Below are 57,671 nucleotides of genomic sequence, written 5' to 3'. Positions count from 1 at the left end.
GGCCCTGCGCCGCATCGCCGCGGGTGAGACGGTGGCGGTCAGCTACGGGCAGACTGTGCGCGAACTCAACGCCAACGCCCTGTTCGACTGGCTGGAAGACCATGGCACCGCTTTCGGCTGGGTGCGTGAGGTCGATCCGACCCTGCTCCAGGCCGCCGCCAATGCAGGTGAGGTGTGCCTGATCGTCGCCCAGCGCCGCGACCTCAACAGCCCGGGCCACATTACCGTCGTCGTCCCCGAGCGCGACGGCGCTGTTGCCCGCCGCAACGCCCGCGGCGAAGTCGTGCAGCCGCTCGAATCCCAGGCTGGGACACGCAACGTGCTGCGGGCGCCTGCTGCCAATGCATGGTGGTTGCATGCGCGCTTTCGCGCCCATGCTTTCTGGCGTCATCCTTGAACCAGGCGCCATCCTCCGGCCTGACCCCAACCCTCATCCGGGAGCATCCCCATGGCCAGACGCAAGGCTGCCCGCGCCGCCCGTACCCTGCTCAAGCTGCCGCTGTCGACGCCCGCTTCGGCGTTGGCCGACGCCCGCCCGCCATCGCTTCTCAGCCTGCCAGGCAGCCGTGCCGATGGCAGCGATGCGCTTGCGCTCGTGCCTGGCCTCGAGGTTACCGAAGTGCTGGAACTGGCTGCTGCCAGCCGTAGCGAGGAAGCGCCCGTTGTCCATGGCCTGGACGAGGATGCGGGCCTGCTCGCCCTGGAGGCGGAGGATGGCACGACCATCTTCATTCGCGCCGATGCGCTTGCAGAACAGCTCGCGCGCACCCGGCCCGAACTCGTCGATGCGGATGGCGCGGTCGACTTCGCCGGTTTCCGCGACACCCAGGACAGCACCCGCGGTGCGCTGGGCTGGGTATGGCGGCGGGTGAGCCGGCTGCACCTGCCCGAGGATGCAGTGGGCAAGGCGGCCAAGGACAAGCTGCTCGATCTTGCTGGCGGCAAGGTCGAGGACTGGGCGGCAGCCTGGGCCTCGCGCAAGGGCGCGACCGCACTGATGGCGATGATCGAGGACCGGCTGGCAGGCGAACCCGGTCTGTACGCCTGGGATGGCGGCGCGCTCGCCCGCGAGGATCTGTGCCGGGCGGGCGACGCGCGCCTGGACAGGGCGGCCAGGGCGGGCGCCTTGCTTGTCTTCATCCACGGTACCGGTTCGCACATCCTGGGCGGCTTCGGCGATCTGCGCGGCAGTTCAGCGTGGGCGGTGCTCAAGGAGCGCTTCGGCGATCGCATCTTCGGCTACGAGCACCGGACCTTCTCCCAGAGCCCGATCGACAATGCGCTGGCGCTGGTGGAGACCTTGCCAGCCGGGAGTACGATCAGCCTGGTGACGCATTCACGCGGCGGTCTGGTTGGTGACCTGCTGTGCCTGGACGGTGGCGATGGTGCGCTGGATGCGCTGATCGACGACTACCGCAGCAGCATGCCCGCGCTGGCGGCGCTGCGGGGCAGTGCCAAGGCGGACGCCGAGGCCGCCACCGAAGCCTATGCCGCCGGCGAGCGCGCCAAGCTGCGCCGCCTTGCCGCCCTGCTGGTCGAGCGCGCCATCACGGTCGAGCGCTATGTGCGCGTGGCCGCGCCCGCGCGCGGCACCGCGCTGCTGTCCGACAACCTCGACGTGTTCCTGTCCGGGCTGCTCAACCTGGTGCGGCGCGCCGGATCGTGGGGTGTGGGCGCGGCGGTCGGCGTGCTGGCGCCGGCCGCGGCGGCCAAGGCCAAGGCGGTGGCCGATCGTGGCCTGCAGTTTCTCGCCCGCGTGGTGCTCGAGATTGCCGACAAGCGCCTGCAGCCGCAGGTGGTGCCGGGCATCGAGGCGATGCTGCCCGAAGCGCCGATGGGCATGCTGCTTGGCCGCGCCCGCATCGCTGCGACCGTGAAGGTGGGCGTCATCGCGGGTGATATCGAGGGGGGCGGTGTATTGCAGCGTATCGGCGTGATGTTCGTCGATTGGGCGCTGTTCGACCGCGCGCGCAACGACCTGGTGGTGGACACCGACTCGATGTACGGCGGCCTGGTGGCGCGTGCGGCCACTGCCGACAGTGGCGCCGAGACGCTGGCGGACGGCCCGGTCGCGGCCAGCCTGCCGGCACACCGTGCGATCTTCGTGCAAGGGCCGGAGGTCAATCACTTCCGCTATTTCCGCGACGAGGTTCAGCGCGACGGCGTGCCCTTGCCGGCCGCGCTCGCCGCCTGGCTGCGCGCAGACGCGTTGGCGGACAAGGACCCGGCGCTGGCGGCCTGGGCGCCACTGGCGCTGCCGGTGATCGACCCTGCGCTCGCCACCCGCGCCAGCCGGGGCGAGCCCGAGCCGGCCGCCAACACCGTGCCGGTGCTGTTCTTCCTGCCCGGCATCATGGGCTCGCACCTGGCTGCGGATGGGCGGCGGATCTGGCTCGACCCGATCGAACTGGCGCGCGGCAGGCTGGTACGCATCGCCATCGACAGCAGCAAGGCGGTGAGTCCGGCCGGCCTGGTCGGCATGGCCTACGGTCGGCTCGCCGGCTACCTCGAGTCCGGCCACCGCGTGATCCGCCACGACTACGACTGGCGCCAGCCGATCGCCGAGCTCGGCAAGGCGTTGGCCGGGCGCTTGCGCCAGGCCTTGCAGGAGCACCCCGACCAGCCGCTGCGCATCCTGGCGCACAGCATGGGCGGGCTGGTGGTGCGCGCGGCGTTCGCGGCCGACCCCGGCCTGTGGGCGGAGATCGTCGCCCGTCCCGGCCAGGGTGTGCGCCTGCTCATGCTCGGCACGCCCAACCAGGGCTCGCACCTGCTGGTCGAGACCCTGCTAGGCCAGTCCGACACCATCCGCATGCTCGCTCGCCTGGACCTGCGCCAGGGCCTGCAGGCCGTGCTCGACATCGTCGCCGGCTTCCCCGGTGCCGTGCATCTGCTGCCTGCGCCCGGCTTTGTCGACAGCGGCGGCGTGGCGCCCAAGGACTACTACCGCGCCGAGACCTGGGCTGAGCTCGGCGCGATCAATGATGACTTCTGGTTCGGCCGTCGCCTTGCCGGCAAGCCGACCCAGCGCGTGCTCGACAAGGCACGCGCGTTCTGGACTGCAGTCGCCGATACCGGCTGGGTCGCGCAGGCGCCCGAACGCATCGCTTACGTGTTCGGCAACGCGGACAACACGCCCTGCGGCCTGGTCCTGCTCGACGAGGGCAGCCGGCCCTTCGTGCGCATGCGCGGCACGCCCCATGGCGACGGTTCGGTGACCTGGGCCTCGGGGCGGCTTGCCGGCCTGCCGGACGAGCGCTGCTGGCACATGGCCGCCGACCACATGGGGCTGACCAGCACGGCGGATCATTTTGCCGACATCGAGGCCCTGCTCACGCGCGGGACACCGCTGCGTCTGGGCCGGCTGCCGCTCAGCCGCAGCGAGACGGCGCGCGTCCCCGTGCGTGACTACCGCGCCGGGCCACCGCCCGCCTGGCCGACCGAGGCCGAGCTCGCCAGCCGTGCGCTCGGCGGCCGTGTTCCGGCGCTGCCGCAGCGGCGACGCAGCGTGCTGCGCGTGGGTGTGCGCGCGATGGATCTGCGCTTCGTACAGATCCCGCTGCTGTGCGGGCATTACCGTGGTGACCCGATCGCGGGCGCCGAGGCCGTCATCGACCGCTGGCTGGTCGATGGTGCCCTCAGCCACCGCCAGCGCCTGGGCATCCATTCCGGCGAGCTGGGCGATGCGACCGTGGTTTTGATGCCGCGCAGCGCCGAGGAGCGCCTGCGCGGCACCAGCCGTGGTGCGGTGGTGGTCGGCCTGGGCGAGATGGGGGCGCTCGGTGCCGAGGGGGTGACCGAGGCCGTGCGGGCCGGCGCGCTGCGCTACCTGCTGCATGCGTCCGACCGCTACGGCGAGGACCATTGCGATGGCCGCGGCCGTCAGCCCGATACTGCGATTCCGCTGCGCCTCGCAAGCCTGCTGGTCGGCAGCAACTCCGCGGCCAGCCTGGACGTCGGCGAGGCGGTGAAGGCGGTGGTGCGCGGCGTGCTGCTCGCCAATCGCGACTACGCCCAGTGCGCCAAGGCGCGCAGAGGGCCGGTCGGGCGCATTGTCGAACTGGAGTTGATCGAGCTCTATCGTGATGCCGCCATCTCTGCGGCCCATGCGGTGAGCGCGCTCGACAAGAGCCTCGCCGCCGAACTCGAGCGCCTGGGCGCCCGCCTCGACCTGTCCGAGCCGCTGCGCCATGGCGAAGGCGTGCGCCAGCGCCTGAGCGTGACCCCCTTCGGCGACTACTGGCCGCGCCTTGCGGTCACCGATGCCGACGGCGAGACCGCAGCATTGATCGATGCGCCCACGCCGCTGATCCGCCATGCCCGGCGCTTCCGCTTCACCTTCATGGGCGAGAAGGCGCGTGCAGAAGTTGTCGTGCAAGCGCGCCAGCCCGGTCTCATCGAACGCCTGGCCGATGAAGCACTGACCGGGCCTGCGTCTACCCGCTACCGCGGCGGTGAGGGCAGCTTCGGCCACACCCTGTTCCAGCTGCTGGTGCCGGTGGAGTTCAAGGCGGCAGCGCGCAAGGCGCGCAACCTGATCCTGGTGGTCGACGAAAGCACCGCCAACTTGCCCTGGGAACTGCTGGAGGATGACGGCGAGCCGCTGGTGAGCCGCAGCCGCATGGTGCGCCAGTTCATGACCCGCAGCTACCGGCACAATGTCGTGCGTACCGACGCCATGACGGCCTGCGTCATCGCCAACCCGAGTACCGAGGGATACCACGTGCAGTTCGGCGGGCCGGGCTGGAAGCCTCGCGTGGATGCCGACGGCACGCCGCGCCCCGACCGCCTGCCCAGTCTGGAGGGCGCTGTGCGCGAGGGTGAGGCCGTGGTGCGCATCCTTGAGGGGGCCGGCTATACGGTGAGCCATGCGCCGCCGGACGCGCTGGCCGGCGATGTGTATGCCCGTCTTTTTGCGCGCCCCAGCCGCGTGCTGGTGATTGCCGCGCATGGCATCCACGCCTGCCGTGCCGCTGACGGCAGCTACCGCAGCGGGGTCGTGCTGTCCGATGGCTTGTTGCTGACCGCAGCCGAGATTGCCCTGATGGAGACGGTACCCGACCTCGTCTTCCTGAGCTGCTGCCACCTCGGCAAGGTCGACGTTGCACAGGGTGCGCACCGTCTGGCTGCCAGTCTGGCGCGCGAGCTCATCGACATGGGTGTGCGCTGTGTGGTCGCAGCCGGCTGGGAGGTGCGCGACGATGCGGCGCAGACCTTTGCCGAGCGCTTCTTCAGCGCGATGGCGATCGAGGGCATGCGCTTCGGCGATGCAGTGTTCGAGGCGCGTGCCGAGGCCTTGCACCGCCATCCGGACTGCAACACCTGGGGCGCCTACCAGGCCTATGGCGATCCCGCCTTCCAGCTCCGGGTGGACCAGCGTGCCGAGCGTGAGGACGGGACCTTGCTGGCGCCCGAGGAGTTGCTCGACTGGCTGGACCAACTCTGGCTGGACGGCCACAGCATCCGCGGCGAGCAGCGCGAATCCGGCTTGCGGGCACTGCAGCGCCGCATCGACCGCCGCCTGGGCCGGCTGCCCGCGCAGTGGGTAGCGCGCCCGGATGTGCAGCAGGCGCTCGGCCGCTTGTATGCCGCCTACGGCGATGTGGGCGGTTTCGACGCGGCCCGAGCGCCCTTGCTGCGTGCAATCGCGGAGGACTCGTCGCGAGGGGCGGTGCCGATCGCGGCGATCGAACTGCTGGCCAATGTCGAGGCCCGGCTGGCCGAGCAGCTCAGCCAGCCGGGCGAGGGGCAGGATCTGGTGCGTGCGCTGGGCCTTGTGGATGACGCCATTGCGCGCATGCGCGCGCTGATCCTGATCGCTTCTGCCGCGCCGGCCGTGGCGGACGCATCCTCGCCGCAGGCTGGGATGCCAGCCAGCCTGCAGCGTCAGGCGATCCTGGGCAGCGCCTGGAAGCGGCGCGCCCTGGTGCAGCTGCGCCAGCTACAGGCCGATGCCGGGTTGGTGGCCGACGGCGGCAAACCTTCCGCACGCGCTGCGGGTACGGCCGCCTGGGCACGTGTGCGCGATGACCTGTTGCGCGCGCATGAAGCCTACGCGCTCGGCGAGGGCGATCCGGCGCAGGCCGACTGGAACCCCTACCCGTGCATGAACCGCCTGCAGTTGGGCTGGCTGCTCGGCGAGTCGATCGACGCTGCCGTGCTCGATGCCTGTCTGGCTGCCGCACGCAGGCGCTTTGCGCGCAGCTTCGACTTCTTCGACGGTGCCGTGGTTGCGGACTGCGCGCTTACGCGCTGGCTCGTCGGCGATGTCGTCGAGGAGGAGGACGCCGCGGCCGCCAGGCTGGTGCAGGCCTACCGCGATGCACTGGGCATGCTTGCGGTGTCGCCGCGGCAGCTCGGTTCGGTGGCAAAGCAGCTTGGCTTGCTGGCCGGTTTCCTCGCGTTGCGCGCAGACGCCGGGGATGACCGGCGTGCAGCGGTGCTCGCGGCGGCGGCGGCGGCATTGGGCGAGGGCCTGTCGTGAGGATCGGCAGAGGAGGCCTGCAACACTGAAAGGCTATCGAAAGCACGTCTTCGTATCGTCCGCTCCACTTGGGGCGAGGCGGTTCTGCTCCGGGATAGACGAATCGATAATCGGAGGAGATCGCCGTGATGCTCAAGAAGACCCTTTTTGCCGCCGCTACCGCGGTGTTTGCCACCCTTGCCGCCGGCGTCGCCCACGCCGAGCCGGCCAAGCCCGAGTGCATCGCCCCGGCCAAGCCGGGTGGTGGCTTCGACCTCACCTGCAAGCTGGCACAGAGCGGCCTGCAGGACGGCGGCCTCCTGAAGGCGCCGATGCGCGTCACCTACATGCCGGGCGGCATCGGCGCCGTGGCCTACAACACCGTGATCGCCAACCGCCCCGCCGAAGCCGGTACCATCGTCGCCTTCTCGGGCGGTTCCTTCCTGAACCTGGCGATCGGCAAGTTCGGCAAGTACAACGAGAACGACGTGAAGTGGCTGGCTGCGGTGGGTGCCGACTACGGCGCCATCATCGTGCGCGCCGACGCGCCCTTCCAGAGCCTGAAGGACCTGATCGAGGCCACCCGCGCCAACCCGGGCAAGGTGGTGTATGGCGCTGGCGGTTCGGTCGGCAGCCAGGATTGGATGAAGTCGGCGCTGATCGCGCGCGAGGCCGGCGTCAATCACAAGAACATGCGCTACGTGGCCTTCGAAGGCGGTGGCGAGGCGATGGCCGCGCTCATGGGCGGCCATGTCCAGGCTTACTCCGGCGACGCCTCCGAGGTGCTCGGCCACCTCAAGGGCGGTCGCATCAAGGTGCTCGCCATCCTGGCGCCCGAGCGCCTGAAGGGTGAGCTGGCCGACATTCCGACCGCGATGGAGCAAGGCTACAACGTCGACTGGACGATCACGCGCGGCTTCTACGTTGGCCCGAAGGTGGCCGATGCCGACTACCAGTGGTGGCTGCAGGCCTTCGACACCATGATGGCCACGCCCGAGTTCGACAAGCTGCGCGAGGAGCGCGGGCTCTTTCCCTACCACCTGACGGGTGACGCCCTGACGGCCTACGTGCAGAAGGAAGTGGCGCGCTATCGCGAGCTCGCCGCCGAGTTCGGCCTGACGGCGCAGTAAGCCTCGCCGCTCGGGCAAGGGCGCGGGCACGACCCGCCCGCGCCGCGTGCAGGCTCCAGCTGGCGCGCTGCCCCCACTCCTGTCCCCTCCGCGCCTTGCCGGGCGCGGCCCTCACCTGAAGGGAGATCGCCATGAGCGAACGCATCTTCGGCGGCGTGCTGGTGCTCATCAGCCTCGTCGGCCTCTTCATCGCGCGCGGTTTCGAAGCGCCGTTTTCCTATGAGCCGGTCGGGCCGAAGGCCTTTCCGATGATCGTGCTGGCGTTGCTCGGTCTGTTCGCGCTGGCGCTGGTCTTCGGCAAGACCGAGAAGACTGCCTGGGCGCCGGGTCCGGTCATGCAGCGCATCGGCCTGCTGTTCCTGGTCGTGCTCGGCTATGCGCTGCTGTTCGACCGTCTCGGCTTCGTGATCGCCACCGCGCTGGTGACGCTACCGGTCGCGCGTCTGTTCGGCGCGAGCTGGAAGCAGGCGCTGGCGAGCGGCGTCGGCCTCGGCATCGGCCTGTTCTATTTCTTCGACCGCCTGCTCGACGTCGCGCTGCCGACCGGGCTGTGGCTCAACGCGATCACGGGGTAAATCATGGAAACCTTGACGCTTCTCGCCCAGGGCTTCGCCGTCGCGGCGACGCCCGAAAACCTGATGATCGCGCTGATCGGCTGTTTCCTCGGCACCGTCGTCGGCCTGCTACCCGGCCTGGGCCCGATCAACGGCGTGGCCATCCTGCTGCCGATCGCCTTCGCCATGAAGCTGCCACCGGAGTCGGCGCTGATCCTGCTGTGCGCGGTGTATGCCGGCTGCGAATACGGCGGCCGCATCTCGGCGATCTTGCTCAACGTGCCGGGTGATGCCGGCGCGGTGATGACCACGCTCGACGGCTATCCGCTGGCCAAGAAGGGGCTCGCCGGTCCGGCGCTGTCGATGTCGGCGGTGGCGTCCTTCACCGGCGCCATGGTCGCCACCCTGGGCATCGTCGCCTTCGCGCCGCTGCTCGCCGAATGGGCGATCGCCTTCGGTCCGGCGGAATATTTCGTGCTGATGGTGCTGGCGCTGTCCTGCCTGGGCGGCCTGGTAGGCGATTCCCTGCCCAAAGCGATGATTGCCTGCCTGATCGGCCTGCTGCTTTCGACGGTGGGCATCGACTCGAACAGCGGCGTGTATCGCTTCACCTTCGACATGCTGCATCTGGCCGACGGCATTCCCTTCATTGTCATCGTCATCGGCCTGTTCGCCGTCAGCGAGATTTTGCTGATGCTGCAGGGCCTGCATGCCAACCCCGAGCCGATCGCGCTGTCGGGCCGGATGATGTTCAACCTGAAGGAGTTCATGCTCGCCAAGTGGACGATGCTGCGCTCGGCCGTCGCCGGCTTCTTCATCGGCGTGCTACCCGGCGCGGGCGCTACCATCGCCTCGGCGATGTGCTACGCCAGCGAGCGCCGAATGGCGGGCAAGGATCACCAGTTCGGCGAGGGCGACATGCGTGGCGTGGCCGCGCCGGAGGCGGCCAACAACGCCTCGGCCAACGGTTCGCTGGTGCCGATGCTGACCCTGGGCGTGCCCGGTTCGGGCACCACCGCGGTGATGATGGGTGCGCTCACGCTGTACAACATCACCCCCGGCCCGACCCTGTTCCAGGACCAGCCGGTGATCGTGTGGGGCCTGATCGCTTCGCTCTTCATCGCCAACGTCATGCTCCTGGTGATGAACATCCCGCTCATCCGCGTGTTCGTCAAGTTCCTGTCGATCCCGGTGTGGCTGCTGGTGCCGGGTGTGGCGGCGATCTCGATGGTTGGCGTGTATGCGGTGCATGGCAACACCTTCGACCTCATCGTCGGTGTGCTCGTCGGCGCACTGGGCTATGCACTGCGCGTCATGAACTTCCCGATCGCGCCCTTCATCCTCGGCTTCGTGCTCGGCGACATGATGGAGCAGAACCTGCGTCGCGCGCTGTCGATCAGCGATGGCGAGATCGGCGTGCTGTTCTCCAGCCCGATCGCGATTGGCCTGTGGGTGGCGGCCATCGCCATGCTGGTGGGCCCGCGTGTCGCACGCATGCTCGACAGCCGCCGCGTGGTGGCTCAGGCATGAGTTGAAGACTCACCTCCGCGGATACCGTCCTCTCCGTTTGTGACGGAATCCGGCTTGCGGTGGCCCCGTCCCGGACCGCCGCCTTCGATGGGCGCCTGCGGGCGCCCGTTTTTTTGCGGTAAGGCCCGAGAGTTCGATGGCTCACCTTGAACCGCGTCGGCTCGACGGTGAGGATGAGGTCGCCCGCTTGCCGGTGCAGTGTCCGCCCAAGCGATTGTGGTGACTTGGCCCGGCCGCTTGACCGCCATGTCCAACGTCCGCCAGGAAATCCGTTCCAACCCTCTGCGTGTGCTCGCCGAATCGCTAGACTCTCACTGTCTTGGTCCGAGGGAACGGTGATGACGACGTTCGAGGAAATCAGCCGCAGGAAAAGCGAACTGCTTCGGGCGGCAGCAAGCCACAAGGCGCGCAATCTGAGGGTTTTCGGGTCGGTCGCGCGTGGTGAGGACCGGCCGGATTCCGATGTCGACTTCCTGGTGGATTTCGACGCGGGTGCGTCCCTGCTCGATCTGGTCGGGTTGCAGCAGGATATCGAGGCCCTGCTCGGGCGCCGCGCGGACGTTGTGACCGCGGATGGCGTGAGCCCCTTCCTGCGCCAACGGATCATGGCTGAAGCGAGACCCCTATGAGGCGGGAGCCCGTCGTCTTTCTGAAGCACATCCGGCTTTGCCTGGACCGCATCGACACCTTCACCATTGAAGGTGAGGCTGCCTTCTATGCCGATGCGAAGACCCAGGACGCGGTGATTCGCAATCTGGAGTGGTCGTCAGGCATCTGCCGCCCTTGCGCACAGCAATAGAGGCGGAACTCTCGCGAGTTCCGCCTCCATCAGGGTAGCTGCGCGCCCGCCAGCGATTCGACTTTACGTGTTTGCCGCGGACTGGGATCCAGGACTGATCACCCGTGGCCGCTCGCCCTGGTCGAGGGCGACGAAGACGAAGCTGGCGTCGGTGACCTTGACCTGTTCCTCGCCGTCGCGCGAGCGGCGCCAGGCCTCGACCTCGATCGTCATCGAGCTGCGGCCGACGCGCACGATCTCGGCGTGGAGGCTGACCTCGTCGCCGATGAACACCGGGCGCAGGAAGGTGATGCGGTCCACCGACACCGTGGCGCAGCGGCTGCGCGCGCGGCGGGCGGCGACGTTGCCGGCGGCGAGGTCCATCTGCGCCATCAGCCAGCCGCCGAAGATGTCGCCGGCGGGGTTGGCGTCGGCGGGCATGGCGATGGTGCGGATTGCGGGTTCGCCGCGCGGTATGGCGGTCGAGTCGTTCATGGTGAGGTTCCGGTGGGGGTTGGGGAAGCGCTGCCCGCGGCTCGGCGGGGGCGGCGGCGTGCCCGCCCCCGGGTGAGCCGCGTCAGCTGACGTGACGGCATTTCGACGCTGGCGTGCGCGTATCCATGTTGCGCCCGCGGTTCAGGTGGTCGTCGATCTCGGCCGCGCAGCCCAGCATGCGGGCGTGCAGGAACAGGGTGAACGCGGCGTCTTCCAGGCGCGCTTCGTCGATGCGGCCCTCGCGCCACGGCTGCCAGGTCAGGCGCAGCAGCAGGGCGGCGATCACCGCGTCGATGTTCACGCAATACACCGTGCGCGACACCCCGGCCTCGTGCAGCGCCTGCACCAGGGCGTGGTAGAAGTCGTGGAACACGTTGGCCTCGCCGCGCGCGGTCATCAGCTCGCGGATGAAGGCTTCGCGCGGATCGATGTTGACCGGCCGGTCCTTGAACACCGGGTGGTTCACGCCCGGGATCTTGCGGATGTCCGCGCTGCCGGTCTGCTTGCGTTCGGCCTTGTAGCGCGCGTAGTCCTCGGCGCAGTGACGGGCCAGCGCGGCGACGTCGATGCCGTGGGCGGCCGTCGGGTCGTCGAGGCCGCTGTCGCGAAACTGCTCGATCAGGAACTGCACGCCCTCGAAGCCGTTGCCACCGTGGGCGTAGCCGGTGTGGGTGAGGAAGCCGATGACCGCCTTGTTGAGCTGCACACGCTGCGGCGTTTCCGGGCCGTCGGCCGAGACCGCACCCTTGGCGCCCTGGGCGGAGATGGTGCCGGGGCCGTTGCTGAGCAGGATGCCGACCAGGGTCTGGTAGGCGAACAGGTCGGCCGGCCGCGGCACGCGGCCGAGCAGGGCCTGGCAGGCGAGCGCGGTGAGCGAACCGCTACCGAGCATCTCGGCCTCGTCGATGCCGCAGAAGCGGCCGGCCTCGTGCTGCTCGGCCGGGGCCGAGGCGCCGATCAGGGTGCCGACCAGCTGCATCCACCATGGCAGGCTCTCTGCGGTCAGGCGCGAGACGCGCTTGCGCATCAGCGGTCCCCACGCGAGCGTGGTGGTGATCGCGGCGAGCACGGCATCGGCACTCAGGGGCACGCCGGTGTGCTGCAACAGGCGCACCGGCAACGAGCGCGCGTCGCGTGCCGCCAGCCCGGCGAGCATCGCCTCGGCGCGGGCGTCGGGCGCCGGGGCGCGGACCAGCGCGACCAGATCGGCGTCGTCGGCGAGGGTGTGGCAGTCGAAGTCCTCGTCGAGCGCGTCGCGCAGGCCGGCGGCATGCAGGCGCTCGATCAGCGCTGCGACGATCGTGCGCGCGCGCTCGGCGCGGCGTGGGCCGACGATCGCCATTGCGGCGGCGAGCACGGCGTTGGGCGCATTGCCGGCGGCGCGCGCGGCCTCGGCGGCGGCGAGCGCGGGGTCGCCATGGAGGTTGAGGTGGGCGCCGACCGCCACCGCGATCAGCTTGCGGTCGTTGTCGCCGCCGGCTTCGCGCAGCAGCGCCAGGCCGAGGTTGGCCTCGAGCGGGCGGCGCGCGGCCTCGAGCACGCTCACCCCGTGCAGGCTGGAGACCTGGGTCGCGGGATCCATCTGCGAGGCGCCCGAGGCGTCCTTCATCGTTTCGCGCGGGAACACCGCGCCGACCTGTTCGGCCAGCCGGGCGATCTGGCTGCGGTAGGGCTCGATCGCCGGCACCACCGGCAAGTCGAGTTGCGGCGGCAGCGCGATGCCGAGATTGGCGCCGAACCAGGGCTTGAGCTCCATTGTGCCTTCGGGCTCGAAGTCGGGCAGGGTGGCGTTGGCGCGCATCACCGCGGTGAGCGCGGCGGGAATGTGGGCGATGTTGGTGACCACCGCGCCCTTCGCCGAGAACACCGGGTTATCGGGTGTGTACAGGCCGTCGACGCCGAACTTGTCCATGAACCAACGTTCCTTGGCGGCGGCATCGTCCTCGCCGCCGGCCATCGCCCCGGCATGGCCGACCGCGCGCGTCAGCCGCGACTTCCAGCGTCCGACCACGCAGGCCACCACCGGCTTGGTGAACTCGGCGTCGCGCTCGTAGTAGCCGCCGGGCTCGCAGTACAGCACCGCGGCCTTGCTGCGCGCGTCGTTGGCGAGGGCGAAGGCGAACTCCGGCGCGGCATAATGGATGTAGACGTCCTTGCCGCTCGACACCAGCGTGGTCGTGCCCCAGCCCGCCATGCGCAGGTACTGGGCGATGGTGGTGGTGAAGCCGCCCGAGTTCGACAGTACCGCGATCGAGCCGCGGCGCAGCGTGTCCGACGGGTTGTCGCCGCCCAGCGCGCCGCCGACGGCGGCAGATAGACCACGCCGCAATTGAAGCGGTGGCCATCGTCCAGCCCCTCGCGCACGCTGTTGTACACCGGGACGTTGCCGAGGGGGGTCTCCAGCACCTGGCCGCGGCGGCCCGGCGAGGTGCCGAACACCACGTTGCCGCCCGACCACGCATGGCCGACCGGCGTGACCTCGCTGGATTCGCCGCCGAGGATGTTGAGCACGCACACCCGGTCGTGCCGGGTCGCGATGTGGGCCAGCGAACTGATGCCCACGTAATACTTGAAATCACCAACGCCTTGTTGGTACATGGCTGTCTCCTTGGAATCGGGGGTGTCAGGGCTCAGGCGGCGGTGGCCGCGGGGGCGAGCCCCAGGCGCGCGGCGACGGCGTCGCGGCCGCCGGCCTTCATCCATTCATTGGCTTCGCGGGCGTAGTCGACCACCTCGCTCATCGCCGAATCGAAGCCGAACAGGCGGTAGGGCAGGCCGAGCGCCTCGCAGGTGTCGCGCAGCACGCCCATGCCGCGCACCAGGTTCGGCCCGCCGCGGCCGGCGACCACGGTGAGCGGCGTCGGGCCATGGCTGCCGAAGTGCTCGCGCAGCGCGTCGGCCATGGCGCGGAAGGTCTCGTGGATGTCGGTGTTGTTGGACTTGCCGCCGATGATGAAGAGCACGTTGGCCTGACGCAGCCAGTGCTTGAAGCAGATCGACGCCACCGACTTCATCTTCTCGTAGGGCGGGTTGCCGCCGAAGTCGGACGAGATGATGGCGTCGTCGCCGAGCATCTCGGTGACCAGCGAGTTGGCGCCGCCGCCGAAGGTGGGGGCGAGGATGGTGCCGCCGGCGTTGATCACGTAGACGTCGCTCTGGCCCTGGTGGGTGCGCAGCTGATTGATCTCCTGCTCGAAGTCGGAATAGTCCACTGCGAACAGGTGGGCGGGCAGGTTGAGCCGGTGCCAGCGCGGATCGTCGCGGTCGAAGCCGCACTTGAAGTCGCAGGCCACCGGCGTAAGCCGGCCGCGACGATCGGGGCGCATGCGGATCGGGTTGAGCTCGAGGGTGGTCATGCCGAAGTCGTGATACAGCTCCCACAGGCGCGGCAGGTGCTGCACCAACGGCGAGATGATCTGCTTGGGCGCGCCGATGTCGGCGAGCGCGTTGGCGACGACGAAGGCCTTCAGGCCGGTGAGCGGGTCGAAGGGCACGCGTGCGACCTGCGACTTGTCGAGCTCCTCGATGTCGACGCCGCCGCGGTGGGTCAGGGTCATGGTCGGGGCACGGAACTCGGTCGAGTCGGTGATCGAGAAATAGACCTCGTGCTCGGCCGGCACCGCAGCTTCGAAGGTGACGCCGTTGGCCTTCGCCACCTGGTGGCCGTGGCGATGCTCGACGAAGTACAGGCGCTCCTTCTCGGCCAGCGCGGTGCGCAGGTCCTTGGCACGCCCGATGAGGCCGGCCTTGCCCTTCTTGCCGACACCGCCCTTGAACAGCGGCTTGACGAAGACCGAGCCGTGACGCTCGATGAGCGCCTTGATCTGCTCCTCGCTGGCGTCCGGGCCGAGCACCTCGGCGGTGGGGAAGTCGGCGAACTGCAGCAGACGCGCGCCGTACAGCATTCCCGTGATGTTCATGTCGGGTTCTCCCGTGTGCGGTTGTCGAGGGTCAGAAGCGGTGGCGCATGCCGGCCATCATCACCCGGTGGTTGTCGCCGGCCGCCGGCGTGATGTTGCCTATTGCATAGTTGGCACCGCTCTCGTTGGAGAGCTGCGAGTAGCCGGCGTAGAGCGTGGTGCGCTTGGAGAGGGCGTGCAGGTGGTAGGCCGACCAGCCGCTGGCGTCCTCGCCGGCGGCGCCGTCCGATTCGTCGCGATCGGCATAGCTGAGCGCGACCGTGTTCGCAGGGTTCAGACGGATCTCGGCGCTCACGGCCCAGGTGCGTGCCTTGCCATTGCCGACGGTGCCGCTCTCCTTGTCCTGCGACCAGGCAAAATAGGGCTTGACGATGCCGAAGTCGTAGGCCAGGCCAACGCCGCTGGTGCGCACCTTGCCGCCGCTGGCGTCGCGCTGCACGCTCTGCGTGGTGAGCGCGCCCGAGAAGGCGCCGTTGCCGTAGAGCAGGCTGAGGCCGTGGCCGTCGCCTTCCTTGCGCGCGGTGGACGTGGTGGCGACCTTCTCGCCCAGCCAGTAGCCGGCATCGAGCTCGAAGCCGGCAAGCTTGGGCGAGCGGTACTTCACCATGTTGTCGAAGCGCACCTCGTAGGCCGGCTTTACGGCGCCGGTCTTGCGCAGCAGCAGGCCGGCGCTGCGATCGGCGTTGCCGGTGGCGTCGAAGGGGTCGAGGGCGACGAAGGCGGGTGAATACTGGCGGCCCAGGGTCAGGCGGCCGAGGCTGCTCTCGAGGCCGACGAAGGACTGGCGGCCGAACAGGCGTCCGCCCTGCTCGGCGAGGCCGGTCGAGGGGTCGAAGCCGCTCTCGAGCACGAACAGGGCCTTCATGCCGTGGCCGAGGTCTTCGGTGCCACGAAAGCCGAGGCGCGAGCCGTTGAGCTCGCCGTGGTGGACGCCCTCGTAGCGCTGGTCGCCCGATCGCTCATGGCTGAGGTTGAGGTCGATGAGGCCGTAGATGGTGACGTTGGACTGGGCGAGCGTGAGCGACGGGGCAGCGACGGCGGCGGCCAGCAGGACCGATTTGGAAAGGCGTTGCATGGAAGTCTCCTCGATCTTGTGAGTGGGCGCGCCAGACACGTTGGCGCGGCCCGCATTGCAGCGCCGTCGCCTTTCGATCGCCTTTCACTGCTGCCGGTCCGTGAGGAGGATGGACCGATGACTGCGCCCGTTGCAGGGCTGTCGTCGACAATTCAGGGTGCCGGGGCGGCCCCGAGCGGCAGCTCCACTTCCACGCACAGGCCGTGCCCGCCCTCGCCGTCGCGCAGCGTGATGCGGCCATCGTGGGCGAGCGCGATCTCGCGCACGATGGCCAGTCCTAGGCCGCTGCCGTCGCTGTCGCCCTGGCCGAGGATGCGGTAGAAGCGCTGGAACACGCGTTCGCGCTCGGCCTCGGGAATGCCCGGCCCCTGGTCGCATACGCTCACCACCGCCTCGCCGTCGAAGGCGGCGACAGCGACGGTGACCGCCGAGTCGGGCGGGCTGTAGCGGATCGCGTTGTCGACCAGGTTGGAGACCATCTCGCGCAGCATTGGCGCGTTGCCCTCGATCATCAGCGCGTGGCCGATGCCTTCGTAGGCGAGGTCGATGCTGCGCTTGAGGGCGAGCGGGGCGAGCTCCATTGCTACGTCCTTGACCAGGCCGGCGAGGTCGAGCGGCGCGCGCTCGTCGATGAGGCCGTTGGCCGCCTCGGCGCGCGACAGGGTGAGCATCTGGTTGGCCAGCCTGCGCGCGGCGCGGGTGCTGCGCAACAGACTGGCGAAGGTGTTGAGCATCTCTTCCGGGTCGGTCTGGCGCAGGCCGTACTCGGCCTGGGTGGTGAGGACCGCGAGCGGGGTGCGGATCTGGTGCGCGGCGTCGGCAAGGAAGCGTCGGCGTGCGGCCAGCATGGCCGACAGGCGCTGCATGTGGTGGTTGATGGCGTCGATCAGAGGCGCGACCTCGCTCGGCACGCCGTCGGCCCGCACCGGGGTGAGGTCTTCCTCGTCGCGGTTGCGGATGTGGTCGCGCAGCGCCACCAGCGGGCGAAACGCCGTGCCGAGGGCGAGCAGCACCAGCACCGCCCCGACGGCGACCAGGGCCGACTGGCGTTGCAGGCTGGCGATGAACAGTTCGCGGGCAAGGGTCTCGCGCGCGCCGGTGGTTTCGGCAAACACGATCAGTACGGCGTCGCCGCCTTCCAGCGCGGGGTCGTACAGGCGCTTGTACATGGCGGCCATGCGCACCGTCTCGCCGCGGTAGGCGAGATCGAAGATCCTTACCATGCCCTCGCCGGCGGGCAGCGTGGGCGGGCGTAGATCGGCATAGCCGGTGACGAGCACGCCCGCGGCGTCGAACACGGCGTGGAAGATACGCTCGGCGGCGCTGTCCTCGAAGCCTTCGAAGGCAGCGTAAGGAATGTCGACCTGGATCTCGCCCTCGAGCGAGTGGGTGCGCTCGCCGATCGCTCGCACCGAGGCGGTCAGCGTGCGGTCGTAGGCTTGGTTGACTGCGTCGAGTGCGCCGCGGTAGCTCAACCAAGCACTGACGATCAGCATGAGCCCGAGCGGGGGCAGCAGCCAGCCGAGGACGCGACGGTGCAGGCTACCACCGTGGCGGCGCGACACGGCCGGTTCGACGGCTGCGGCCGCAGCCTCGCCGTCACCCTGGACGGCGGCGCCATCCGCGCGTCCGCCCTGCTCGGCCCTGGGGGCTGCGCGCATATCAGGGCGCCGGCCGTTCGGCGAGCAGGTAGCCGAGCCCGCGCAAGGTGTTGATGACGACGTCGGCGCCTTCGAGCTTCTTGCGCAGGCGCGAGACGTAGATCTCGATGGCCTCCACGCGGGCGTCGGCGTCGAACTCGAATACCTTCTGGAACAGGGCCTCGCGCGCCACCGGGCGGCCGACGCGCGAAAGCAGCACCTCGAGCACCGCCAGCTCGCGCGGCGTCAGCGCCAGCATCTGGCCGTCCACCGTCGCCATGCGGTTGGTGGTGTCGAACTCGAGCCGGCCCAGGCGCACCCGCGGCACCTGGTTGCCAGCGCGGCGCAGCAGGGCCTTGATGCGGGCCTCGAGCTCGGCGAGTTCGAAGGGTTTCGTCAGATAATCGTCGGCACCGAGATTGAGGCCTTCGACGCGTTCTTCGGTGCTGCCGCGGGCAGTCAGCACCAGCACCGGGGTGGGAGTGCTGCCTTCGGCACGGCTCTCGCGGGTGCGCAGCCGGCGCAGCACGTCCAGGCCGTCGAGACCCGGCAGGGAGAGGTCCAGGATCACCACGTCGTAGCGCTCGCTGCGCAGGGCCTGGTCGGCATGGTCGCCACGCCCAAGCACCTCGAGCACGAAGCCGCTCTGGCGCAGCGAGCGCGCGACCCACTCGGCGAGTTCGGCGTGGTCTTCGACCAGCAGCAGGCGCATTGGCGTTCCGGTGAAAGTGAATCGAAAGGCGTGTCGGCGATTATCGGGGCAAAGGCGGATGGCGTCCAAGCCGCCGACTTGCAGGGAGATCGGGATATGAGAACAGTGCGGACGAGGACCGGCGCCGGCGCCGTGATGGCGATGGTCCGAGCTTGCCGTGAGGCGTTGTGCGGGCTGCGCGTGGCGGTTTTCGGGCTGGCCATGCTGTGTGCGGGCAGCGCCCTCGCCCGGCAGGCGCCCGATGCGCGCGAGGCGGCGGTGCGTGAAGGCGTGGTGGTCGTGTATGCGGCGGCTGACCAGGATGTGGTGCAACCCATCCTCGACGACTTCGAGGCCTTGCACCCAGGGATCCGCGTCGAATACCACGACCTGAGCTCGAACGAGCTCTACCAGCGGGTGGTGGATGAGCGTGCAGCCGGTACGCTAGGTGCAGACGTGGTGTGGAGTTCGGCCATGGACCTGCAGGTGAAGCTGGTCAACGATGGCTATGCCCAGCCCCACCGCTCGCCCGAGACCGCCGCGCTGCCGCGCTGGGCGGTATGGAAGGACGAGGCTTTCGGCACTACCTATGAGCCGGCGGCGATCGTCTACAACAAGCGCCTGCTGACTGAGGCCGAGGTACCTGACACCCATGCCGAGCTGATCCGTCTGCTCGGGGAGCAGCCTTCACGACTGCTTGGGCGCTTGGCCAGCTATGATCCCGAGCGCTCCGGCCTGGGCCTGCTGCTGCATACCCAGGATGCACAAGCCAACCCGATCGTGTTCTGGCAGCTGGCGCGCCGGATGGGCGAGCTGGGGCTGGAGCAGCACAGCTCGAGCCGCGACATGCTCGACCGTCTCGCCGCAGGCCAGCTGGTGCTGGCCTACAACGTGCTCGGTTCCTATGCGCACAAGCGCGCACGCAGCGAGGCGGTGCTCGGCGTGGTGTGGCCGCAGGACTATACCCTGGTGCTGAGCCGGGTTGCCTTCATCGCCCGCGATGCCCGCCATCCGGCCGCGGCGCGGCTGTGGCTGGACCACTTGCTGTCGCCGCGCGGACAGGCTTTGCTCGCCGAGCACCTCGGCCTGCTGCCGGTACGTGCCGATGCCGGCACGGCGGGGGCCGACAGTGCGGCTGCCCTGCTGCATGAGAACCTGCGCCATGCTTTCCGCCCGATCCGCATCGGCTCGGGACTGCTCACCTACCAGGACCAGGCCAAGCGCCAGGCCTTCCTGCGCCAATGGGACGCTGCCACACGGCCGTCCGTCGAACCCTAGATGTCGTCCTCAACACAGAAGAACAGCGGCGCTTCGTGGCGCTATGTCCTGGCCACGCTTGTGCTCGCGGCCGTCGCCGGCTGGCTGGCCGAGCGCTTCCACCTGCCGCTGCCGTGGATGATCGGTCCGCTGTTTGCCGTTGCCGCCGTGCGCATGGCCGACATCGAGCTGCGCCCGCTGCCCGGTGGTCGGCAGAGCGGGCAATGGGCGATCGGTGCCGCACTCGGCCTGTACTTCAGTCCCGAGGTCGTGGCGCAGCTGAGCCTGCATGCAGCGCTGGTGGTGGCTGCTGCAGTCGGTTCGCTCGTGCTCGGTGTCCTTTGTGCGCTGATCATGCGTCGCCTGGGTGGCGTCGATACGCCAACCGCCTTCTTCGCGGCGCTACCCGGCGGTGCCTCCGAGATGGCCAATCTCGCTGACCGTTACGGCGGCGCGGTGGATCGCATTGCCGCGGCACATGCTATTCGAGTGATGATGGTGGTGTCGCTACTGCCCTTCGCGCTCACCTTTGGTGGGGTGCACGGCAGTGATCTCTACGTGCCGCTCGCCCAGGCCGTGGATGCCCGGCATTTCCCGCAGCTGGTGGTGGCGAGCCTGCTTGGCGTGGCGGCGTTCAAGCTGTTGCGCATTGCCAACGCCTGGGTGCTTGGTCCGCTGCTCGGCGTGGCAGTCGCGACGCTCGCTGGGGTTCCGCTGTCCGCCCTGCCCGTCTGGGTGGTCAACGGCGGACAGCTGCTGATCGGTTGCGCGCTGGGCTGCCGCTTCTCGCGTGCGTTCTTTCGTGCTGCGCCACGCTTCATGGCGGTGGCTGGGCTGACTGCGGTAATGTCGATCGTGTTTGCCGGCGCTTTCGCCGCTTTGCTCGCACTGGCTTCGGGGGTGCCCCTGCCGACCTTGATACTGGCGACTGCGCCGGGCGGGGTATCGGAGATGTGCATCACTGCCAAGGTGCTGCAGCTCGGCGTGCCGCTGGTCACCGTCTGCCACGTGCTGCGCGTGGTGGTGCTGACCGTGGGTGCGCAGTGGAGCTTCGGGGCGTTCCGGCGGATGGTGGAGACCTGAGCAAGGCATTCGACCTGGGCCCGGCTGGATCAAGCTGTGGTGTCAGCGCTCAGGACAATTGCATGCCGGCCCGACTGCTTGGCGGCATACATGGCCATGTCGGCGCGACGGCGCAGGCTGTCGAGATCGGTGCCGTGGTCGGGACAGATGGCGACCCCGACGCTGCAGGATATGGGCAGCGCACCGGCGCTGGTATGCACGGGCTGCGAAATTGCGGCGAGCAGCTTGTTGCCGACCTGAAGCGCATCGCCAGCGTCGAGGATGGTGGTGAGCAGCACGATGAACTCGTCGCCGCCGTAGCGCGCCACGGTGTCGCAGGAGCGCAACTGCGCGCTCATGCGGTCGCTGGTGGCGCACAGGACCTGGTCGCCAGCTTCATGGCCGTAGCGGTCGTTGATGTCCTTGAAGTGGTCGAGATCGATCAGGATCACGGCGAAGCGTGTGCCATGGCGTTGCCAGCCGTGGAGGGCGCTGGCGAAGCGGTCAGCGAGCAGGTAGCGGTTGGGGAGTCCGGTGAGCACGTCGTGCGTCGCGAGGTAGGCGGAATGTGCGTGCTCGATGCCTGCCTGCTTCAGCGCGCGATAGTGGCGCAGCAGCAGCGAGGAGGCTGCGAGCGCGGCGACCAGCAGCAGGGTAAGGATGGCGACCGTCTGTGGAGTAAGTACATCCTGCAAGTGCGGTTGCCGGGTGAACTGGAGGCCGATCGTCTGGCCTGCCGTCTCGATCCGTTCATGATGTTCCAGCATGGCGAGCAGGCGGCGGTCCAGTGCCGTTCCGGCATCCATTTCCTGCCGCAGCAGAGTGTCTTCCATACCCTCACTGCCGATCAGCACGGCCTGGATACCGAGCTGTCTGCCCAGTGCCGCGCGCTCGCCGGCAGGCAGGAGGGCGGCGCTCTTGATCACCAGCATCGATGCCATCGTGCTGCCGAAGAAGTTGGGGGCGCCTGTGCGGCGGTCGTCCGTGCTGCGTTCGACGACCTGAAGCAGGATGTAGCCGGTGTCGCCCTCATAGAAGTCGAACATCGGTGAAGCCACTGCATGCCCTTTGACGTGCGCGCGGGCGAGCGTGCTGGCGAGGTGGTCCACCGTCTCAAGGCGCAAGCCGAAAATAGGCAGTGTGTCGGGCAGTGGCGGATGGATGAACAGGATCGGCCAGTAGTCCGCCCCGGGCGGCAGCGTGGCCGGCGTACGACCCGTCAGCTCGGCGAAGGTCTTCAGGGCGAATTCGCCACGCCAGTTGCGGCGCAGGCCTTCGGCCAGCCTGGGGGCGTCGTGCGGTCGGATCCTGCGTGCGATCTCGACCTGGTAGATGTGGTCGTGGGCGGCGGTGACAGCGGCCGCATAGCGTTCGGTCGCAGCGTAGTCGTCGCGGTCCACCGCGAGCAGGAAGGCCGATAGCCCTGACAGAACGGCCTCGTTGGCGTGGAGCCTGTGCTGGACGCCGTTAGCCAAGGTGCCCGCGGCCTGGTGGAACTGGCGCTCCACGCGCTGCAACTCGGTCATGATCAGCAGCGAGCCGGCGACTGCGAGCAGTGTCAGCCATGCGAGCAACAGCAGGATGAGTTTCGATCGTCGGGGTCGATGCGGCATGGCGGCTCCTGTCCGTGCAGTATCGACAGATGGATGCGCCGTGTAAATTTGACCAAAGTCGTAGAGCCCTTGGACTCTTGCCAGCCTTCGACGGGATGAGCGCTCACAGGCGCTAATCCGTGGCGGCCCGCAGGCGATCGAGGCGCAGGCGCTGGCGTTCGTCGAACAGGCGGCGCGCGGGTTTTCAATCGGTGTTCGTCGTGCTTTGGCTAGGTGCCGAGGGCGCGTGTGCGCGAGAATGCATAGCCTCAATCCGCGTGCGCGATGATGCGGAATCTTTCTTCCGCGCAGCGCTCTGATCTGCCAATACGCGACGCAGGCGCATACTGCGCATTCACTTCAGGACAAGTTCATGCACAAGGATCCTCGTTTCTCCGGTGTGTTCCTCAATGTTGGCGGTGGCAGTGCCACGCCGCCATCGCTGTGGCAGAAAATCGTCGGCGGTGTGGCGGCGCTCGGGGTGTTCGTGCTGGCGCTGACCTTCTCGGTGGCCTTGTTCGCCGTGGTGATCACCGTTGGCGTGGTCGTATGGGCTTACTTCTGGTGGAAGACGCGCGCGCTGCGCAAGGCCATGCGTGAACAGATGGATGCGCGCATGGCCGAGGCCGGCATGCGTGCGGGCGAGTCCGGCGGGGCGCAGGCCGCGCGTGGCCTGATCATCGAGGGCGAGGTGATTCGCGAGGTCAAGATCGAGGACGGCGCGGGCCAGGACGAGCGCGGACGCTGAGCAGGCCGCCCGCCCTCACTTCAACTCGCCGCCGCTGTCGGCCCGCGGTGCCTCGATGGTCTGCAGCCGCGCTTCCTTGCCGTCGATGCTGCGGATATGCACATCCATCTGGTTGAAGGCGATTTCGATGCCGTGCTCCTTGAACAGGCGGTCGATCTCGCGGTTGATCTCGTCGATGGCGGCGTTGCGGTCGCCCAGTTCGCGTACATGCACGCGCAGTTCATGGTCGAGTGTGCTGGGGCCGAAGCTGAGGAAGAACACCAGCGGCTTGGGCTCCTTGAGTACGCGCGTGTTGTCCTCGGCGATCCGTAGCAGCAGCTTGCGGGTGAGCTCGAGGTCCGAGCCGTAGGCCACGCCCACCTTGACCGTGATGCGGGTGACGGTGTCGGTGAGCGACCAGTTGGTGAGCTGGCCGGTGATGAAGGCCTTGTTGGGGACGATCATTTCCTTGCGGTCGAAGTCGGTGATCGTGGTGGCGCGGATCTGGATGCGGGTGACCGTGCCCGACACGTTGCCGATGGTGACCGTGTCGCCGATGCGCACCGGGCGCTCGAACAGGATGATGAGGCCGGATACGAAGTTGGCGAAGATCTCCTGCAGGCCGAAGCCCAGGCCCACCGACAGCGCTGCCACCAGCCACTGCAGCTTGTCCCAGCTCACCCCCAGCGAGCCGAGCGTGGCGACGATGCCCACCGCCATGATCACGTAGGACAGCAGTGTGGTGGTCGCGTAGGCGCTGCCCTGCGCCAGCTGCAGCCGTGACAGCACCAGCACCTCGAGCAGGCCAGGCAGGTTGCGCGCGAGCAGGAAGGCGATGCTGCCGATGACCAGCGCGGCGATGAGGTCGCGCAGGCTGATCGGGGTGACGCTGGCGGTGTCGCCGCTGCCGCTGGCGTATTCGTACAGGGTGATGTTGTCGAGGTAGGCGAACACCGTGATGAGGTCCGCCCATACCCAGTACAGGCTCAGAAGCAGCCCGGCGAGCAGGCCCAGATGCAGCAGGCGCAGCGATTGCTGGCTGATGCGATCGATGTCGAAGCGAGGTGGCTCGATGCCGTCGTCGGTGTCGGCGCCGGGCAGGCCTTCGCGCTCGGCGGCTTCGCGGCGCGCGACCGCCTGCTGGTGGTCGAGGCGGCGGGCGGCGACGCCGAGGGCGCGGATCACGGTGGCTTCGACCAGGCGCCAGAGGATGAGCACGAACAGGGTGTCGATCAGCCGCCCGGTGAGCTTGAGCGCGGTGTAGTAGTAGCCCATGAGCAGGGCCGCGATGAGGGCGAGCGGCATCAGTCCGAGGGCGACGCCGATGGCGACGCGCAGCGGCGAGGGCCGGTCCTGTTGCGAGCGGTGGATCAGCAGGCGCGCCATCAGCCAGGCCATGGTGGCGTAGCCGGCGAGCAGGATCAGGATGCCGAGCACGTCGTTGGCGAGCGCCTCGGGCTGGCGTTCGGCCATGGCGACCACCGCCACCACCGCGAGCACGACCAGGCCGAGGTGGCGCATGTGGCGGTGCAGCTCGCGCACGCGCTCGAGCGGCCAGCGGAAGTGGCGCTCGGCGACGCCAGCGGGCGCGAGCACGCGATACGCGGTGTAGAACACCAGCCAGGCCTGGGCCATCTGCAGCAGGGCGGCGCCCAGGCTGGCGTTCTGGCCGCGGGCGTCCATCTGCAGGGCAAGCCCGGCGAGGGCGAGCAGCAGGCTCACCGGCAGTGCGAGCAGGATGTTGAACAGGATCGCGAGCGGCGTGTGCAGCTGGCTGTCGCGGCGCACGTAGCCGATGTCTGCATGCAGACCGTCCAGCCGGGCGCGCAGCCAGCGCCGCCGCGACAACAGCCACAGGGTCAGCAGCAGCACCGGCAAGAACAGCAGCGGACGAGCCTTGAGACCTGCCCACAGTTCCGTGCTCGCCGACTGCCACGGGATGGCGGCCAGCTGCGCCTGCAGCGCGGCAGGAACGGCCATGACCCAGGCGGCATCGAGCGGGCGGTTGCTGGGGATCCAGAACATCTGCTCGTCCAGCGTGCTGCGCAGGCGGTCTGCCGTGGCCTGCAGCTGCCGTTCGCTGAGCTGCAGTGTGATCGATTCGTTGAGGACGGCGCTGAGTTCGCGGTTGAGCCGTTCGAGTAGCTCCGCGCGTGCCGTCAGCAGCCCGAGCAGCTGGCTGCGCATGGTCTCGTCGGCCTGCTCAGGCGGCAGTTCGGCGAGCAGGCGTTCGGCATGGGCGGCGGGGGTGCCGAGCTGTTCGCGTTGCTTGCTGACCTCGAACTGGTAGAGGCGGATGTCGGCGATCTGCTCGGCGAGCTGCTTGTCCACGCGCGGCTGCGGTAGCGCGCGCTTCTGCTCGAGCAGGATGCGCGACAGCAGCAGGCTGCCTTGCAGTACGTTGATCTGCTCGTCGATGATGGTGCCGGCGCGGTTGAGGCTGTCGAGCTGCTGGCGGGTTGCCAGATTGCGCTGGGTGAGCGTGTTGAGGTGCTCGGTGGCACGCAGCAGGTATTCGGACACACGCTGGTTGGCAGCGATCTCGCGCGCGATCAGGCCGCCGGTGTCGGGTGTCTGGGCCTGCTCGCGCCTGAGCGCCTCCACGGTTTCCACTGCGTCGGCGCTGCGCCGTGCGTTGATCGCGGATTGCAGTGCGTGGGTCTCGGCGCCGAGGCGGCGAAGGTGCTCGGCAGCGAGTTCACGCCGTGCCTGGCCGAGGTCCTGCAGTACGCTGCTACCCGAGAGTTCGAGCTGGCGCAGGCGGTTCTGTGCGTCGAGCGCATGCCATTCGGCCGCGAGCGCGTCGCGCCGCTCGGTGGTCAGCGAGCGGGCCTCGCGGCCCGGGCCCTGCTCGCGGTTGGCGGACAGGGCGGCCTCGATGGCGGTCATGCGTGTCTGGTTGGTGCTGATCTCGGTCTGGGCGCGCTCCGGGCCAGTGCGGGCACTCAGCAAGAGTGCGTCGGCCTCATCGAGACTGCGCTGCCATTGGCTGAGTTCGGCATTGCGCTCGGCCAGGCGTTGTTCGAGCACACCGGCGGACAGCTCCGGGCCGAGGGCTGCAGCCTGGTCAGGCTCCGCCTTGGCCTGCAACGCATCCAGTTGAGTCCGTGCAGTGGAAATCTGCCGGGGGGCTGCGGCCAGGCGCTCGTTCAGCGTGCTGAGCTGCTGGCGGTAATCCTCCGCGGCGGCGAGCCGCGACAAGGCCTGGTCCAGGGCTTGCTGAGCCGCCTGGCGCTCGGATTCGGGCAGCTGGCGCTCCGCCAGTGCAGCGGCGCGAGCCTGCAATTCCTTGGCCGCCGGCGGCAGGGGTGGTTCTGCCGCTGCCCGCAAGACGAGCAGTGGCAGGAGCAGGAGGACGAGAAGGCGGACCAGGTGCGGGAACGAGGGCATGCGCGTAAGGAGCGATCTGGGCAAGAGCGGAGTGTACCCTGCTGCGCGGCGAGCGCAGTGTTCCTCCAGCATGGGTGGGTGTGGGTCGGCGCGACGGCAGCGCCCCGGAACTCTTTCCGGTCGTGACCCCACTCACCGAGAGCACTCGATCAACCTGCCGCCAATCGCCGCCATGCCATCACCTGTTCGCCTGATCCTGCCTCTGCTGGTGCTTCTGATTGCCGCGCTGGCGTGGCTGAAACCGCTCGATCAGATCGCCGAGGCCCACGCCGAGGCGGGGCTCAAGCGTGCGGTGGCGAGTTTCGCCGCGGCGCGCGCCTTGAACGCGGTGATCTCGGTGGTGCAGGGCACCGAAGTCAGCGGGGGCGTGGTGGTGGGTGTCAAGCTCGCGCCCGGCCAGGTGCTGGACCCGGTGAATGACCTGATCGAGCAGTTCTCCACCCTGATGTTGGCAGCGAGCATCGCGTTTGGCGCACAGTTGCTGTTGATGCAGATCGGTGCGGGCTGGCTGGTGGCCGCGGCCCTCACCGTGGTCGCGGTGGCCTGGGCCGTGTGTTGCCTGCGCGGGCCGCCGCCGGCCTGGCTGTCGCGGGTGCTGGTGGCCTTGCTGCTGGTGCGCTTCATCGTGCCGGTGGCGGCGCTGACGAGCGAGTATGCCTTCCAGGCCTTCATGGCTGACGAGTACCGCGTGCACCAGCAGGGCATCGAGCAGGCGGCCGACTCCTTCGGCGCGCTGCCGGTGGCCGAGGAGGCGGCGAAATTGCGCTGGTGGGAGGTGCGCGAGCGGATCGACGCGCTCAAGGCAGCAGCCGAGCGCATCGTCGATCACACCATCCGCATCGCGGTGGTGTTCTTGCTGCAGACGCTGGTGCTGCCTGTGCTGGTGATGTGGGGGATGCTGCAGGCCGGGCGGCTGCTGTTGTCGCCGCGGGGGCAAGGCGCCTAGCGCGGGCGCGGGCGGCCGCGCCCCGTGCTTGAGTCTGCGTCCTGCGCAGACTATGGTGTGTGCCCCAAGAGAGACGGAAAACAACAACAATGGATGAGCAGTTCGAACGCATGAAGGTGCTCGGCGCCGGCATCTTCAGCCTGATGCTTGCGCTCGGCGTAGCACGTTTCGCCTATACGCCCCTGCTGCCGCTGATGCAGGCACAGGCCGGCCTCGGGCTTGCCGAGGGCGGCTGGCTGGCGGCGATCAACTACCTGGGCTATCTGAGCGGTGCATTGCTCGCGGCATCGATCAGCAATCTGGTGCTCAAGGACCGCCTGTACCGTATCGGCATGGTGATGGCGGTGCTGACCACGGTGATGATGGGGCTGACGACCGATTTCTGGGTATGGGCCGCGTCGCGCTACCTGGCTGGGCTGTCGAGCGCGGCGTCGATGCTGCTCGGTACCGGGCTGATCCTGAACTGGCTGATCCGCCACAACCACCGCAGCGAGCTCGGTATCCACTTCGCCGGCATCGGCCTGGGCATCGCGGGTTGTTCGCTGGCGGTGGCGCTGATGAGCCAGTGGCTCGACTGGCGTGCGCAGTGGTTCGTCTTCACGGTGATCGCCTGCGGGCTGCTGGTGCCGGCGCTGTCCTGGCTACCGGCGCCTGATACCAGCGGGGTGACGCGGAGCGGCGCACCCATGCACGACGACCCGCCCAGCCCGCTGTTCATGCGCATCTTCATGGCGTCCTATTTCTGCGCCGGGATTGGCTTCGTGGTCAGCGCGACCTTCATCGTCGCCATCGTCAACCGCCTGCCGGGGCTGGAAGGCCAGGGTAGCTGGAGCTTTCTTGCCATCGGCCTGGCAGCGATGCCGGCCTGTATCGTGTGGGATTTCGTCGCCCGTCGCACTGGCGCCCTCAATGCGCTGATCCTTGCCGCCGTGCTGCAGATCGTCGGCATCCTGCTGCCGGTGGTGGTGGGCGGCATGGTGGGGGCGATCGCAGGCGCGCTGCTCTTCGGCGGCACCTTCGTCGGCATGGTGAGCCTGGTGCTGACCATGGCCGGACGCTACTACCCCACGCGGCCAGCGAAGATGATGGGCAAGATGACCATCTCCTACGGCGTCGCGCAGATCCTCGGCCCGGCGGTCACCGGCTGGCTGGGCGCCACCTTCGGCAGCTATGCGGGTGGCCTGTACTTTGCCGCCGCCATGATGGTGGTGGGCACCATCCTGCTGTTGATGCTGAAGGCGGTGGAGCGCCGCGACCGCGAGGGTGCGCGGGCCTGAGCCGCGGCAGGGGCCAACCCGGGTTGCGAGGCGCCGCCGCCTGATCCATCGGGGGCCGCACAAATTTCCCCTCCATGGCCGTGAAGTGCGAAAATGCGCGCGCAGCGCGTGCTATTTTTTCGCGTCTGCTGCGCGCACGGTCCTCACGTTCCTACAGGGGCGATGAGGGGCCGGCCATCGTTCGTCACCACAAGATCAAGGTCCAGGGGGAAACAATGTCTGCAGGGAATTCGAAGATCATCTACACGCTCACCGACGAGGCGCCGCTGCTGGCGACGTGCGCGTTCCTTCCGATCGTCCGCACCTTCACCGCACCCGCAGGCGTCGAGGTGGAGAAGGCCGACATCTCGGTTTCGGCGCGTGTGCTTGCCGAGTTTCCCGAGTACCTGAGCGAAGATCAGCGCGTGCCCAACACGCTCGCTGAGCTGGGCAAGAAGACCCTCGAGCCCGACGCCAACATCATCAAGCTGCCCAACATCAGTGCCTCGGTGGCGCAGCTCAAGGCCTGCATCAAGGAGCTCCAGGAAAAGGGCTACAAGATCCCCGACTTCCCCGAGGATCCGAAGACGGACGAGGAAAAGGACATCCGCGCGCGCTATGGCCGCTGCCTCGGTTCTGCGGTCAACCCGGTGCTGCGCGAAGGTAACTCCGACCGCCGCGCACCGGCCGCGGTCAAGAACTTCGCCAAGAAGAACCCGCACTCGATGGGTGAGTGGAAGCAGTGGTCGCAGACCCACGTCTCGCACATGCACCACGGCGACTTCTACCACGGCGAGAAGTCGATGACGCTCGACCGCGCACGCTCGGTCAAGATGGAGCTGATCACCAAGTCGGGCAAGACCGTGGTGCTCAAGCCCAGGACCGACCTGCTCGAAGGCGAGATCATCGACTCGATGTTCATGAGCAAGAAGGCACTGTGCGAGTTCTACGAGAAGGAACTCGACGACTGCCGCGAGGCCGGCATCCTGTTCTCGCTGCACGTGAAGGCGACGATGATGAAGGTCTCGCACCCGATCGTCTTCGGTCACTGCGTCAAGATCTACTACAAGGACGCCTTCGCCAAGCACGGCAAGCTGTTCGAAGAGCTGGGCATCAACGTCAACAACGGCATGGTCGACCTCTACGAGAAGATCAAGACCCTGCCCGAATCCAAGCGCGACGAGATCATCCGCGACCTGCATGCCTGCCAGGAGCATCGTCCGGCGCTGGCCATGGTCGATTCGGCCAAGGGCATCACCAACTTCCACTCGCCCAACGACATCATCGTTGACGCGTCGATGCCGGCGATGATCCGCCAGGGCGGCAAGATGTGGGGTGCGGACGGCAAGCAGTACGACGCCAAGGCGGTCATGCCGGAATCGACCTTCGCCCGCATCTACCAGGAGATGATCAACTTCTGCAAGTGGCACGGCAACTTCGACCCGCGCACGATGGGCACGGTCCCGAACGTCGGCCTGATGGCGCAGAAGGCCGAGGAGTATGGCTCGCACGACCGCACCTTCGAGATCGTCGAAGACGGTGTGGCCAACATCACCGATCTCGACACCGGCGAGGTGCTGCTGTCGCAGAACGTCGAAGAGGGCGATATCTGGCGCATGTGCCAGGTCAAGGATGCGCCGATCCGCGACTGGGTCAAGCTCGCCGTCACGCGCGCGCGCAACTCCGGCATGCCGGCCATCTTCTGGCTCGATCCCTATCGTCCGCACGAGAACGAGCTCATCAAGAAGGTGCGCACCTACCTCAAGGAGCACGACACCACAGGCCTCGACATCCAGATCATGAGCCAGGTGCGTGCGATGCGTTACACGCTCGAGCGCGTGATCCGCGGCCTCGACACCATCTCTGTGACCGGCAACATCCTGCGCGACTACCTCACCGACCTGTTCCCGATCATGGAGCTGGGCACCAGCGCCAAGATGCTGTCGATCGTTCCGCTGATGGCCGGTGGCGGCATGTACGAGACCGGCGCCGGCGGTTCGGCACCCAAGCACGTGCAGCAACTGGTGCAGGAGAACCACCTGCGCTGGGATTCGCTGGGCGAGTTCCTTGCCCTGGCGGTGTCGCTCGAGGACCTCGGCATCAAGACCGGCAACGACAAGGCCAAGCTGCTCGCCAAGACCCTGGACGAAGCGACCGGCCGCCTGCTCGACGAGAACAAGTCGCCCTCGCCCAAGACCGGCCAGCTCGACAACCGCGGTAGCCAGTTCTACCTGGCCAAGTTCTGGGCCGAGCGCCTGGCTACGCAGACCGAGGACGCAGAACTGGCGGCGAAGTTCGCGCCCCTCGCCAAGGACCTGGCCGACAACGAGGCGAAGATCATCGCCGAACTGGCCGAAGTTCAGGGCAAGCCCGCTGACATCGGTGGCTACTACAAGGCCGACCCCGAGAAGTGCAAGGCAGTGATGCGTCCGAGCGCCACGCTCAACAGCATCCTGCGTGCCGCAGGGGCCTGATGCAGGCGCCGGCCTGACCGGCGTGCAGCAATGAGACGCGTGGGCGAGCCGCCGAGCGGTTCGCCCACGCGTTTTTTCTTGGTTTCGATATCTTTCCGGTCATGAACGGGATCTTCTTCGGCATCGTCCTCATTGCCTTCGTCGCCGCCGCCTGGCGGCAGTTCAGCCACGTCCCGGTCGACGGCGTGCAGTCGCCGATGGAGGTGCTGTCCGCAGGCATGATCTCGTCCGCCAGCGGCGCGGTGGAACTCGCGCTCGGCCTGGTGGGGGTAATGACGCTGTTCCTTGGCCTGATGAAGGTGGCTGAGGCTGGCGGGCTGCTGGTGATCATCGCGCGCCTGATCCGGCCCTTGATGACCCGGCTGTTCCCCGAGGTACCGCCCAACCATCCGGCGATGGGGGCGATGATCCTCAACCTGTCGGCCAATGCGCTTGGCCTGGGCAATGCCGCCACGCCTTTCGGCATCCGTGCCATGCAGGAGCTCGACAAGCTCAATACCCGGCCCGGTACGGCGACCAACTCGATGGCGCTGTTCCTTGCCATCAACACTTCCAGCATCACGCTGCTGCCCACCGGCGTCATCGCCATCCGCGCTGCGGCCGGCTCGGCCGATCCCGCTGCCATCCTGCCGACGACGTTGTTCGCGACCGTGTGCGCCACCATTGCCGCCATCACCGCGGCACTGATCTACAAGCGCTTCTCGGCCCTTGGCCCGGTCGATCCGGCCGCCGCTGCGATGGAGCGGCCCTGGGTGGCCGACGATCCGGCGCGTGAGGCGGTGGACGACCCCGGCGCTTACCCCTTGTGGGTGTCCGTCCTCGCCCTGGGCGCCATCATCGCGCTCATTCCCGCGACCATCGTATGGGGGCGCGTGATCTCGCCGTGGATCATCCCCGGGCTGATGATGGGCTTCCTGCTTTTTGGCGTGTTGCGCGGGGTGCGCATCTACGAGGTCTTCGTCGACGGCGCCAAGGACGGTTTCCAGGTGGCGCTGCGCATCATTCCCTACCTGGTTGCGATCCTGGTCGCGGTCGGCATGTTCCGCGCCAGCGGGGCGATGGACGTGATGGTGAACCTGCTCGGCGGGCTCACCTCCCGCGTCGGCCTGCCGCCGGAGGCACTACCGATGGCCTTGCTGCGCCCGCTGTCCGGTTCGGGCGCCTACGGCGTGATGGCCTCGATCATCAACGACCCGGCGATCGGGCCCGACAGTTACGTCGGTTACCTCGTCACCACGCTGCAGGGCTCGACCGAGACCACCTTCTACGTGCTGGCGGTGTATTTCGGCGCGGTGCAGATCCGCCGCATCCGCCACACCCTGGCGGCGGCGCTGACCGCGGACGTGGTCGCGGTGGCAGCCGCGGTAGCGATCTGCTCCTACCTGTTCCTGTAAGCCCGTCGGGTGCAGGTCAGCGGCGCTGTCAGGTATGGACGAGGATCAAATGCGGCTCGACGGGGTCTGAGCCCGTCGACACTTATGGAGGATTTTTCATGACCGTACTCATCATCGGCCTGGTGCTGTTTCTCTGTACGCATTCGGCGCGCATCGTTGCCGAGGACAACCGCGCCCAGTACATCGCACACTACGGCGCCGCAAAGTGGAAGCTGGCCTACTCGATCGTTTCGGTGATTGGCCTGGTGCTGATCGTCTGGGGCTATGCGCAGGCGCGCTACGACCCGGTGTACCTGTGGTTCCCGCCGGTGTGGACGCGCCATCTGGCAGCCCTGCTGCTGCTGCCGGCCTTCATCCTGCTGGTGGCGACCTACCTGCCGGGCACGCGCATGAAGTCGGCGCTCGGCCACCCGATGAGCGCGGGGGTGAAGCTGTGGGCGCTGGCGCATCTGATTTCGAACGGTACGCTGGCAGACGTGCTGCTGTTCGGCAGTTTCCTGGTGTGGTCGATCGCCGCGTTCGCCAGTGCGCGCAAGCGTGATCGCGCACATGGCGTGGTACGCGCGGATGGCGCGCTCGGCCGCGACGCGCTCGCCGTGCTGATCGGCGCCGGGGTCTGGTTCGTGTTTGCACGCTACCTGCACGCCTGGCTGTTCGGGGTGGCGCCCTTCGGCTGAGCTTGCCGGCTGCGGGGCTGGCGTCTAGGCTGCAGCAACAGCCTGGAGGCCGCCGCCATGCGCAGATTCCTCTTGCCCGTCCTGGTCGGGGCGTGCATATCCTCCGCCGTCCTGGCGCAGGCCCGCCCGCCCATTCCTGCCGTCGTGCTCACGCACATGAACGACCTGGACCGCCGCTGCACTGCAGCCGGCGGGCGTGCCGGCAGCGGGCGTTATGTCGTTGCACAGGATTTCACCGGCGACGGCCGCCTCGATTACCTGCTGTCCGAAGGCGATTACGATTGCACCGGCCGCCCCGGCCTGTTCCGCCAGGGGGGTGTGGCGCGGGTCGATATCTTCGTCGTCGACGCGCGCAACAATGCACGCCGGGTCTATTCGGATCAGCTGATTGCCTACCGTGTACTCGCCGGCAAGCCAGCCAAGGTGCAGATTGCGCGCCGTGGTGCGGCCTGTGGGCCGGGCAGCAGCGCCAGTACGCAGTGCGCTGCCCAGCTGGCCTGGAATGGCCATGGTTTTGGCGAGGCGGTTGCCGTCAGCGATGCCAGCGAGGGCAAGGCTGCGGCGCCTCGGCCAGCCACGGCGGCGGTAGCTGCAGCGCCGGCAGGGAATACGGCTGCTGCTGGTCCGGCCCCGCCACCGCTGGTGGTCCAGCCCGAGGCGCGGCCGCGTTTTCTGGCCGATTGCCGCCGCTTCTATGTGTCGCTCAGCGCGGATGCGGCGCGCTGGGCAGACGAACAATGCGCAGCCGACTGGGAAAAGATCGGCGCGAGTGCGGCGGTAACCGATGCCCTGCTGGCCGCCTTGCCGGCGGCAGCGGGCGAGGCGCTGCCTGTCGCCGCCCTGCGCCAACGTCTCGGCGGTGTGCGCTGGGCAGCGAAGGCGAGTTCGCGCGAACTGTCGGCGAGCGGCAAGCTGGGCAGGTTCGAGGTGTCGGTCAGCGGTTCGCCCGCGGCCAGGACACTGGCCATGAACTGGATGGCAGTCGGCGCTGAGCCACCCTATGACATCGTCGGTGCGATGCGTGCGCGTGGTGTGCAGCTGACCGAGATCGCCTGCGAGGAGTTCGGCAGCGGAGAGTGGCAGCGCGTTTTTTCCGGCGTGGCTCCAGGGCGCGCGCCGTTCAGGCTCGAGGTGGCGCAGCGCGTTGCGCCGACGGCAAATGCCAACTCGTACTATGGCGCTACCATCGATCTCTCGGGACAGGCTCCGCGGGCGGGGGCGGCCCAGGCGTGCCGCAATCCGAGCAATCTCTTGATGTAGGACGCGGCAGGCCGGTGCTGCGTCCGGCACGACCAGGAGGTGGGCGCCATGTATGTCGGACCATCGCAGCATGCGCACGCCTGGCGGGCGTTCTTTACCGCACGCAGCTGGGAGCCGCAGCTGTTTGCCGATCTTGTCGAGCGTGACGAGATCGGCGCTGCGTTCTTCGAGATCGAGACCCAGATCAACGGCCTGTATCGCTCGCTGCAGATGTCGCAGGCGCTGGCCCAGCGCTTCGGCTTGTCCGTGGACGAAGACCGCCGGGGCGAGGTCGAGCTGAAGGCGCGCTGGCTGTCGCTCAACGCGGAGCGCTTTCGTGAGGCGCTCGGGCCCGCACAGCGGGAACTCGACATCGGCCTCATGCAGTGGATGCGGCGAGCGTCCTGTCTGTCGGTGGTGATCGGCGCCGGCGCGACGATGGACGCGGGTGGACCGTCGTGGGCCGAACTGGTGCGACGCCTGCTGCTGCGAGTGATCGAGCGCGGACGAGAGCAGACGGAGATGCGGCCGCGGCCGGGCGGTACGCGCGAGAACGCCGAGTTCGAGCGTGTGGTCACCGCTGTCGAGCATCTGGCGGCCGGCGAGGACCTGCGCGCACGTGCCGTACTGGCATCGATCGAGGCGGGCCAGGCCGATACCGAGGCGCTGATGGAGGGGGCGCAGATCTGCTACGACTTTCTCGGCCAGCACCTGTTTACCGATCTTACGGACATCCTCTACGAGAACGATCGCCGGCCAGGGCCGATCCATCGTGCGATTGCCGAACTCGCGCCGGCAGTCAATGTGCCCGATCGTGGCGGGTTGCTGCCAGGCTGGGACGCGATCATCACCTACAACTTCGACGACCTGATGGGCGAGGCGCTCGATGAGGCCGGACTCGCGCGTGCGGCCTACGCAATGCGCGGAGATGAGCTCGCTGGCGACCCGAACACGCTGGCGCGAGAGCAGGGCCAGCACGCCTTGCATCAGGGTATCTACCATGTGCATGGCTACACGCCGCGGAGGCTTTTCCTGATTACCCATGTGCGCTTCGTGTTTTCCACCAGCCAGTACGAGTGCACGTATGGCGGCAGCCGCGCCGGTATCGTCGGCGAGGTGTTCGCACGCTGGCTCGCCAACCCCGTGCATCATGCGCTGTACGTCGGTTGCTCGTTTGCGGACGAGGAGATGAACCGGCTGCTGCGCGATGCCGCGAAGGTCTTGCCCGGGCGTTACCACTACGCGCTACTGAAGTGGCCAGGGTCCTGTCGCCATTCCGAGGCGAGCGCGATGGAGCTTGCGCTGGCCTCGGCGCCCTATCTCTCGATGGGGGTGCGCCCGCTCTGGTTTGACGATTTTGGCGAGATTGCGGGCCTGATTCGCCGGCTCGCCTGAGCGTGGTGTGGCCGCTCGTGGTCTAGCCGCTGTTGGCCACGCGCACCGGCACCTGCCGGCATTCGCTGGCGATGGGTTTGTGGCTGCGGCCATCGAGCAGCACGCTCTTCCACGGCAGGTCGATCCACACCAGGCCACTGGCGGGGTCCTCGAAGCGTGGCAGGCCGGAGTGCGACAGGTCGCGCTCGAGCAGGTACTGATTGCCGTTCCAGCCGAGCTGGATGCGGTTGTTGATGCGCTCCTGCATGTCGCGCCGAACCTGCACGCGCACGCCGTGCTCGCAGCCGTAGTCGCCACTGGCAAGCGCGAAGTCGAGCTGTCCGTTGCGGTGCGCCGGGCCCGCGTCCGGCAGCTGGGCGACCGGGGATGGGCGTACGGAGCTGAAGCAGGCCGACAGCAGGAGAGGTAGGGTAGCGATGGCGATCGTGGACAGGCGGATCATGAGAAAAACTCTGAATGAAACGGTGCAAGTGATTGTAGATCAACAATAAAACGCATTGTTCACCGTTACAGCTCAGTCCTGTGCGTGTCTGCACGCGGCGTACGTGTCGCTTACACGCGCAGTAGCACGGTTTTCAGCGGCGGCTTGTCGTCAAGGCTGGGGAAGTCGTCTTCGGGGGTGATCCATTCGGCCTCGCGCAGCGGCCTGCCGGCCTTGCGCGCACTGCGTTCGAGCTGGTCGAGCCAGGCTTCGCGATCGACTTGGGCGACGTTGTTGCAGCACACCAGGGTGCCGCCTTCGGCGGTGGCGAGCAGCGCGGGCTTGAACAGGGCGGCGTAGTCGTTGATGAGGTCGACGACGCCGAACGGGCTCTTGGCGTAGCGCGGCGGGTCGACGAAGATGATGTCGAAGCGGTGCGGTTCGAGGGCGGGGAACGGCGGCAGGTGCTTGCCGCGCACCATCCGGGGCTGGCCGATGCCGGCGTACTGGCGCAGGGCGGCGAAAGCGTCGCACTTGATGAAGCGCGGGCGAGTCGCCAGCGTGTTGAGGCGGGCGTTGTCCTTGCCGACGGCAAGGCTGGATTCGGCGAAATCCACGTTGATCACATGGCGTGCGCCGGCCTTGGCGGCGGCGATGCCGACCCCGCAGGTGTAGGCGAACATGTTGAGCAAGGACTTGCCCGGCGCTTCCTGCATGATGCGCCGGCGTGCGGCGCGCAGGTCGAGGAACAGCCAGGGGTCCTGGCCGGCATGGCGGGCCTGGAAGCGGTAGCGCACGCCGAGTTCGGAGAACTCGCAGGGTGTTTCGGCGACCGCCTGCTGTTCGGGCGGCAGTGGGTTGGCAATGCGCGAATGCTTGCCGCTGCGATCGTTCCAGATCAGCGGCAGGCCGGGCAGGGCGGTGGCGTAGAAGGCCTGCAGTTCGGCGAGGCTGTCGAGGCTGAGCGGGTGGTGAAAGGTCTGCACCAGCAGCATCGGCCCGTAGCGGTCGACGGTGAGACCGGGCTCGCCTTCGACCGTGCCGTGGAACAGGCGGTAGGCGTCGGTGTGTTCGGCGGCGAGGCGCTCGATCAGGGGCGCGCGGGCGGCGAGCGCGGTGGCGAGCAGGTCGGTGAGGGTCGAGGACATGGGGCGCTCCGGCGCTGGGCGCGCCAGTATGCCCCAGGGCGAGGCTTCAGCGATCGACTTCGAACTCGAACAGACCGGTGATCTCGGGCAGTTGCAGGCGCAGGCGCCAGCGCCCGGGTTCGGGCAGGGCCGCCTTGGCGACATAGCTGCCGGGGCCGGCGAGCGTGTGCTGCAGTGGGATGGGCGCGCGGTCGTGGTCGGGCATGTCGAGGCTGAGGTCGAACGCCAGCGTGGCGGGTGCAGGCTGAGCAGTGGGGCCGATGAGGTCGAAGCTGAAGCTCACCTGACGCTCGGCGTCGAGCGTCATGCGGCCGCGCACTTCCCAGATGTTCGCCGTACCGTGGAACACCAGTCCGCCGCGCTCGGCGCCGGGCGCCGGGGGGATCGGCCCCACGGCGTTGAGGCGGGCCTCGTCGCGCACCGTGAACACCATGGCGACGAAGGCCACGATCAGCAGCAGGAAAAGGCCGCCGACAATGAGCGCAACCAGGCGCGCCTGGCGCGCTGCGGGTGCGCCCGCGCTGCGGGAGGAGGGTGTCGAGGATGAGGCCATGCCGGGCTTCCTGGTCTGGGACGAGGCCGGTAGTGTGCCGCAAGCGGCGCTGCGGGTGCTACGACCCTGGGCGCAGGCCTGCGCCGAGGCGGTCGATCATGGCGCGCAGGGCGCGGATCTGGACGCCGTTACGCGTCGCGTAGTGCTCGTCGGTGTAGCCCCACCAGTCCCAGCAGCCGTTCGGGTTACGCCAGGGGATGGACACTGCCTGCGGGAACAGCACGACCAGGCGGTTGGCGTCGGCCCAGCGGTCGTAGCCGGTGTTCTTCACGAAGGTGGTGCCGTTATAGAGCCCGCCGCCCGGCGGGCGCTTGAGAGGCAGGTAACTCTGGCCCTGCTTGCAGCCGTGCAGTGCGATATGGAGTCGGCAGCGCTCGCCCGCTTCGCACACCTCGGGGACATACACCCAGCCCGTCTTGTCCATGCCCGAGCCCCACAGGAAGTCGAACAGGCCGCCCTTGGGCACATAGCCACTTTGGTCGAACTCGACGAAACGGCCGGCCGCCGGCGTGCCCGCCGGGGCGGGCGGGACAGCGTCGGGATAGATCCAGCCGAGGATTGCGCCTGCGGCGTCGAAATCGCACTTGCCGATATAGGGTTCATCGGTGGCCGCGCAGGCGGCGCCGAAGTCGATGGTGGGCATCGTGTGCCCCGCGCCGTCCAGGGCGATGGCTTTCAGGCTGTCCGGCGGCAGGCCGAAGGCGCCGTAGTAGTCGTGCAGCTGGCGTGCGATCGGTGTGGGTACCAGCCGGTCTTCGCCGCCGACGACCGTGGCAACGCGTTGGCGGGCGATGTTGGCAGGGTCGTCGATCAAGCCCTTTGCGAAGAAGCCCTGGGTGGCCGTCACCAGCGCCTGAACGGCCGCGCTGTGCTCGGTGACCTTGCAGCCGAGCATGGGCTCGCCGGTGCATGAGCACAGCGTGGTGGCGGTGATGACGTCGTTCTGGGCGCAGTAGTACGGGCCCCCGGCGACGATGCCTGCGCCCTTGATGATCGACGAGTGCGCGACCTGCAACTGCGCAGACATGAAGCCGCCGGAGGAGATGCCCGACACCGAGGTCTCGCGGATGTCGATGTTGAGCGCGGGAAGTGGCCCGGGAGGCGAGGCCGCTGCGGGGGTGGAGAGAACTGTGGCGAGGGCGAGCAGGCCGGATGCGAGCGCTTTCGATAGCGATGTCATGACGGATCTCCCGTTGTTGGCGGCCGGGCGGGAAACACCACGGCTGCGAATCGATGACAGTGGCAAGAACTGTGCCGAATGGTGCGCTGCGCAACACGATTTGCCAAGTGAAATGATCCAATGCAGGCGCGGGGGCGTCGACAGGGCGTGCAAGCCGGCGCCGATTCGCTAGACTGTCGGGTATTACCTTTACACGCCTGAACGGGACGCACCATGAGCGCACGGCGGCTGATCGCGCTGATTTCGCAGAAAGGAGGCTCAGGCAAGACTACGGTCAGCCTGCAACTGGCGGCAGGCCTCGGCTTGCAGGGCTACCGGGTCGCGCTTGCCGACCTCGACCCACAGGAGAGCGCATCGCGCTGGGCGGAGCTTGCCCCGGCGGACGCGCCGATTGCGAGCGAGGTGCTGCAGCTCAAGGGCTCTGCTGTCGACATGGCCGAGGCCCTGCGTCCGGTGGCGAGGCGGGTCGATGTGGTCGTGATGGATTGCCCGCCGTCGATCGAACACCCGCATACCATGAGTGCGCTGGAGTTATGTGATGTTGCCCTGGTGCCGGTGGTGCCAAGCCCGACCGATCTGTGGGCAACGCGCGGCATCGAACGCCTGATCCTCGATCGCCAGCGCAGCCGCCCTGCCCTCTGCGGCGTGCTGCTGCCCAACCGCGTCATGCGTACGGCGCTCGCCGGCGATGTGCTCGAGGTGTTGCAGGATTTCAAGCTGCCGGTGCTGGACGCAGCCTTGTCGCAGCGTAGTGCGTATGCCTTGAGTGCGGTGCGCGGTACCTCCGTCTATGGCTTGGGCCGTGCCGCAGCGGCGGCACAGGAAGAAGTCGATCGATTGGTCTCGGCCGTCGTCCGGCTGATCGAGGGGTGAGCATGACTGCAGCGACGACGCGTAAACGACGTGCGAGCGCCGGCCCGGCGAAGGTGCCGGTGCAGCCTGCGGCCAGCGAGGTGACCAGCGGGGTGGCCGGCGAGATGGACGACGGTATCGACACGCTGGGAGCGCAGGAGGCCGAGCGCAAGGATCGCCACGAGAAAGTGGAGCGCGACTCCTTTTCGATGCCGGCGAGCGAGCACCGCCGCATCAAGGCCTTGCGCGAGGCGCTGGGCAAGGCCGGCGTGCTGGTGAGCAAGTCGGAGATCCTGCGCGCGGGGCTCGCCCTGCTGGCCGAGCGCGACACCGCGGGTGTCGCGCAGGTGATCGCCGCGCTGCCCAAGGTCGCCAAGGGCAAGCGCAGCAAGAAGCACTGACCCTGCGCTCGGCGCCGCTCAGCGCTTTTTCTTGTTGGTCTTGCGTTTGGCGGTGGCTTCCTTGCGTCCGCCGGCCTTCTTGGGGGCGGGCTTCTTGGCCGCGGTCTTCTTGCGCTTGGACTCATCCTTTTTCTTCTCTGCAGCCTTGGCCTTCTTGCCGGTGCCGAGCGGCGCCAGTGCGCGCAGCAGTGCCCTTACCGCGTCCGTACCCTGAGCGGCGAGGGCGCCGATCGCGGCGCGGACGAGCTCAGACTTGCCGGGCCGCTTGCCGCTGTCGGCCAGGTCTGCGCGCAGCACCTTGAGGCGCTTGCAGTCGTTCTCGCCGATCACGAAGGTTTCGCGTTGCGGCTTGTCGGCTGCGACCGGCTCAGCGGGCGTCTGTGCGCTGGCAGCCGGTGCTGCGGGGGGCTCTGCATCGGCCGCCGCAGTGGCAACCGGCGTACTGTTGGCGGCGGTGGTGTCGGCAGTGCCGGTCTGAGCTCCCGCAGGTGCTGCGACCGGCTCCGGCGCAGCGGTGGAACCGGCTTCCTGCACTTCGGCTACAGGTGGCTGCGCGGTCGCGGCCGCTTCTGTCTGGGCCGGCTCGGGCAGGCGCTTCTCGAGCGCGGAGTCTTCATGCTGGAGGGCGGCACGCAATGCGTTCTGGGTTTTGGTGTTCATGTCGTCGGCTTTCCTTGTAAAGGTAATACTTTATTATTTTGTCTCGATCGACGCCACTCGGCAATGGGATGCATCCCTTTGCGTGGGGTTCGAGCGTGGCCTTGCAACGGGCGGGATGTTGCAGCGCCGCGTTGATGCTATCTTCCGCCCTTTGGACATGGGCACCGGGCAGGCCGGTTGCCGCCATCGACATCTTCAGATCCCAGGAAGCGACCATGCTGCAGAAACTCCCCGCCTTCGCCGGCGTCAAGGGCCCCGTTGTCGTGATTGTCATGGATGGCTATGGCATCCCCAGGCACGATGTGGGCAGTGCGATCGATGCCGCGCGCAAGCCGACGCTCGACCGCCTGTTCGCCGAGTATCCGAACATCACCCTGCGTGCGCACGGTACGGCGGTCGGCATGCCGTCGGACGAGGACATGGGTAACTCCGAGGTGGGCCACAACGCCATTGGTGCCGGCCAAGTGTATTCCCAGGGGGCGGCGCTGGTCGCCAACGCGATCGCCAGCGGCGCGATCTGGGAAGGCAAGGCGTGGCAGGAGGTGGTGGCCGCAGCCAGGGCAGGCACTGCGGGCAAGGCGGGCGTGCTGCATTTCATCGGCCTGTTCTCGGATGGCAATGTGCACAGCCACATCGACCACCTGCGGGCGATGGTGGTGCAGGCCAAGGCCGATGGCGTGCGCACGGTGCGCATCCACGCCCTGCTCGACGGCCGCGACGTGCCCGAAACCAGCGCGCTGGACTACGTCGAACCCTTCGAGGCCTTCCTGGCCGGGATCAGCAGCGACGGCTTCGACGCCCGTATCGCCTCGGGCGGCGGCCGCCAGTACATCACCATGGACCGCTACGACGCCAACTGGCCGATGGTCGAGCGCGGCTGGCGGACCCACGTGCTGGGCGAAGGGCCGAAGTTCGCCAGTGCGGCCGAGGCGGTCAAGGCCTTGCGCGACAAGCACCCCGGCACCATCGACCAGGACCTGCCCGAGTTTGTCATCGCCGAATTCGACGGTGACGGTTGCGGTCAGCCGATCGGTACCATCGAGGATGGCGATGCCGTGGTCCTGTTCAACTTCCGTGGCGACCGCGCAATCGAGATCACGCGCGCATTCGTCGAGAATGACTTCGACGCCTTTGATCGCGTGCGCGTGCCCAAGGTGACCTACGCCGGCATGCTGCAGTACGACGGCGACCTGCAACTGCCCAAGCGTTTCCTGGTCGCCCCGCCGGCGATCACCGATACCTCCAGCGAGTGGTTCAGCAAGATGGGCCTGGCGCAGTTCGCGTGCTCGGAAACGCAGAAGTTCGGCCACGTCACCTATTTCTGGAACGGCAACCGCTCCGGGCGTTTCGATGGTGAGACCTGGGAGGAGGTGCCGAGCGACGTCGTACCCTTCGAGCAGCGGCCGTGGATGAAGGCGGCCGAGATCACCGATGCCATGATCGCTGCGCTCCAGTCGGGCAAGTATGCGGTGATGCGCTGCAATTACGCTAATGGCGACATGGTCGGCCACACGGGCAATTTCCGCGCCGCGACGATGTCGATCGAGGCGGTCGACCTGGCGCTGGCGCGCCTGCTGCCGGCGATCGACGCTGCCGGCGGGGTGGCGCTGATCACCGCCGACCACGGCAACGCCGACGAGATGTTCGAGCTCGACAAGAAGACCAAGGAGCCGGCGCGCAACGCCGATGGCAGCTACAAGGCCAAGACCGCGCACACCCTCAACCCGGTGCCGCTGATCCTGTACGACAACGTCAGCGGCGGCAGGCTGGGCCTGAAGCAGGCCGATGGTGCCGGTCTGTCGAACATCGCCGCTACCGTGGCCAACCTGCTTGGGCTGGACAAGCACCCGAAGTGGGACGACAGCCTGCTCGTGGTGAAGTGAGCGCCCGGGCTGTGTGCGCTGTGCGCCCCTGAGCGAGGAGCACAGCGCATCGGATCCGGTCGCAGCGCATGGGGCGGCGGGGCAAGCCCTGCCCCATGCGCGTCAGGCGGATCAGAACGCGTTGAACGGGTAGTCGATGAAGACCCGCACTTCGCGGCCGCTGACGTTGTAGTCGGCGGCATCGCTCGACACGCGCAGCGCCGAGGTGCGCAGGCGGATGTTCAGGTCCTTGGCGGCGCCGTTCTGCACGGTGTACGAGATCTGGTTGAAGAACTCGTGTTCCTTGCCGCGGGTGGTGACGTCGGTGTCGATGTCGCTGCCACGCACGTAGGCGACGCGGTACTTGAGGCCGGGCATGCCGTACTGGCCGAAATCGACCGCGTAGGCGAGTTGCCAGGATTTTTCATCCTTGCCGTTGAAGTCCGACCAGTAGGAGTTCGCCAGCCAGATCGAGGCCCCGCCGTTACCGGTGCCGCCGGCCTTCTGGTACCAGCCGTAGTCGAAGCCGACGTCGCCGCTGCTGCGCTGGTAGGCGAGCGTGAAGGCGTGTGGGCCGGTCTCGTAGGTTGCGGCCAGGCTCCAGATGCGGTTCTTGTCGCCGGACACGTCGTACTTGGTGCGATAGCCGTTGAGATCGAAGCTCAGCGTGTTGCTGGCGATCGGCAGCGCGTAGTTCAGGTTCACGTACTGGCGCTTGAAGCTGTTGTCGCGCACCACGTTGTCGACGTCGGAGAAATACAGCGCCGCGCTCAGCGCGTCGTTGAACTGGTAGCTGCCACCGATCACGTCGATGCCTTTCAGCCCACCGCTGTCGCGGCCTTCATCGCTCTTGCGCGACTGCGCATGGAAGCGGCCGGCGACCAGTTCGAGGCCGTCGATCTCGCTCGAGGTGAGCAGAGTGCCGGTGTAGCTCTCCGGCAGAAGGCGCGAGTCGTCGTGGTTCAGCACCGGCAGCGAGGGACGCAGGTCGCCGTAGGCCAGCACGGTGTTGGACACACGCAGCTTGAGCGATGCACCGCCCTTGGCCAGGTCGCTTGCGGGCTTGCCCGTGCTGTCTTCCTGCTTGAAGAAGTCGATGCCACCCGCGCCGGCGCGGCGACGGGTGCTGTCCAGGCGCAGGCCGTAGGCCGCGAAGGCATCCACGCCAACGCCCACGGTGCCCTGGGTGAAACCCGACTCGAAGTTGGCGACGATGCCCTGCCCCCATTCGCGCTTGTCCTGGTTGCCGTCGCGGTAGTCGCGGTTGATGAAGGCGTTGCGCAGCAGCACGTTGAGCGTGCTGTCTTCCACGAAACCCTTGGCATCGGCTTGCCCGGCTGCGAAAGCGGGGGTCGCGCTCGCCAGTCCGAGGGCGATGAATGCTGCCCAGTGTCTTGCCATTGTTGTTTTCCTCGAGGCTGGATGTGTCCGATGGACGGCCCGTTGGTGCGTGGTGCGCCCGGACCGGGGCGCGGATTGTCCCATTAACTTGGCCCAGGTGCAGCCGGGTTCATCGGTCGTCGTTTGGGCAGAAGGCAGCACTCGCGATGGGGAGACTGCGCTCGATTGTCGAGTATTTTTACAGTCGGGTTTGCCAGAGCCCCCGGTTATTTTGTCAAGCACATGAATATTAAAGAAAAATTAAGTCTGGCCTAGTTGATGCTTGACTTTGATCGGGTACTCGGATAACGGAGATCGTCATGGGCACGCGCAAAACCACCAAGCCACACCTGATCGCGCTGGCAATCGCCGGCTTCTCGGTCGGGATGATGTCCGCGCCGCTTGCGGAGGCAGCTATCGTCACGCAATGGCAGGTGACGGTTGATGCAAAGTTCGATGCGAGTTCCATCGTCTGGCGCTTCGGTGATGCCGGGACGACGGTTACCGACCATCAGCTGCGCTGGGGCGACCCAAGCCCTTCCACGGGGCCGCAGAGCGGTGTCGATATCACCAACAGTCCGGCTGTCACCTCTGTGGACACCAACGGTGCCGCCGTGGGCAACATCTTCCTGTCGCACTTGAACAACCCGATCGTGGCCGGTAGCCCGCGCCCGGAGCGCTTCGCAATCGCGTCGACGCTGACCTTGACGCCCCTGGTGCCTGCAGGGCCGGGATTGCCGTCGGTGACGCAGACCTTCAATGTCTACTTCGAGGAAACGCCCAATGGCGCCAACCCCTGTGCAGACGGTGGGGCGAACGGCGTCGGGGTCAACCTGAACGGCTGCGGCGACATTTTCGTGCTCGACCGTGACGCGCTGAACTTCATGTTCACTTATGACACCGGCGACGGCATCGATCAGCAGTACTTCATCAGCTTCTTCGAGCTGACGAGCGGTCTCAATCCGCTGCCGCAGACGGCCTGTGACTATGTGTTCAACGCTCAGAGCTTGCCCACCGGCAGTCCGTGCCTGGGCTTCGTGACGCCGGAGGATGCGACGACGCGGGTCCAGTTCGCAGCGATGATCACGACCGCGCCGGTGCAGATCCCCGAACCGGGCTCTCTGGCCTTGGCCGGGCTTAGCCTCAGCCTGCTTGGCTTGTTGCGTCGCCGGTGGGTTTAAGGATCGTCGATCTGTGACGAGTCCTCAGTATTGAGCTTGCGGCCCCGTCAATGATGGGGCCGCAAGCATTTGAGAGTGTGCGCTGGGACAGCGCTGTCCTTAGTGAGAACGTCTGTCCTCAGTCGCGCAATAGCCCGCCTCGCGACCGAGCATTGCCAGCTTGCGCTCGCTGCCCCAGCGGTATTCGCCGGTTTCGCCGCTGTCGCGGATGACGCGATGGCAGGGGATCAGGTAGCCGATGGTGTTGGCCGCCAGCGCCGTGCCGACTGCGCGTGCGGCGCGTGGCAAGCCGATTTCGTGTGCGAGCTGCCCGTAGGACAGGATGTGGCCGGGTTCGATGCGGATGAGCGCTTCCCAGACCTTGATCTGGAAGTTCGTGCCGCGCAGCACCACATGCACGCGGCCGCGGCTTGGCGCCTGTGGGAAGATCTCGTGCATCAGGCGCCTGGCGGCCTCGTCGTCTCGGTGCAGGCTGGCGGCCGGCCATTGGGCCCGCAGTCCGGCAAGCAGGGCTGCGTCGTCGGTCGTGCGGAAGGCGAAGTGGCATACGCCGCGTGGTGTCCACGCCACCAGCGCGGCGCCGAAGGGCGTAGGGGCGATGCCGTGGCCGATGTCGATACCGCGTGCGGCGGTCTTGATCTCGCCCGGAGTCATGGCCTCGCAGCTCACCATCAGGTCGTGCAGCCGGCTCGGACTGCCCAGCCCGGCCTCGGCGCTGACGGACAGGATATCCAGCGCTTGGCGCAGGCGTGTGCGTGCGTATTCCTTGGTGAGGTGCTGCAGGAAGCGTTTGGGCGAGATGCCTGCCCATTCGGTGAACACGCGTTGCAGGTGCGCGGGGCTGAGATGTACGGCGGCGGCGACTTCGTCCAGCCCGGGCTGATCGCTGACGCGGGCGCGGAGGTAGGCGATCGCCCGTGCCACGGTGTCGTAATGGCGTGCGTGGTGGTCGAGTGCATCCATGGTGTCCTCCCGGTGGGTGGCGGCCAGGCGCGCAGCGCGCCTAGCCCGGCTGGCCCCGAGTATGGCGACGCGCCTGGCAGGTGCAACCCGATTCTTGCGGAGCGGACACCGGCAGGCCGGGAGCGTGTGCGGCGCTCAGGCCCCCCACAGCGCCTCGCCACCCGCATCGCGATAGCTGAGATAGGCGCGCAGGTCGAACTCGTGCTGGTGGTAGTCGGGCTCCATGTGCTGGCAGAGCTGGTAGAAGGCCTTGTCGTGCTCGCGCACGCGCAGGTGGGCCAGCTCATGGACCACGATCATGCGCAGGAAGGCCTCCGGTGTGGCGCGGAACAGCGTGGCGACGCGGATCTCGCGCTTGGCCTGCAGGCGCGCACCCTGCACGCGCGAGATGGCGGTGTGGGTGCCGAGCGCGCCGTGGATGACGTGCAGGCTGTTGTCGAAGCGCACCTTGCCGAGCGGTGGCGCGCTGCGCAGGTGCTCGGCCTTGAGCGCCTGCACGTAGTCGTAGAGCGCATTGTCCGAGCGCACGGTGTGGGCGTCGGGGTAGCGCTTGCGCATGGCGTCGGCGAAGCGCCCCTGCTCGATCAGGGTCGTCACCTGATGCACGAGTGCGGGCGGGTAGCCGGCGAGGTAGGCGGGTGCGCGGCGGTTGCTCATCGTGCCTGCAGGGTGTCGAAGCCGATATAGTCGGCGACGAAGCGCGCCTTGCCCTCGCGCAGGAAGTGCTCGTAATCCCAGTCGTCTGGCGCCAGCCGGTGCGCGAAGCAAGGGCGAAAGACGTAGGTCCACGCCCGCAGGCGAGATCCGTCGGCCATCTCGACCTCGACGATGCGGCGCTCGTACTCCTCGCCCTCGAAGCCGTCCAGGCGCGGCCATGCTGAGTCCGGGAGCTCGAGGTAGAGCACGCCCTGTACGCGGTGATCGGCGTTCGGCTCCACACCGGGGTACGTCGCGCCGACCACCGCACGGCGGCGGTAGCCGTGCAGTGTGGCGGGACGCCGAGTGCTGCGGGTGCCGCAGACGGCGGTCATGATGTCGTCGCACATCAGCGAGCCGTAGGCAAAGCAGGCGCTGGAGGCCTGGTGATCGGTGTCGGTGCGGTTCATGGTTGGATGAGCACTGAAATGAGGCGGGTCGGGTGGGGGCGCTGCCGCGCAGGCGGGCGCGCTGTCATCGAAGCAAATCCGGTGCCTGCATGCGCAGGTGCGCGGATCGAGACGCGCATTTCGCATGCGGCGATCTTCCCGGCCAGCCTAGAACGGTACCGGACTTTCGAACTGCAGTGGTACCCGGGTGCGCGGATGGATGAAGGCGATGTGGGTGGCGTGCAGGTGCATGCGCACGAAGTGTGCGACGCTGGCGGGCGGCGCGTAGAGCGGATCGCCCAGGATGGGGTGGCCGAGGGCGAGCAGATGGACGCGCAACTGGTGGGCGCGGCCGGTCACCGGCTTGAGCGCCACGCGCGTGCATGCCTCGGCGCCCTCCCCCATGCGTGCCAGCACCCGGTAGCGGGTAAGCGCGCGCCGACCGTGCAGGTGGTCGACGATCTGGCGCGGACGGTTGGCGGCGTCCTCGCCGAGCGGTAGGTCGATCTCGCCCTCATCCAGTGCGAGGTGCCCGTGCACCACCGCCACGTACTGCTTGCCCACGGTACGTTGCTCGAAGGCGAGGCTCATCCGGCGCAGCATTTCCAGTCCGCGTGCAAACAGCACCAGCCCCGAGGTGGGGGCATCCAGGCGATGCACGATCAGCGCGTCCGCGTGAAGTGCCTGGATGCGGGCGGCCAGGCAGTCCTGGCGGTCCGCGCCACGGGCGGGGACGGAGAGCAGGCCGGCAGGTTTGTCGACGACGAGGAGGTCATCGTCGAGGTGGAGGACGGTGGGCATGGCGATCGGGCTCATCGCAGAACGGGGGATTGCATGGTGAAGCAGGCGGCCCGGCGCGGAAAGCTCGCGGCTGGCGCCCCTCCCATGGGCGAGGCACGCCGCGGCCTGCTGTAGGAGCGGCGCAAGCCGCGAGCTTCCGAAGGCGTTCGCGCACTTCTCCTGCAAACGCAGGATCACTCTCGTGCGATGGTCCCGGGGAGCGCTCCAGGATCGCTGCGCGATGATCCGAAACCGGTCGCGTGATCAACTACATGCGATAGTGCGCTTTGTCACACGGCCAGATTCTCTGGCCACAGGAAGTAGGGGCCGAACTTCTGGCTGATGCGGAACTCGCCACCCGCTGCCTTGCCTTCTGCGGTTATGTAGGTCTTGCCGTCACGTAGCTCCAGCAGGCCGCGGGCGACCAGGCGCTCGGTCAGCTCAGGTGTCTTCAGGTTCAGCGCCTTGGCGAGCTTGGAGGTGGTCAGCTTGCTGGTGCTTGCGGACGTGTCGCCCGTTGCCTTGGCTGCAGCCGGAAGCCGAGGCGGGTGGGCATTTCGAGTGTCTTGAAGACGTCCTGCAGTACCGCGATATGGCGCTCGTTCTGCTCGAGCGGTGATGGGATGCCGCGCGGCTTGCCCGCAAACCAGATCGAGAATTCGCCTTGCTCGTTGATCGACACGCCTTCGCTGAAGTGCTTGGTCTCGAGCACATAGATTTCGAGCAGGCGGTTGAGAATGAGATGGTCAATCTGGGCGACGCGGCCGTTGTGCTCGATGCGCAGGTCGTGGATGACGATGCGGTTCTTGCTCGCGCCGCTGTAGAAATCGATGTCGTAGGCGGATTCGCGCTCGCCCTTGATGCCGGCGCGGAGAATCTTCAACTCGCGTTCTATCTGTTGCCGGGTCGCTTCTGGAACGCCTGGGGCAGCGAGGTAGGTTTCCAGCGCGGTGAGCTGAGAGTCCTTGGGGTCGGCTTCTTTCAGGATCATGACCGAGTCGAACGTCGCCGTCCTCTGACGCGAGAATGACGAGGGGGTCCAGTTGGGCTAAATGGGAATGCTAAGCGCTTGAGCCGAAAGCCGCCGTGACGGGGGTCGCATTCATGGGGCGAATCAGACGCAGGTTGCTCCGGCGCTCGAGATGGCGATGGACTACTTGCCCGCACTGACGACGAAGTGCACCCCCGCCTGCGGTGTCGGCCCCACCTCGATCACCCTGATCGGCGCAAGGCTCTGCGCATCGAGGACATGCACGGCATTGCTCGCCGGCGCCACGACCACTACGCGACGGCCGTCGGGCGACACCGCCAGGCCGTCGGTGGGCTGATCGCCGATGTGGCGCATTGCGAGCCGCTTGCCGCTGCGAGTGTCGAGCGCGACAACCATGGTGGGCTTGGTTGCGCTTCCCCGGCCCAGCGCGTCGTTCCGGGGCGCGTAAAGAATGTGCGCGTCCGGGGAAAGGGCGACCGGCCAGTGGGCCGAGGAGGTTGCGCCGGCGAAGCCGCCGTGGGTCGGGTTGTAATCGGCCCGGCCGACACGACGAACGGTGAAGGCGGACAGGTCGGCCACGTCGAAGTGGAAGGCGAGCATGGCGAGCAGGCTGTCGTCCCGGGCGAGGTCGAAGTTACCGTATATCAGCCCGGGCAGTTCGCCGATGACCTCGAGTTTCTCTGCATCCAGGATCATCATGCCGTTGCGGTTCGCATCCGGAACGAACAGTCGCCGGTCGTCGGCAGACAGTCTGCCGACCGCATCGAAGATGTGCAGGCTCGGTCCGAACAGGGCCTGGAACTCCGGTGAGATCCCGAGCTGGAAGCCGAACATGTCCGCCTTGCCGCTGTCGACGTCGAAGCGCAGGATGGTGCCCTCCCTGCCGATCACGAACAGCGTGTCACCCCGGCCCGACAGGATCACCGAGCCGATGGTGTAGCGCGACAGTACCGAGACAATCTGCCCTTCGGTCGGGTCGGACAGGCCGGCGGTGCTCAGCTTGGCCTCGTAAGCCGTGCGCAGCAGATCGCGAAAGAGCCACTGGCCGATTACTGTCTGCGTGCGGGTGTCGATCAGTTCGACTGCCGTGCGTTCACGCGTCACCACGGCCACCCGCGTTCCGTCCCGGCTTGCTGTGGTCCCCAGCGGCAGAGGCCCGACTGGGATGCGCGCTACGGTTTTGCCGCTGTCGATGTCGAGCGCGAGTACCGCTGCTGCATTGCGCAGCGCCACGTAGGCGAGGGGCCGCGTCGGTTCGCTTGCAGGGCCTGCTTCAGCGGTTCGCGCCGTGTCCGCTTGGGCGCTGCCGATGCTCAGCAGGGCCATTACGACCAGCGCCAGCGTTCGGGCCGCCGTTTCCCATGGCCTAGGCTGGATGCGGCTGCATGTGCGTCGCGAGAACGATTGAAGCTGGGTTCCAATAGACGGCGTCATCGCTATTCCCTCCCGGTTGCCCGCGGCAGGCGGCAGTGCGACATGCGCCATGCCGCCTCGCCAACGTCATGGTATGGAATCAGGATAGTTCATCCTGCCGCAAACGGGCGTCTGGCGCCGACGAGCTGGCGCTCCCTCAGCCACGCTAGCCCGGCGAGCGCTTTCTCGGTGGCCGGTGTGGGGGCGAACTGGGCCTCGTCGGTGTCGGGCTTGTAGTACTTGCACCGCCAGCCTCTATTGGCCGCGGCCCAGTCGCTTAGGTAGTCGATCGTCGGCTTGGGACGGGCGCTACTTGCCGATGCTGATCTTGACGATCGTTTCCCAATAGCTGACCGGGCCGAAGAAGGCCTCGGTCGCCGGATTGCGGATCAGCTCACGTGCAGTGCCCGACAGGTAGGTAGGTTCTCAAATACGGTGAAACGGTTCCACCGACAGCGGCGCCGGAAATTTCACTCTTCGATGAGAACCCCCCACCAACCGATTCTCGAATACGGTGAAAGGATCCTGATTTTTTCGCAGAAACGATGATACGGCCAAGCTTTCTGGCGGCCGGAGGGGGTTGCAGGGCGAGGAGCCGCAGGCTTGGCGTGTTCTCTGGTGGGTCGCGCCCGCCGATGGTGCCGCACGTTTTCGACCCGTCGTAGCTCGCCGCCCTGCGTCTATTTCTCGGTGGACCGCCGCGCATCCAGTTCGCGGATGAGCTGAGCGCGTGCGACGGGATCACGTGGCACTAGCCCATACCAAGGATCGAATACGAGCAACGTGCCTTCGAAGGGGGCGTAGATGCGGGACGTCCGTGTGCTGGTGACGGGGACTGCGGGCTTGGTCTGAGTCTGCGTCTCAGGGGTGGTTGTTCGCCACTCCTTCTCCGCTGCTGGCTCTGGCAGATGGAGCCAGCGTCGAATCGCAGGATCGTGAACGAGACGATCGGTAAGCTGCTCGATCGTCCAACCCAGGCGCTTGCGCCGATAGGCCGTCGAGAGGTCAAGCTCGATGGTCGGGATTCCTGTACGAACGATCTCCTCCAGCTTTTCGGGGCTACATCGATGGGTTACGGTCACCTCGACATGCAGGGTCATCGACTCGGTCAAGAGAACGACGTCGGGGCGCCGGCCGGGCCAGTACATTTCATCCGGTAGCGCGGCGTCGCGGAAGACTGTCGGCGTGTCCCGTCCGGGTTCGACGAGACGACGCTCGTCCGCCACGATCTGTTTGGCCATCCGATGGAGCGCGGTTTCGGCGCCGGTGGTGCAGCTCTCTCCTTGGTGCGCGAAGTGATGCACGCGCACAGCCCCCTTTCTGGCGACAAGCGGACTTCCGCACTCCGGGCATTCGCATTTGCAGGCGAGTCCCTGCTCCACCTCGTCGATTCCGCGCATCCGCCCTGTGTGGTCGAGCCCGAAGTCCAAGCCGTGAAGCGTCCGTTCAGACATGGTCGGCCTCCGCTTCGAGTTCGCACACGACGGCTGCGCGGAACTGACGGAAGACGATCCAGTTGTTGTACTCGCTGTTCCAGTGGCCACGATTGCGGCAGATGGGTTCGACGAGCGCACGCACGTGCTCGGCGGGCCGGTGGTAAACAGCGAGATCGCCAGAGGGGAGCCAGCGGAGCGTGACGCGCTCGCCGGCGATGTGTAGAACGAGGGTTTCCAGCATGACCTTCTCCTGGGTTGAACGGAGAGGTCAGGTTAGGTACGCAAACCCGCGTGGCTGCTGGATCCGGACGGTCTGGAACCGGTTGGCGGACGGTTCGCTGCTAGAATCACGTCATGTCTGCCGGGAGCCCGATGAGCGATCTGTCCGATACCCCTCAGTGCGAGGGCGCCTGCCCGTTGCCGAAGCGCGTCGAGTTTGCGCAGTGGCTTTTGCGCTTCGTGGATCCTGACCGCAGCTCGGATTACCGCGACGCGTTCTGGGACTTACTGCGTGCGCTGCTGACCCAGTACCAGGGCGATGGCAAGGACGGCATCGAGCCGAGTTCCCTCAACACCCAGGAGCTTTGGCGTTGGGCGCTCGATGCACGCGGCAAACCATTCGATGACCTGACCAGCGAAAAGGCACGCAAGCGGGTGAACCCACACTGGTCTGCGTTGGAGCAGTCGTTCGCCGAGCTGCAGGGACGCTTCACCGACGCCGCGCGGAAGGCGGGCTTCACCGGGCTTCTGTGGCCGACCAAGGACAAGTCGGAGGGCGGGCGCTCGTCGGCCTATCGTCTCGAATGGCGTCCTTTCGGGGCCAGCACGGCGCTGCCGACCCTGCCAGCGGACTATGAGAAGCAGCCTTTTGTGCTTCGGTACCGTGAGGACCGGTCGAGTCTGCGGTTCTCGCTCCTCGGGCGCCTGTTTCTGTGGCCGCTGCTGTTCCGCCGCCAGGGCGAAGCGAGCATGCGCATCGATGGCGTGCGGCGCTATGTCCCGGCGATCGGCCTCGGACTCATGGTGTTGGTAACGGCGCTGCCCGTGTTGATTGCGCTGATGCGTGTCGTCGACGGTGCGCTCGAGTGGGAGCTAATGGTCGTTGCGGCAATTTTCTTCTGGTTTCTGCTGCGGCCTTTGATCCGGCTCTACGATCGATTCATCATCATGGCCTCGCCGCTCTTTTATCCGTTCTCGGAGAAGGAGTGTCAGGTCGAGCTCGTCTGGGATCCCAAGGCAACGGTGCTTCCAGGGCGGTCGCGTGGTTACAACCTGCGCCTGGTGCGGTATATGGCGGATTGCCCGCTGTGTGGAGGCACCGTGTCGCTACGGGAGGGCGGGCTTGGCCACTTCAACCGTTTGATCGGATGCTGTGACGAGGAGCCTGGAGAACACGTTTTCAGTTTCGATCGGAAGCTGCGGGCGGGGTACTGGCTGGGCGATCGAGGTCTCTTGAATCATTGATCGGTCTCGCAACGGCTTCCGCCGAGCGGACTCGACAGCTGCTCGCAAAGACAAAACAGCAATCCGTAAAGCACGGGAGTGTCACAAGGACTTATGGATCACTCAGTACACAACAAGATCGTCAGCTTCATCTGGTCAATCGCTGACGACTGCCTCAGGGATGTTTTCGTGCGTGGTAAGTACCGCGACGTCATCCTGCCGATGTTCGTCCTGCGCCGGCTGGACTGCCTGCTGGAGCCCAGCAAGGAGGCGGTTCTCGAAGAGATCCGCTTCCAGCGTGAAGACGCTGAAATGGCCGACCTCGATCCGCATGGACTGCGCGAGGCATCGGGCTACGTGTTCTACAACACCTCCCGCTTCACCCTGAAGTCGCTGCTGGGCAACCCGTCTCAGTTGGAAGCCAACCTCAAGAACTACCTCGATGGTTTCTCGGACAACGTGAAGGAGATCGTCGAGAAGTTCGACCTGCGCAACCAGATTCGCAAGATGGCGCAGTCGGACGTGCTGCACGACGTGATCGAGAAGTTCGTTTCCGACGAGATCAACCTCAGCCCCAACGATCGCAAAGGCCCGGATGGGCGTACCCAGCCGGGGCTGTCGAACCTGGGCATGGGCTACGTCTTCGAGGAACTGATCCGCAAGTTCAACGAGGAAAACAACGAAGAGGCCGGTGAGCACTTCACACCCCGTGAAGTGATCAAGCTCATGACCAATCTGGTCTTCATTCCGGTCAAGGATCAACTGCCCAACCCGCTGACCATCTACGACCCGGCCTGCGGCAGCGGCGGCATGCTCACCGAGTCGCAGGACTTCATCACCGATCCCGACGGCGAGGTCAAAGCGAAGGTGGGCGTGTTCCTCTACGGCAAGGAAGTGAACCCGGAGACCTACGCCATCTGCAAGTCCGACATGATGATCAAGGGCAACGACCCCGAGAACATCAAGTTCGGCTCCACGCTGGCCACCGACGATTTCTCGGGTACGCGCTTCGACTTCATGCTCACCAACCCGCCCTACGGCAAGAGCTGGAAGAGCGACCAGAAGAGCATCGTCGACGGCAAGGACGTGATCGACCATCGCTTCCAGGTCAATCTGTCCGACTACACCGGGGACGAACACGACTTCTACCCCGCGATCCCGCGCTCTTCGGACGGCCAGCTCCTGTTCATGATGGAGATGGTCAACAAGATGAAGCGACGCAGCGACAGCCCGATGGGTTCGCGCATCGCGTCCGTCCACAACGGCTCCGCCCTGTTTACCGGGGATGCGGGGAGCGGCGAGAGCAACATCCGCCGCCACATCATCGAGAACGACTACCTCGAAGCCATCATCCAGCTGCCGAACAACCTGTTCTACAACACCGGCATCACCACCTACGTCTGGGTTCTTTCCAACAACAAGGCCGACAAGCGCAAGGGCAAGGTGCAGCTGATCGATGCCAGCAACCTGTACCAGAAGCTGCGCAAGAACCTCGGTGAAAAGAACTGCGAATTCACCGACGAACACATCCACCAGATCACCCAGCTGTACTTGGAAATGCCGAGTGACGGCATTTCCAAAGTCTTCAACAACCGCGACTTCGGCTATTACAAGGTCACGGTCGAGCGCCCGTTGCGACTGGCTGCACAATTCACGCCCGAGCGCATCGCAACCTTGCGCTTCACCCCGGGCATGCAGGACATCATGGAGTGGGTGTACGGCAAGTATGGCGACGAGGTCTATGCCGGCCTGAAGGCGCACACCGAGGCCATCGAAGCGCACCTCGAAAGAGAAGAGATCGCCCTCTCGCCCAAGAACCGCAGGGAACTGCTGTCCGAAGCGACGTGGCGCACGCAACGCGAGCTCTTGCATGCGGCGCAGCAACTGGCCGAGAAGGTCGGCTTCGGTGAGTTCCTCGACTTCAACCACTTCGAGGTCATCGCCGACGACGCCCTCAAGGCACTGGGTTTGAAGCTGCCTGCAACAGCCCGGAAGCAAATCCTCAACGCGGTGAGCTGGCGTGACGAACGAGCCGAGAAGGTGATCAAGAAGGTCCACAAGCTCGACGCCGGCAAGCTGGATGAGCTGCTCAACCAACTCGGCACGACTCGCGACAAGCTGGGCGACTACGGCTACATGGCGGCGGCCGGTGGATACATCGAGTACGAGCCGGACAGCGAGTTGCGCGACACCGAGAACGTACCGTTGGCGCCGGATACCAGACTGTCCGCATCCAGCGTGATTCACGACTACTTCATCCGCGAAGTGCGTCCGCACGTCGATGAAGCCTGGATTGCCATCGACAAGACCGTGATCGGCTACGAAATCAGCTTCAACAAGTATTTCTACCAGCACAAGCCGCTGCGCAGCCTGGAGGAAGTCACAGCGGAAATCCTCGCCCTCGAGGCGGAAACCGATGGCTTGCTCAAGCAACTCGTGAGCTTCGTGAAGGGGCGCACATGAGCCCGAACCCCGCCACGCTGGATGAACTGCTCGGCGCGCTGGCGCACACGCATACCCTGCTGCAACAGCAGGCGGCGCGTTCGGTCGACCTCGCACTGGTGGTGCGCAACTGGCTGTTCGGGCGCCATATCGTCGAGTTCGAGGACGGTGCGGCGTCGCGCGCCGAGCTGTATGGCAAACGTCTGCTCGACAATCTGGCCAAGCAGCTTACCGAGCGCCTGGGGCCGGGATTCTCCAAGCGCAACCTCGAGCAATGCCGCCGCTTCTACCTCGCCTATCGCGAGATTGCGCAGACAGCGTCTGCGCAATCTGCCTGGTTGGTGCAAACCGGCGATGCCACCGGTTGGCTCGCGCCCTTGCTCGGACATTTCCGCCTGGGTTGGTCGCATTACGTGACCCTGCTGGCGCTCAAGAGCGAGGACGAGCGGCGCTTCTATGAGATCGAAGCGCACGCCAACAGTTGGGGCGTGCGCGAGCTGCAACGCCAGATCGCCGCATCGCTCTACGAGCGCCTGGCCCTGAGCCGCAACACCGACGAAGTGCGCGCCCTGGCCCGGTCCGGTCAGGTAATCGCCAAACCCGCCGACGTGCTGAAGAGCCCCTACGTCCTCGAGTTCCTCAACCTGCCCGAGCGGCACGCCTACTCCGAGCACGAGCTGGAAACCGCCATCATCGACCAGTTGCAGATGTTCCTGCTGGAACTGGGCAAAGGTTTTCTGTTCGAGGCGCGGCAAAAGCGCTTCACGTTCGACGACGACCATTTCTACGTCGACCTGGTCTTCTACAACCGGCTACTGCGCTGCTACGTGCTCATCGACCTCAAACGTAACAAGCTGACGCATCAGGACCTGGGGCAGATGCAGATGTACGTGAATTACTTCGACCGCTACGTGAAGACGGCCGATGAGAACCGCAGCATCGGCATCATCCTGTGCCACCAGAAAAACGACGCACTGGTGGAAATCACCCTGCCGCCCGATGCCAACATCCACGCCGCCGAATATCAGTTGTATCTGCCCAGCAAGGACGAGCTGCAGCGGCGGCTGGCGGAATGGGTCGCGCAGAGCGAGGGAGAGGCGTGATGCAGCGTTATGAGAGCTACAAGTCGAGCGGGGTGGAATGGCTTGGGGAGATCCCTACGCACTGGGATGTCCGCCCCGGCTTCACCTGCTTCAAGGAGAACAAGGATCGCAACAAGGGGTTGGTGGAAAAAACGGTGCTGTCGTTGAGCTATGGACGCATTGTGATCAAGCCCGAAGAGAAGCTGACAGGCTTGGTGCCGGAGTCGTTCGAGAGCTACCAGCTCATCAAGCCAGGCGACATCGTCATCCGTACCACTGACTTGCAAAACGATCAAACCAGCCTGCGAGTCGGTTACGCCAAAGACAAAGGGATGATCACCTCAGCCTACTTGGGCTTGAGGTGCCATCCCGAAATCAACCCGGCGTATGTGTTTCGACTTCTGGAGAGCTACGACGCACTGAAGGTCTTTTACGGCATGGGCTCGGGGCTTCGTCAGAACATCGACTTCTGGGATTTCAAGCGCCTTCCTGTTCCACTGCCGCCGCGAGACGAACAAGACCGTATCGTTGCCTTCCTAGACCAGAAAGTTGCCGAGGTCGATGCCGCGATTGCTAAGAAGGAGCGGCTGATTGAGTTATTGGGCGAGCAAAGAGAGGGGTTGATCAGCCGGGCGGTGTTGATTGGATTGAATGAACAAGTAGAACTCCGGAAAAGCTCGGTTAAGTGGCTGAAAAATATACCAAAGAATTGG

Annotated in this window: 48 protein-coding genes (2 of these 48 cut by a window edge); 25 read left to right on the top strand and 23 right to left on the bottom strand. The window is 66.9% G+C overall.

The features are described from left to right. The 7 genes from C662_RS06385 to C662_RS20270 all read left to right on the top strand — a co-directional run. Positions 1-397, top strand: partial view of a glycoside hydrolase family 19 protein gene (locus tag C662_RS06385; protein WP_002926294.1) — the end only. 1,193 nt of this gene lie to the left of the window's left edge; only the last 397 of its 1,590 coding nucleotides appear in the window; its start codon lies beyond the left edge, outside the window; its stop codon occupies positions 395-397. A gap of 51 nt (positions 398-448) precedes the next feature. Then, positions 449-6,484, top strand: coding sequence for a DUF7379 domain-containing protein (locus C662_RS06380; RefSeq protein WP_002926292.1), 6,036 nt, complete (start codon positions 449-451; stop codon positions 6,482-6,484). 128 nt (positions 6,485-6,612) lie between these two features. Then, positions 6,613-7,593 (top strand): Bug family tripartite tricarboxylate transporter substrate binding protein, encoded by a 981-nt coding sequence (locus C662_RS06375; RefSeq protein ID WP_002926290.1) that lies wholly within the window; start codon positions 6,613-6,615, stop codon positions 7,591-7,593. A gap of 131 nt (positions 7,594-7,724) precedes the next feature. Then, on the top strand, positions 7,725-8,168 hold the full coding sequence (locus C662_RS06370; protein ID WP_002926289.1) for a tripartite tricarboxylate transporter TctB family protein: 444 nt from the start codon (positions 7,725-7,727) through the stop codon (positions 8,166-8,168). Between the two features lie 3 nt (positions 8,169-8,171). Then, a complete protein-coding gene (locus C662_RS06365) occupies positions 8,172-9,677 on the top strand; it encodes a tripartite tricarboxylate transporter permease (protein ID WP_002926287.1) in 1,506 nt (501 codons plus the stop codon). Between the two features lie 338 nt (positions 9,678-10,015). Then, entirely contained in the window at positions 10,016-10,306 is a 291-nt protein-coding gene (locus C662_RS06360) for a nucleotidyltransferase family protein (protein WP_002926286.1), read from the top strand. Further along, entirely contained in the window at positions 10,303-10,476 is a 174-nt protein-coding gene (locus C662_RS20270; RefSeq protein ID WP_002926283.1) for a hypothetical protein, read from the top strand. The genes C662_RS06360 and C662_RS20270 overlap by 4 nt, the downstream gene beginning before the upstream one ends. Positions 10,477-10,539: 63 nt before the next feature. On the opposite strand, the gene C662_RS06355 is transcribed toward C662_RS20270, so the two are convergent. The 6 genes from C662_RS06355 to C662_RS06330 all read right to left on the bottom strand — a co-directional run bounded on the left by C662_RS06355 (position 10,540) and on the right by C662_RS06330 (position 18,297). Beyond that, the gene (locus C662_RS06355; protein WP_002926280.1) at positions 10,540-10,950 is read right to left on the bottom strand and encodes an acyl-CoA thioesterase; all 411 of its coding nucleotides are present in this window, start codon (positions 10,948-10,950) and stop codon (positions 10,540-10,542) included. Between the two features lie 82 nt (positions 10,951-11,032). After that, positions 11,033-13,279: a CoA-binding domain-containing protein gene (locus C662_RS06350; RefSeq protein ID WP_002926278.1), complete on the bottom strand. Its 2,247-nt coding sequence runs from the start codon at positions 13,277-13,279 to the stop codon at positions 11,033-11,035. Positions 13,280-13,580: 301 nt separating this feature from the next. Next, entirely contained in the window at positions 13,581-14,870 is a 1,290-nt protein-coding gene (locus tag C662_RS06345; protein WP_002926276.1) for an ATP citrate lyase citrate-binding domain-containing protein, read from the bottom strand. Between the two features lie 31 nt (positions 14,871-14,901). Continuing rightward, on the bottom strand, positions 14,902-15,945 hold the full coding sequence (locus tag C662_RS06340; RefSeq protein ID WP_002926273.1) for a porin: 1,044 nt from the start codon (positions 15,943-15,945) through the stop codon (positions 14,902-14,904). A gap of 152 nt (positions 15,946-16,097) precedes the next feature. Further along, complete coding sequence (locus tag C662_RS06335; protein WP_002926269.1) at positions 16,098-17,606, bottom strand: sensor histidine kinase; 1,509 nt, start codon at positions 17,604-17,606, stop codon at positions 16,098-16,100. A 1-nt stretch (position 17,607) separates the two neighbouring features. After that, positions 17,608-18,297: a response regulator gene (locus tag C662_RS06330; RefSeq protein ID WP_002926268.1), complete on the bottom strand. Its 690-nt coding sequence runs from the start codon at positions 18,295-18,297 to the stop codon at positions 17,608-17,610. Between the two features lie 96 nt (positions 18,298-18,393). On the opposite strand from C662_RS06330, the gene C662_RS06325 reads away from it, so the two are divergent. Together C662_RS06325 and C662_RS06320 are read left to right on the top strand one after the other, a co-directional pair. After that, a complete protein-coding gene (locus tag C662_RS06325; protein WP_232431455.1) occupies positions 18,394-19,554 on the top strand; it encodes an ABC transporter substrate-binding protein in 1,161 nt (386 codons plus the stop codon). After that, entirely contained in the window at positions 19,555-20,616 is a 1,062-nt protein-coding gene (locus tag C662_RS06320; protein ID WP_002926266.1) for an AbrB family transcriptional regulator, read from the top strand. A gap of 29 nt (positions 20,617-20,645) precedes the next feature. Here C662_RS06320 and C662_RS06315 read toward each other — a convergent pair whose 3' ends face one another. Continuing rightward, entirely contained in the window at positions 20,646-22,208 is a 1,563-nt protein-coding gene (locus C662_RS06315; RefSeq protein ID WP_002926265.1) for a sensor domain-containing diguanylate cyclase, read from the bottom strand. Between the two features lie 352 nt (positions 22,209-22,560). Here C662_RS06315 and C662_RS06310 point away from each other — a divergent pair, with 352 nt between their 5' ends. Continuing rightward, positions 22,561-22,935 (top strand): hypothetical protein, encoded by a 375-nt coding sequence (locus C662_RS06310; protein WP_002926263.1) that lies wholly within the window; start codon positions 22,561-22,563, stop codon positions 22,933-22,935. Between the two features lie 15 nt (positions 22,936-22,950). On the opposite strand, the gene mscK is transcribed toward C662_RS06310, so the two are convergent. Beyond that, on the bottom strand, positions 22,951-26,304 hold the full coding sequence (mscK, locus tag C662_RS06305; RefSeq protein WP_002926261.1) for a mechanosensitive channel MscK: 3,354 nt from the start codon (positions 26,302-26,304) through the stop codon (positions 22,951-22,953). Between the two features lie 172 nt (positions 26,305-26,476). On the opposite strand from mscK, the gene C662_RS06300 reads away from it, so the two are divergent. The 7 genes from C662_RS06300 to C662_RS06270 all read left to right on the top strand — a co-directional run bounded on the left by C662_RS06300 (position 26,477) and on the right by C662_RS06270 (position 35,685). Further along, positions 26,477-27,250 (top strand): hypothetical protein, encoded by a 774-nt coding sequence (locus tag C662_RS06300; protein WP_002926259.1) that lies wholly within the window; start codon positions 26,477-26,479, stop codon positions 27,248-27,250. A gap of 89 nt (positions 27,251-27,339) precedes the next feature. Further along, complete coding sequence (locus C662_RS06295) at positions 27,340-28,527, top strand: YbfB/YjiJ family MFS transporter (RefSeq protein ID WP_002926257.1); 1,188 nt, start codon at positions 27,340-27,342, stop codon at positions 28,525-28,527. Positions 28,528-28,742: 215 nt separating this feature from the next. Next, the gene (locus tag C662_RS06290; protein ID WP_002926254.1) at positions 28,743-30,980 is read left to right on the top strand and encodes an NADP-dependent isocitrate dehydrogenase; all 2,238 of its coding nucleotides are present in this window, start codon (positions 28,743-28,745) and stop codon (positions 30,978-30,980) included. 101 nt (positions 30,981-31,081) lie between these two features. Then, the gene (locus tag C662_RS06285) at positions 31,082-32,374 is read left to right on the top strand and encodes a nucleoside recognition domain-containing protein (protein WP_002926251.1); all 1,293 of its coding nucleotides are present in this window, start codon (positions 31,082-31,084) and stop codon (positions 32,372-32,374) included. A 98-nt stretch (positions 32,375-32,472) separates the two neighbouring features. Beyond that, a complete protein-coding gene (locus C662_RS06280) occupies positions 32,473-33,051 on the top strand; it encodes an NnrU family protein (RefSeq protein WP_002926248.1) in 579 nt (192 codons plus the stop codon). A gap of 57 nt (positions 33,052-33,108) precedes the next feature. Beyond that, a complete protein-coding gene (locus C662_RS06275; RefSeq protein WP_002926246.1) occupies positions 33,109-34,311 on the top strand; it encodes a hypothetical protein in 1,203 nt (400 codons plus the stop codon). A gap of 48 nt (positions 34,312-34,359) precedes the next feature. Further along, entirely contained in the window at positions 34,360-35,685 is a 1,326-nt protein-coding gene (locus tag C662_RS06270) for an SIR2 family protein (protein WP_002926245.1), read from the top strand. 22 nt (positions 35,686-35,707) lie between these two features. Here the strand turns inward: C662_RS06270 and C662_RS06265 are convergent, their stop codons facing one another. The 4 genes from C662_RS06265 to C662_RS06250 all read right to left on the bottom strand — a co-directional run bounded on the left by C662_RS06265 (position 35,708) and on the right by C662_RS06250 (position 38,987). Next, positions 35,708-36,127: a hypothetical protein gene (locus C662_RS06265; RefSeq protein ID WP_002926243.1), complete on the bottom strand. Its 420-nt coding sequence runs from the start codon at positions 36,125-36,127 to the stop codon at positions 35,708-35,710. 110 nt (positions 36,128-36,237) lie between these two features. Then, the gene (locus tag C662_RS06260) at positions 36,238-37,254 is read right to left on the bottom strand and encodes a class I SAM-dependent rRNA methyltransferase (protein WP_002926242.1); all 1,017 of its coding nucleotides are present in this window, start codon (positions 37,252-37,254) and stop codon (positions 36,238-36,240) included. Between the two features lie 46 nt (positions 37,255-37,300). After that, complete coding sequence (locus C662_RS06255; protein WP_002926240.1) at positions 37,301-37,807, bottom strand: hypothetical protein; 507 nt, start codon at positions 37,805-37,807, stop codon at positions 37,301-37,303. Between the two features lie 58 nt (positions 37,808-37,865). Next, positions 37,866-38,987, bottom strand: coding sequence for an extracellular catalytic domain type 2 short-chain-length polyhydroxyalkanoate depolymerase (locus C662_RS06250; protein WP_002926238.1), 1,122 nt, complete (start codon positions 38,985-38,987; stop codon positions 37,866-37,868). 213 nt (positions 38,988-39,200) lie between these two features. On the opposite strand from C662_RS06250, the gene parA reads away from it, so the two are divergent. Together parA and C662_RS06240 are read left to right on the top strand one after the other, a co-directional pair. After that, complete coding sequence (parA, locus tag C662_RS06245; RefSeq protein WP_002926237.1) at positions 39,201-39,860, top strand: ParA family partition ATPase; 660 nt, start codon at positions 39,201-39,203, stop codon at positions 39,858-39,860. 2 nt (positions 39,861-39,862) lie between these two features. Continuing rightward, a complete protein-coding gene (locus C662_RS06240) occupies positions 39,863-40,240 on the top strand; it encodes a hypothetical protein (RefSeq protein ID WP_002926235.1) in 378 nt (125 codons plus the stop codon). A gap of 18 nt (positions 40,241-40,258) precedes the next feature. Here the strand turns inward: C662_RS06240 and C662_RS06235 are convergent, their stop codons facing one another. Beyond that, entirely contained in the window at positions 40,259-40,900 is a 642-nt protein-coding gene (locus tag C662_RS06235) for a hypothetical protein (protein ID WP_002926233.1), read from the bottom strand. A gap of 215 nt (positions 40,901-41,115) precedes the next feature. Between C662_RS06235 and gpmI the strand changes: the two genes are divergently transcribed. Further along, positions 41,116-42,783: a 2,3-bisphosphoglycerate-independent phosphoglycerate mutase gene (gene gpmI, locus C662_RS06230; protein WP_002926231.1), complete on the top strand. Its 1,668-nt coding sequence runs from the start codon at positions 41,116-41,118 to the stop codon at positions 42,781-42,783. 111 nt (positions 42,784-42,894) lie between these two features. On the opposite strand, the gene C662_RS06225 is transcribed toward gpmI, so the two are convergent. Next, positions 42,895-44,163, bottom strand: a complete 1,269-nt coding sequence (locus C662_RS06225) for an OprD family porin (RefSeq protein WP_002926224.1) — start codon at positions 44,161-44,163, stop codon at positions 42,895-42,897. Between the two features lie 299 nt (positions 44,164-44,462). Here C662_RS06225 and C662_RS06220 point away from each other — a divergent pair, with 299 nt between their 5' ends. Continuing rightward, positions 44,463-45,323 (top strand): THxN family PEP-CTERM protein, encoded by an 861-nt coding sequence (locus C662_RS06220; protein WP_002926217.1) that lies wholly within the window; start codon positions 44,463-44,465, stop codon positions 45,321-45,323. Positions 45,324-45,422: 99 nt separating this feature from the next. Here C662_RS06220 and C662_RS06215 read toward each other — a convergent pair whose 3' ends face one another. The 9 genes from C662_RS06215 to C662_RS06180 all read right to left on the bottom strand — a co-directional run bounded on the left by C662_RS06215 (position 45,423) and on the right by C662_RS06180 (position 52,232). After that, positions 45,423-46,286: a methylated-DNA--[protein]-cysteine S-methyltransferase gene (locus C662_RS06215; protein WP_002926215.1), complete on the bottom strand. Its 864-nt coding sequence runs from the start codon at positions 46,284-46,286 to the stop codon at positions 45,423-45,425. Between the two features lie 135 nt (positions 46,287-46,421). Next, positions 46,422-46,943 carry a M48 metallopeptidase family protein gene (locus C662_RS06210; RefSeq protein WP_002926213.1) on the bottom strand — a complete coding sequence of 174 codons (522 nt, stop codon included), beginning with the start codon at positions 46,941-46,943 and terminating at the stop codon, positions 46,422-46,424. Beyond that, complete coding sequence (locus tag C662_RS06205; protein WP_002926212.1) at positions 46,940-47,392, bottom strand: gamma-glutamylcyclotransferase family protein; 453 nt, start codon at positions 47,390-47,392, stop codon at positions 46,940-46,942. The genes C662_RS06210 and C662_RS06205 overlap by 4 nt, the downstream gene beginning before the upstream one ends. Positions 47,393-47,539: 147 nt before the next feature. After that, positions 47,540-48,172, bottom strand: a complete 633-nt coding sequence (locus C662_RS06200) for an RluA family pseudouridine synthase (protein WP_002926210.1) — start codon at positions 48,170-48,172, stop codon at positions 47,540-47,542. A 463-nt stretch (positions 48,173-48,635) separates the two neighbouring features. After that, positions 48,636-49,142 carry a nuclease-related domain-containing protein gene (locus C662_RS06195; protein WP_002926208.1) on the bottom strand — a complete coding sequence of 169 codons (507 nt, stop codon included), beginning with the start codon at positions 49,140-49,142 and terminating at the stop codon, positions 48,636-48,638. Between the two features lie 162 nt (positions 49,143-49,304). Beyond that, positions 49,305-50,468, bottom strand: coding sequence for a YncE family protein (locus tag C662_RS06190; RefSeq protein WP_002926206.1), 1,164 nt, complete (start codon positions 50,466-50,468; stop codon positions 49,305-49,307). A 197-nt stretch (positions 50,469-50,665) separates the two neighbouring features. Next, positions 50,666-50,845, bottom strand: coding sequence for a DUF3375 family protein (locus tag C662_RS20265; protein ID WP_232433225.1), 180 nt, complete (start codon positions 50,843-50,845; stop codon positions 50,666-50,668). A gap of 390 nt (positions 50,846-51,235) precedes the next feature. Further along, on the bottom strand, positions 51,236-52,009 hold the full coding sequence (locus tag C662_RS06185) for a competence protein CoiA family protein (protein ID WP_002926204.1): 774 nt from the start codon (positions 52,007-52,009) through the stop codon (positions 51,236-51,238). Further along, positions 52,002-52,232, bottom strand: coding sequence for a hypothetical protein (locus C662_RS06180; RefSeq protein ID WP_002926203.1), 231 nt, complete (start codon positions 52,230-52,232; stop codon positions 52,002-52,004). Before C662_RS06180 ends, C662_RS06185 begins: the two co-directional genes overlap by 8 nt. 131 nt (positions 52,233-52,363) lie before the next feature. On the opposite strand from C662_RS06180, the gene C662_RS06175 reads away from it, so the two are divergent. The 4 genes from C662_RS06175 to C662_RS06160 form a co-directional block, all read left to right on the top strand. Further along, positions 52,364-53,455 (top strand): hypothetical protein, encoded by a 1,092-nt coding sequence (locus tag C662_RS06175; protein ID WP_002926200.1) that lies wholly within the window; start codon positions 52,364-52,366, stop codon positions 53,453-53,455. A 93-nt stretch (positions 53,456-53,548) separates the two neighbouring features. After that, entirely contained in the window at positions 53,549-55,897 is a 2,349-nt protein-coding gene (locus tag C662_RS06170) for a type I restriction-modification system subunit M (protein WP_002926198.1), read from the top strand. Next, positions 55,894-56,979, top strand: coding sequence for a PDDEXK nuclease domain-containing protein (locus C662_RS06165; RefSeq protein ID WP_002926196.1), 1,086 nt, complete (start codon positions 55,894-55,896; stop codon positions 56,977-56,979). Before C662_RS06170 ends, C662_RS06165 begins: the two co-directional genes overlap by 4 nt. After that, a protein-coding gene (locus C662_RS06160) for a restriction endonuclease subunit S (RefSeq protein WP_002926194.1) crosses the window boundary here: on the top strand, positions 56,979-57,671 show its 5' portion. It continues 570 nt past the right edge of the window; the window shows 693 of its 1,263 coding nt (coding positions 1-693); the start codon lies at positions 56,979-56,981; its stop codon lies off the right edge, out of view. Before C662_RS06165 ends, C662_RS06160 begins: the two co-directional genes overlap by 1 nt.

It is taken from the genome of Thauera sp. 28 (assembly GCF_000310145.2).
GTDB lineage: Bacteria > Pseudomonadota > Gammaproteobacteria > Burkholderiales > Rhodocyclaceae > Thauera > Thauera mechernichensis.
Note: the sequence above shows the minus strand (reverse complement) of the source record. Positions and strands in the feature narration are given on the sequence as shown.

Bases quoted from the DNA above. Each gene is read 5' to 3' on its own strand.
- C662_RS06225 (WP_002926224.1), bottom strand. From the start codon at position 44,163: ATGGCAAGACACTGGGCAGCATTCATCGCCCTCGGACTGGCGAGCGCG.
- C662_RS06190 (WP_002926206.1), bottom strand. From the start codon at position 50,468: ATGGCCCTGCTGAGCATCGGCAGCGCCCAAGCGGACACGGCGCGAACC.
- C662_RS06360 (WP_002926286.1), top strand. From the start codon at position 10,016: ATGACGACGTTCGAGGAAATCAGCCGCAGGAAAAGCGAACTGCTTCGG.
- C662_RS06250 (WP_002926238.1), bottom strand. From the start codon at position 38,987: ATGACATCGCTATCGAAAGCGCTCGCATCCGGCCTGCTCGCCCTCGCC.
- C662_RS06320 (WP_002926266.1), top strand. From the start codon at position 19,555: ATGTCGTCCTCAACACAGAAGAACAGCGGCGCTTCGTGGCGCTATGTC.
- C662_RS06185 (WP_002926204.1), bottom strand. From the start codon at position 52,009: ATGTCTGAACGGACGCTTCACGGCTTGGACTTCGGGCTCGACCACACA.
- C662_RS06265 (WP_002926243.1), bottom strand. From the start codon at position 36,127: ATGATCCGCCTGTCCACGATCGCCATCGCTACCCTACCTCTCCTGCTG.
- C662_RS06295 (WP_002926257.1), top strand. From the start codon at position 27,340: ATGGATGAGCAGTTCGAACGCATGAAGGTGCTCGGCGCCGGCATCTTC.
- C662_RS06345 (WP_002926276.1), bottom strand. From the start codon at position 14,870: ATGAACATCACGGGAATGCTGTACGGCGCGCGTCTGCTGCAGTTCGCC.
- C662_RS06380 (WP_002926292.1), top strand. From the start codon at position 449: ATGGCCAGACGCAAGGCTGCCCGCGCCGCCCGTACCCTGCTCAAGCTG.
- C662_RS06330 (WP_002926268.1), bottom strand. From the start codon at position 18,297: ATGCGCCTGCTGCTGGTCGAAGACCACGCCGAACTCGCCGAGTGGGTC.
- C662_RS06315 (WP_002926265.1), bottom strand. From the start codon at position 22,208: ATGCCGCATCGACCCCGACGATCGAAACTCATCCTGCTGTTGCTCGCA.
- C662_RS06195 (WP_002926208.1), bottom strand. From the start codon at position 49,142: ATGATCCTGAAAGAAGCCGACCCCAAGGACTCTCAGCTCACCGCGCTG.
- C662_RS06275 (WP_002926246.1), top strand. From the start codon at position 33,109: ATGCGCAGATTCCTCTTGCCCGTCCTGGTCGGGGCGTGCATATCCTCC.
- C662_RS06205 (WP_002926212.1), bottom strand. From the start codon at position 47,392: ATGAACCGCACCGACACCGATCACCAGGCCTCCAGCGCCTGCTTTGCC.
- C662_RS06375 (WP_002926290.1), top strand. From the start codon at position 6,613: ATGCTCAAGAAGACCCTTTTTGCCGCCGCTACCGCGGTGTTTGCCACC.
- C662_RS06175 (WP_002926200.1), top strand. From the start codon at position 52,364: ATGAGCGATCTGTCCGATACCCCTCAGTGCGAGGGCGCCTGCCCGTTG.
- C662_RS20270 (WP_002926283.1), top strand. From the start codon at position 10,303: ATGAGGCGGGAGCCCGTCGTCTTTCTGAAGCACATCCGGCTTTGCCTG.
- C662_RS06270 (WP_002926245.1), top strand. From the start codon at position 34,360: ATGTATGTCGGACCATCGCAGCATGCGCACGCCTGGCGGGCGTTCTTT.
- C662_RS06180 (WP_002926203.1), bottom strand. From the start codon at position 52,232: ATGCTGGAAACCCTCGTTCTACACATCGCCGGCGAGCGCGTCACGCTC.
- C662_RS06290 (WP_002926254.1), top strand. From the start codon at position 28,743: ATGTCTGCAGGGAATTCGAAGATCATCTACACGCTCACCGACGAGGCG.
- C662_RS06300 (WP_002926259.1), top strand. From the start codon at position 26,477: ATGCCATCACCTGTTCGCCTGATCCTGCCTCTGCTGGTGCTTCTGATT.
- C662_RS06235 (WP_002926233.1), bottom strand. From the start codon at position 40,900: ATGAACACCAAAACCCAGAACGCATTGCGTGCCGCCCTCCAGCATGAA.
- C662_RS06220 (WP_002926217.1), top strand. From the start codon at position 44,463: ATGGGCACGCGCAAAACCACCAAGCCACACCTGATCGCGCTGGCAATC.
- C662_RS06335 (WP_002926269.1), bottom strand. From the start codon at position 17,606: ATGCGCGCAGCCCCCAGGGCCGAGCAGGGCGGACGCGCGGATGGCGCC.
- C662_RS06325 (WP_232431455.1), top strand. From the start codon at position 18,394: ATGAGAACAGTGCGGACGAGGACCGGCGCCGGCGCCGTGATGGCGATG.
- C662_RS06200 (WP_002926210.1), bottom strand. From the start codon at position 48,172: ATGCCCACCGTCCTCCACCTCGACGATGACCTCCTCGTCGTCGACAAA.
- C662_RS06260 (WP_002926242.1), bottom strand. From the start codon at position 37,254: ATGTCCTCGACCCTCACCGACCTGCTCGCCACCGCGCTCGCCGCCCGC.
- C662_RS06355 (WP_002926280.1), bottom strand. From the start codon at position 10,950: ATGAACGACTCGACCGCCATACCGCGCGGCGAACCCGCAATCCGCACC.
- C662_RS06370 (WP_002926289.1), top strand. From the start codon at position 7,725: ATGAGCGAACGCATCTTCGGCGGCGTGCTGGTGCTCATCAGCCTCGTC.
- C662_RS06365 (WP_002926287.1), top strand. From the start codon at position 8,172: ATGGAAACCTTGACGCTTCTCGCCCAGGGCTTCGCCGTCGCGGCGACG.
- C662_RS06340 (WP_002926273.1), bottom strand. From the start codon at position 15,945: ATGCAACGCCTTTCCAAATCGGTCCTGCTGGCCGCCGCCGTCGCTGCC.
- C662_RS06285 (WP_002926251.1), top strand. From the start codon at position 31,082: ATGAACGGGATCTTCTTCGGCATCGTCCTCATTGCCTTCGTCGCCGCC.
- gpmI (WP_002926231.1), top strand. From the start codon at position 41,116: ATGCTGCAGAAACTCCCCGCCTTCGCCGGCGTCAAGGGCCCCGTTGTC.
- C662_RS06255 (WP_002926240.1), bottom strand. From the start codon at position 37,807: ATGGCCTCATCCTCGACACCCTCCTCCCGCAGCGCGGGCGCACCCGCA.
- C662_RS06215 (WP_002926215.1), bottom strand. From the start codon at position 46,286: ATGGATGCACTCGACCACCACGCACGCCATTACGACACCGTGGCACGG.
- C662_RS06165 (WP_002926196.1), top strand. From the start codon at position 55,894: ATGAGCCCGAACCCCGCCACGCTGGATGAACTGCTCGGCGCGCTGGCG.
- mscK (WP_002926261.1), bottom strand. From the start codon at position 26,304: ATGCCCTCGTTCCCGCACCTGGTCCGCCTTCTCGTCCTCCTGCTCCTG.
- C662_RS06170 (WP_002926198.1), top strand. From the start codon at position 53,549: ATGGATCACTCAGTACACAACAAGATCGTCAGCTTCATCTGGTCAATC.
- C662_RS06240 (WP_002926235.1), top strand. From the start codon at position 39,863: ATGACTGCAGCGACGACGCGTAAACGACGTGCGAGCGCCGGCCCGGCG.
- C662_RS06210 (WP_002926213.1), bottom strand. From the start codon at position 46,943: ATGAGCAACCGCCGCGCACCCGCCTACCTCGCCGGCTACCCGCCCGCA.
- C662_RS06280 (WP_002926248.1), top strand. From the start codon at position 32,473: ATGACCGTACTCATCATCGGCCTGGTGCTGTTTCTCTGTACGCATTCG.
- C662_RS06310 (WP_002926263.1), top strand. From the start codon at position 22,561: ATGCACAAGGATCCTCGTTTCTCCGGTGTGTTCCTCAATGTTGGCGGT.
- parA (WP_002926237.1), top strand. From the start codon at position 39,201: ATGAGCGCACGGCGGCTGATCGCGCTGATTTCGCAGAAAGGAGGCTCA.